We start from the raw sequence: 57,671 nt of genomic DNA, 5'->3' as shown, positions 1-57,671 counted from the left end.
TTCATATCAATGCCTTTGCCTTTAAGGATGTGGCGATTCAGGTTGCCGAGCAGTCGGTGAGTTGGCATCAACTGCAAGGGGGCGTGCATTTTGTTAGCGACACCTTAACCCTATCGCCGACCGATTGGCAGCAGCTGGTGGTGAGCCTACCGAGCGACACTGAGCCTCAAGAAAATACCGACCAAGCAGTCGGCAAACCGGATAGCGCGGTGGCAAGCCCGTCATGGCATTATCCGGGGCTGGAACTACCCACGGCGGCGCTGCCGCTGTCTATCGAGGTGGAACAGCTCCATCTACAAGATACGCGGATTGAAGCGGGCACAGTGCAAACACTTTCATCGTTATCCCTGGCGGGCAGTGTTCAAGACAGCACCGTGACGATTGATAACGTTTCGGTGGCTGCTCCCCAAGGCACGGCAAACCTTGCGGGTGATATCATACTTAAAGGTGAGTACCCACTAACCTTGCAAACTCAATTGACCACCGACCTCGCTCCGCTTCAAGGCCAAGCTTTATCCCTGTCGGCCTCAGGAAGTCTTGCCGCGCTTAAGCTAAACGCGAGCGCGCGCGGCCCGGTGACGGCGACGCTGGAAGGAGAAGCAAACCTGCTGGCGGCAAACTTACCTTTTGCCGTGCAACTGGAGAGCAAAGCATTGGCGTGGCCGTTGACGGGGGAAGCGATCGCGGCATTACGCGAGCTACAATTTCACGCCGATGGTGACTTGTCTGACTATCAGCTCGGCTTACAAACCGGCGTCGATGGCCCTGACGTGCCGACCACCCAGGTGAATTTGACCGGCCAAGGTAGCCTAACGGCGTTGACTCTCTCGCAGCTGGAGGCTAACACACTGGGGGGCAAGGTGGCCGGGCGTGCCAGCGTGGATTGGTCCAGCGTGCCTTTTTGGCAAGCTGAGTTAGGGTTTGCCAACATTCAACCTCAGCAGCAATGGCCGGAGGTTACGGGGGATTTAACCGGTGCAATCAGCCATCGTGGCCGCTTAACCGCCCAAGGCGGGTGGGAGGTGTCTGTGCCCACGTTGGTGGTGCATGGGGCGTTGCAAAAACTGCCACTGGCAGTTGCAGGCGCCCTTAATGCGCATGACCGGGATGGCGATGGCCAGCCGAGCGTGTCGACATCGGGACTGACCCTGTCGCACGGCCCCAACCAAGTCACGGCACAAGGGCAAGTGCGTGATGAGTGGCAAATGGGACTGTCGGTCGATATTGCCGACTTATCACAATCCTTGCCGATGTTCACTGGCGTGATCCGCGGCGATGCAACGCTGAGCGGGCCGTTTGCTCATCCAGATGCCAAGCTCGCACTCCAAGCCAAGCAGCTGCGTTGGCAAGATGTGCGCATTAATCAGCTGACGTTAGACGGCAATCTTGCCTTGAAAGACAGCTTGGGTGGCGATCTGACGGTATCAGTATTAGGCGGGCGCTATCAAACCGTGCGCTTAGATAACCTCGATTTATCCGTGCGCGGTGATGAAGGCGAGCATCAGCTGGATTTGCGCTGGCAAGGTGCCCCGGCGTCTGGCGCGCTGCGTATTGAAGGCGCACTGGCGCGAGAGACAGGCTGGCAAGGGAGGTTGTTTGATACATCGGTGAACGTGGACGATCTTGGCGACATTGTGCAGCAAAGCGCAGCACCGATTGCGTTTAGTTTCGCTGATATGCAAACCGAGGTTGGCGAACATTGTTGGCAGTGGCAATCAACGTCTTTGTGCTTATCGCAACCGGCGACAATCGGCGAGCAAGGTGATGTCGTCGCTAAAATTGAAGGCTTTGAAGCGGCGCAAATCGCGGCCTTCTTACCGCCGGAATGGCAGCTCAATACACGTGCCAATGCCGCGATTCACGCACGCTGGCACCCTGACGCCTCACCGGATGTACAGGCCTCGATTGATATCGCGGATGGCGATCTGCGCCAGCAGGCTGATACGCCGCTGGTGATTGGCTGGCAACATGCCAATCTCAATACGCGTTGGCATCAGGATAAATTGCAAGGCGCGCTGGCGCTGACATTGTCCGAAGGGGGGACCCTGGCCTCGGCCTTTACTTTGAACGATTTGTTGGCGCCAAGCCGATCTTTGACGGGGGAGGTGACGGTCAATGATGTTCAACTGGCCAAGCTCGAACCTTTGCTGGGTAGCGATCAACAAGCGGACATTAATGGTGAAGTGAATGCTAACTTACGGGTCGAGGGTCCGCTGACCTTACCTGATGTATATGGTGGACTGACCGTTGAGGCATTGCGAGTCAAAGGCTTGGCGTCACCTGTTGATGTGAACGATGGGCAGTTAGCGCTCACGTTGGATGGCAAGCAGGGCAAGGTGGAAGGCAAGCTGGTGACACCGGATGGCGTGCTGGCACTGAACGGCGATGGGCAATGGCCCAGTATGGACGACTGGCGCTTTGGCTTAAACGTGGCGGGGGACACCTTACGCGTCAATGTGCCGCCAATGGTGCGGCTGGATGTCGCACCTGACCTCACGGTATCGGCAACGCCACATGATATGACGATTCGGGGCGACATTCGTGTGCCATGGGGGCGGATTGAAGTCGAGAACCTGCCCGAGTCTGCCATCACGTTGTCGGACGATACGGTCCTGCTGAAAGAGAACTATGTGCCAGAGGATATTGAGCAAAGTGAATCCGTGCCCTTTAACTTACAGACTGATGTGCAACTCGTACTGGGGGAAGATGTACAGTTAGCGGCGTTTGGACTGAAATCTCGTTTGTCAGGCGAGCTTAATATTAAAAACAATCAGCAAGGCGCCTTGATCGTGGGGAATGTGAGCTTGCTTGATGGTACTTATCGCTCGTTTGGCCAAGACTTGCTGATTAAAAAGGGCGAGATCTTATTCAATGGCCCCGCTGATCAGCCTTACTTGCAAGTGGAAGCGATTCGAAACCCTGAACGTATTGAAGGAGATGTGACGGCAGGGATCCGCTTAACCGGGCCCGCTGATGACCCGGTGGCGACTGTATTTATGGACCCGGCTGGCTCGCAGGCCAATGCCCTGTCCTATTTGTTACGTGGCCGCGCGCTTGATGCTGGTGCCGGTGATGCCAATATGACCTCGATGCTGATTGGTTTGGGCTTAGCGCAAAGTGGCAAGTTGGTCGGGGAGATTGGTCAGGCGTTTGGGGTTGAGGATCTGACTCTCGATACCTCAGGCGCGGGCGATGAGCAAAAAGTGGAAGTATCCGGTTATATCTTGCCCGATTTAGAGGTGAAATACGGCGTGGGGATCTTCGATGCAATTGGTGTGTTCACGGTGCGCTATCGACTGATGCAAGACCTTTATCTGGAAGCGGTGTCTGGTGTCGATCAGGCAGTGGATCTGCTCTATCAGTTTGAGGTCAAATAGAGACAAAAAAGCCCGCGAAGGCTCGCGGGCAGTGTTTCATTGAAGCGGCTGATTACTGTTTTGCGCGCTCAAATGAAGACAGGATTTCGTCTTTTGCCGCTTGGGCATCTTCCCAACCGTCAACTTTTACCCACTTGCCGGCTTCTAGCTCTTTATAGCGCTCGAAGAAGTGCGTGATTTGTGCTTTCAGCAGCTCAGGCAGGTCGTTCACGTCTTTCACGTGATCATACTCTTTGGTGAGCTTGCTGTGCGGTACCGCGATCACTTTGGCATCTTCACCTGACTCATCGGTCATTTTCAGCACGCCAACAGGGCGGCAGCGGATCACTGAGCCTGGCACTAATGGGAATGGGGTTGGAACCAGTACGTCAACAGGGTCACCATCCAAAGACAAGGTGTGGTTCACATAGCCATAGTTACATGGGTAGAACATAGGCGTTGCCATGAAACGGTCAACGAAAACGGCGCCGCTATCTTTATCGACTTCATATTTAATCGGATCGGCGTTGGCTGGGATCTCAATCACCACATAAATATCTTCAGGCAGCTCTTTGCCCGCAGGGACCTGGTTCAGGCTCATGGGATGTCCTTTTGTTTAATGAAAAAGTGTGTGCCAATTATAACCGCCAAGCGTGAAAATAACAGAGGCGACCGTATTGGCCGCCTCTTTATCATGGAAGACTGGCGTTAGGTGTCTATTTTGCGCCTATTCGTCGTCATGATCCGGATAAGTGTCGAGGTATTCTTCGACCTTATCGACCATATTGCTTGAGCCAACAAAGAAAGGCACGCGTTGATGAAGTTCATTCGGCGCGATGTCCATGATGCGCTGGGTGCCATCGGTAGCTTTGCCGCCGGCTTGCTCAATAATAAAGGCCATGGGGTTGCACTCATACAGTAAGCGTAGCTTGCCATTGGGGTAGGCCAGCGTGCTGGGGTACAGGTAAATACCACCTTTGAGCAGGTTGCGATGAAAGTCGGCGACTAAGGAGCCAATATAACGCGACGTATAAGGGCGTTTCTCCTGTGGGACGTTTTCTTGGCAGTATTTGATATATTTTTTGACGCCTTGTGGGAATTTGATGTAGTTCCCTTCGTTAATCGAGTAGATGTTCCCGTCTTGAGGGATGGTCATGTTTTCATGCGACAAGCAGAACAGCCCGAGGGACGGGTCGTAGGTAAAACCATGTACACCATCACCCGTGGTGTAAACCAACATGGTGGATGAGCCGTAAATGATATAGCCGGCGGCGACTTGGCGGTGACCGGGTTGAAGGAAGTCTTCTTCGGTGGGCGGTGTTCCTACCGGTGACACGCGGTGATAGATGGAGAAAATGGTGCCAACAGACACATTAACATCAATGTTAGAGGAGCCATCCAGTGGGTCGATGAGCACCACGTACTTGGCATTACGGTTAAGCTGTTTGTTAAAAATAACCGCGTCATCTTCTTCTTCACTGGCGACGCCACACACTTGGTCGCGCGCTTCCATCGCGGCTTTAAATTTCTCGTTGGCATAAACGTCGAGTTTTTGCTGCTCTTCACCTTGCGCGTTTTCCGTGCCAATCGCGCCAGCAATGTCGACCAAGCCGGCTTTGTTGATTTCACGGTTAACAATTTTGGCGGCCAGACGAATGGAGGCGAGAAGAGAAGATAAATCACCGCTGGCATGCGGAAACGCGTGTTGCTTCTCAACAATGTACTCGCCGAGGGTCTTAATGTCGGGCATTCTCAATCCTTAATGATGATGAACTGTCTTTCTTGTGCAATCGGATACATGGGCAGTGAGCTGCCTCTTGGAATCGCCGCTATTCTAGCTTTCGTGACTTTTTAATCGTACTGAAGAAATGAATCAGGCCAGGGAAGTGTGATCGCGACATAAAAACCATGTCAGATGCGCGCAAGCGATAAGACCCAAGCGTTAATCCAAGGCATAATAACCGCCTGCGCCAAACGACAGGGCAATCAACAATACAGTGAAGGCTATGCATATTCATATTTTAGGCATCTGCGGGACTTTTATGGGTGGCGCAGCCATGCTGGCAAAACAACTGGGGCATAGGGTGACGGGCTCTGACAGCCATGTTTACCCCCCGATGAGCACGCTACTTGAGTCTCAGGGAATCGATATTATCGAAGGCTATGATCCTGTCCAGCTATCACCTGCACCTGACTTGGTGGTGATTGGCAATGCCATGAGCCGTGGTAACCCTTGTGTCGAGGCGGTCCTCAACCAAGGCTTGCCGTATACCTCTGGCCCGCAATGGCTGCATGATTTTCTACTGCAAGACCGCTGGGTGCTGGCGGTATCTGGCACCCATGGAAAGACCACCACCGCCAGTATGCTGGCGTGGATTTTAGAAGACAGTGGCTACGCCCCCGGCTTTTTGATTGGTGGGGTAGCGAGTAACTTTAACGCGTCGGCGCGATTAGGCGATAGCCCGTTTTTTGTGGTGGAAGCGGATGAATATGACAGTGCGTTTTTCGATAAGCGCTCTAAGTTTATCCACTACCAACCGAAAACCTTGGTGATCAATAACCTTGAGTTCGATCATGCCGATATTTTTGATGATCTGGCGGCGATCAAGAAACAATTTCACCATGTGGTGCGTACCGTGCCGGGGATTGGGCAAATTATTGCGCCCTCAGACGATACCAATGTCACGGACACGTTGGCGATGGGCTGTTGGAGTGAGTGTGTGTACGCAGGGCCGGATGGCCAGTGGCAGAGCGAGAAAAAAGACCCGGCTGGCAGTCAATTTGACGTGTACTTTGCCGGTGAACTCGTGGGGACGGTGAGCTGGGATTTGGTCGGCGATCACAACGTGCGTAATGCGTTGATGGCCATCGCGGCAGCGCGTCATGTGGGGGTGACACCTGATTTGGCCTGCCAATCGCTCGAGACATTTATCAATACCAAGCGTCGGCTTGAGTGGCGCGGTGAGCAAGCCGGTGTCACTGTGTATGACGATTTTGCCCACCACCCGACGGCGATTCGCCTGACCCTTGAGGGGTTGCGCGCGAAAGTGGGTAATGGCCGCATTGTCGCTGTGCTCGAGCCACGCTCTAATACCATGAAGCAAGGGGTTCACAAGGATACACTAGCGGCGTCGTTGGCCCGTGCGGAAACGGTGTTCTTATATCAACCGCAAGGGCTAGATTGGTCGCTTGAAGCGGTGGTGGACAACTGCACGCAGCCGGCGCATAGACATGACGATATTGAAGCGTTGGTGGCTGCGCTGTGCGAGCACACGCAATCTGGCGATACCGTGCTGGTGATGAGCAACGGTGGATTTGGCGGCATTCATGACAAGCTGCTAACAGCTCTGGCGAGTAAGGAGGCGGTTTATGGCGGATAAACGAATAACCTTGGCGTGGACAGGCGCATCCGGTGCGCCCTACGGTCTACGTTTGCTCGAGTGCTTGCTCGCACAAGATTATCAGGTTTTCTTATTGATCTCGTCGGCCGCACGTGTGGTGTTAGCGACCGAGCATGGGCTGAAACTTCCGTCAGGCCCGCAAGCGGCACAGAAAATATTAGCCGAACATCTGCAATGTGATAGCAACAAACTGATCGTTTGTGGTAAAGAAGATTGGTTTTCGCCGGTCGCCTCGGGATCGGCAGCGCCCAAGCAAATGGTGGTGTGCCCTTGCTCGGCAGGTTCGTTATCGTCCATCGCCCATGGTTTGTCCGATAACCTTATCGAACGCGCGGCGGATGTGGTACTTAAAGAGCGCGGACAGTTGCTCTTGGTGGTGCGCGAGACCCCGTTTTCAACGCTGCATTTAGAAAACATGCACAAGCTGTCGCAGATGGGTGTCACCATTATGCCTGCCGCGCCAGGCTTTTATCACCAGCCCCAGTCGATCGATGATTTAGTGGACTTTATGGTGGCGCGCATTTTAGATCACTTGGGGGCCGAACAAACCTTGGTGCCTCGCTGGGGCTATGATCAACGCCAGCGGTGAACAATGCTCAGGCACGCATCGACGTGCCTGAACCCTATGGTTAAGGTTTTAACACCATTACATGGACACTGGCACCTTCGAGCACTTTGGCGGCAACTGAGCCCAGCATCATTTTATTGACGCGTGAACGCTTATGGCTTGGCATCACAATCAAATCGCAGCCGATGCGCTCTGCCGTTTTAATGATCCCCTTGTAGGGCTTACCTTCTTCAACCGACACCTGACAGGCCACGTTGTCGGGGACATATTTATCCGCAAACCCTTGTAAGTTGCGCTTCATGTCACGTTTCATTTTATTGGCGGCTTCTTCAGGGAAGTAAGAGGCGACCATCGAATTATGAATGCCGGGCAATACAGTGAGCAGGTGGATTTTGGCACCTGACTGGCTGGCGAGCCAAACAGCGTGATCGACCGCGGTATCTGCAAAGCTTTCGTCGTTCAAATCAACCGGAACCAAGATATGTTTATACATAGCGATATCCTTTGCACTTATAAAAGAAAGGGGCACGTGTCACACACGTCCCCCTGTTATTAGGCTTGGCGAATACGGCGGCGTTGATTCCACCCCAACAATGCTAAGAGCAAGAGAGTAGGGACAAACACCCACTCTTTCCATGGCCGGACATTATCGATAGTCACTGTTTTGATTTGCCAATCAAAATCAATCCCTGCTTTGTCAGCGTCACTGCCAAATTGGATCATATCCACCAACAATTTGTCGTCTTCCTCGCGAAGCATTAAGCCTGTGTCGTTAATGCGGGCTTTTCCGCTTTCAAGGCTATGATCCACGGGCAATACCACGTGCTTGGAGACTTGCTCACCAAAGAAGTTTTCTCCTTCCACTTCAAGCTGCAGCGGCTTCCCGTCTGGTAGCTGCTCCGCCACACGGGTGATCTCTGTGCCTGGGAAGCTGGTAGTCGGCGGATACACTTCGTCCCACCAAAAACCTGGACGGAAAAGGGAGAAGGTGATTAACAACAGTAGCGCGGTTTCCCACCATTTGTTTCTAGTCATCCACCAACCTTGTGTTGCGGCAGAGAACGCCAGCATCGCTATGGTCGCCGACACAATGGTCAAAATCAGGTGGAAGGGGCCATCGAGATCGAGCAACAACAACTGGGTATTGAAGATAAACATAAATGGCAGAATGGCGGTGCGGATGTCGTAAGTAAAACCTTGCACACCGGTGCGGATGGGATCGGACTTAGCAATGGCCGCGGCCGCAAAGGCAGCCAACCCCACAGGGGGGGTGTCATCGGCAAGAATACCGAAATAGAACACAAATAAGTGCACCGCGATCAGTGGAATAATTAGCCCCTGCTGTGCACCTAAAGTAACAATCACTGGCGCCATCAGGGTAGAGACCACGATATAGTTGGCGGTGGTCGGTAGTCCCATCCCCAACAATAAGCTGATCACCGCGGTAAACAGCAACATCAGGAAGATATTACCGCCGGAGATAAACTCGACGAAGTCTGTCATCACCAAGCCGATGCCAGTGAGGGTGACCGTACCTACCACGATCCCCGCGGCTGCAGTGGCGACACCGATACCGATCATGTTGCGCGCACCGGTCACAAAGGCTTCGAGCAGATCAACGCCCCCGTCACGAATTTCTTCTTTAAAGTTAGTGCGTTGGTTGAAGTAGGCAATGAGTGGACGCTGGGTGAGAATGATAAAAATCATAAACACCGTCGCCCAAAATGCAGAGAGGCCTGGCGAGAAGCGCTCCACGGTCAAACACCATACCAGCACGCCGATTGGCAGCAGGTAGTACAAGCCCGAACGCACGGTGGGGCCGGGCTCGGGGACCTCGGATAAATCAGCCGCCGCGGGGTCTTCCGCTGCTTGCGATTTATACTGGGCGGAGTAACGCACCAACAGCACATAGGCAATCAGCGTGAGGATACCGATGACCACGGTTGCCATGGCACCAAATACGTCTTTGGTCCAGCCAATGCCGTAGTAGACCGCCGCGCTGAGCACCAACAAGCCAACAAACACCGTCATAAACGAGAACAGTTTTTGCAGTACCGTGCTGGTATGACGGCGTGGTAAGCCTTCCATGCCGGCTTTACAGGCTTCTAAGTGCACGATGTAAATCAGCGCAATATAAGAGATCAGTGCGGGAAGTAGCGCGGCTTTAATCACCTCGACGTAGGAAATGCCCACGTATTCCACCATCAAGAATGCCGCTGCCCCCATAATCGGTGGGGTGAGCTGGCCATTAGTCGAGGCGGCCACTTCCACCGCCCCGGCTTTATGACTTGGGAAGCCCACGCGTTTCATCAAGGGAATGGTAAAGGTCCCGGTAGTCACTACGTTGGCAATCGAAGAACCCGAGACCAAACCGGACAGGCCGGACGCGACCACCGCGGCTTTGGCGGGGCCACCGCGCATGTGACCGAGTAGTGAGAAGGCCACTTTAATGAAGTAGCCGCCGGCACCGGCGCGGTCGAGCAAGGCACCGAACAGGACAAACAGGAATACAAACGAGGTAGAGACGCCCAGTGCCACCCCGAAGACGCCTTCAGTAGTCAGCCACAAGTGTGACATGGCTTTATTCAAGCTCGCGCCTTTGTGAGCGATGACGTCCGGCATGTAGGGGCCGGCAAAGGTATAGAGTAAGAACACACCTGCCACCACCATTAGCGGTGGGCCAAGGGCGCGGCGTGTTGCCTCAAGCATCAGAATCATACCGATGGCGGCAACCGTAATATCAAACGAGGTATAAGCGCCAGCACGGTCTGCAAGTTGGTTATAAAAAAGGAAGAGGTAACCGGCGGCCAAACTACCCGCTAGTGCAAATACCCAATCGAGTAATGGCACCCGATCTCGGGGGGAGGTCTTACGCGCGGGGTAGGCGGTGTAGGCCAAAAACATCGCGAACGCCAAATGGAGCGAGCGAGCTTCGGTATTATTGAGTACGCCAAAGTCGAGCGCGAAAGGTAGCGGCGACGCATACCAAAGCTGAAACAGGGACCAGCAAAGTGGTACCAGCCAAAGAATACGTCCTGATAGTCCATCCGGTGAGCGTGCGCCAGTATCTGCTTGCGCCACCATGTCTTGCACATCAGGAGACGATTGATGTGTCTTCGTCATGCAGTTTGTCCTTTTTATCATATGCACCGCTGATGCGGCTACAGTGTCCCGAGAAATGCATACCCGGCTGCGTCACTATCGATGAGCGACTCGCCTGTCTGCAGCCCACTGCTACGCTCGCAGTCTCACTGACATTTAACGAAAACGTGAACAGTGTGTGGCAGCGAAAAGCAGATAGTAACAGAGGGGTGTCAAAAAATTAAAACGATGTTATCGCTTTTACTTTCGTTGCAGTGACTCAAAAGTGAGATAAGGCAGGTAGGCAGCGGCTTCGCGCTGCCTGATAGGGTAATCAATAATGATATTCAAACAGATCGCATACCGCCTCAAATAAGGCTTCTGTGCTGGTACCGCGGGTGGGCGTGATAAAGATGGTATCGTCTCCGGCCACGGCACCCAGGATGCCTTCGGCCTTGCCCAATGAGTCGAGAAGCCGTGCGATCAGTTGCGCCGCCCCTGGCCCGGTATGGATCACCACCACAGCCTCGTTATAGTCGATCTCCATCACCAGCTCACGCAAGGCGCTGCCGGTGGTGGGGACACCGAGTTCGATCGGTAAGCAGTAGACCATTTCCATTTTGGCGTTGCGGGTACGCACTGCGCCGAATTTGGTCAACATGCGTGATACTTTCGACTGGTTGATGCCCTCAAATCCTTGAGCACGTAGGGCTTCGACAATCTCACCCTGAGAACTGAACTTTTCTTCTTTGAGGATCGCTTTAAACGCTCGAACCAATTGGTCTTGTTTTTCTGAGTTACGCATGACGGCAGACTCGCAATGACAAACGAGTGGCTATTTTGCATATACATGCAACGGGGGGCAATCACTGAGGGTGTAAAATGGCGACAATATCACTGTTGCTGATCAGACGCTCCGCGACAAACAAAGGGAGAATGAAAAAATGAGAGCTTAGACTGATCATCACCGCCTGAGGCTTGAGTGGGGGTAGGGGCGGGCATATGATGAAGCAACAGTTCGCTCCATTGATGGGCGACTTGTGCCCGAACAGAAGCCGGACCGGATCCGGACTATAAGAAATATCGAAAGGAGAACGACATGAAAGTTGCTGTGATTGGCGCCGCGGGAGGCATTGGTCAGGCTCTAGCCCTACTGCTAAAAAACAATTTACCAGCCGGTTCCGACCTGGCCTTGTACGATATCGCTCCTGTTACGCCAGGTGTAGCGGTTGACTTGAGTCACATCCCCACGCCGGTCACCATCAAAGGCTATAGCGGCGAAGATCCAACGCCAGCACTTGATGGGGCTGATGTGGTGTTAATCTCTGCAGGGGTGGCCCGTAAGCCGGGTATGGATCGCTCTGATTTGTTCAATGTGAACGCGGGCATTGTGAAATCATTGGCGGAAAAGATTGCTGATGTGTGTCCAAAAGCCTGCGTAGGCATTATCACTAACCCGGTTAATACCACGGTGGCGATTGCCGCCGATGTGCTGAAAGCCAAGGGCGTTTACGATAAAAATAAACTGTTTGGCGTGACCACGCTGGATGTGATCCGCTCAGAAGCCTTTATCGGTGAACTGAAAGGGATGGATCCACGCGACGTGTCTATTCCTGTTGTCGGTGGCCACTCAGGCGTGACGATTCTGCCGCTATTGTCGCAAGTAAAAGGCGTGACATTTAGCCCAGAAGAGGCTGAAGCCTTGACGCCGCGCATTCAAAACGCTGGCACTGAAGTGGTTGAAGCTAAATCCGGTGGTGGCTCCGCAACCTTGTCCATGGGTCAGGCAGCATGTCGCTTTGGCCTCTCGCTGGTGCGCGCCCTGCAAGGTGAGCAAAACGTGGTGGAATGTGCGTATGTTGAAGGCGACGGTCAGCACGCCCGCTTCTTCGCTCAACCGGTACGTCTGGGTAAAGAGGGAGTCGACGAGATCCTCAGCATCGGTGAGCTAAGTGCCTATGAGCAACAAGCGATGGACAAGATGCTGGAAACGCTGCGTAAAGATATCAAAATGGGCGAAGAGTTCGCGGCCAAATAGTAGGCATTCGACCTTGGTGAGGAAAGCGGCGCAACAGCGCCGCTTTTTAGTTTGGCTGAGGGGCTTAAATTGCGTTAGGTGTTGCGGTCAACCGCTAAATGCGCCAATGCCACTAAGGCGTGTTTATACGGGGTTTCTGGCAATATATCGAGCGCACGGATGGCTTTTTCTGATTCCTGCTCGGCACGCGCTCGGGTATACGCCAGTGAGCCGCAGGCGTCCATACAGGCCAAAATCGCCTCGAGTTTATCGCGGCCATTGCCTTTTTCGATGGCGGTACGAATCATCGCCGCTTCTTCCTCAGAGCCGTGTTGCATCGCGTGCAGCAAAGGTAGCGTCGGTTTGCCTTCTGCCAAATCATCACCCGTTTGCTTGCCCATTTCATTGTCAGCACTGGTGTAGTCAATCACATCATCAATTAACTGGAACGCCGTTCCAAGATATCGGCCATAGTCTTGGAGGGCTTTCTCCGTGTCTGCGTCCGCCTCGTTAAGAATCGCGCCAATCTGGGTGGCTGACTCAAACAAACGCGCGGTTTTAGAGTAGATGACCTGCATATAACTGGTTTCTGTGGTATCAGGGTCGTTACAATTCATCAATTGCAGCACTTCCCCTTCAGCAATCACATTGGTAGCCTCACTCATTAAATCCAGAATGCGTAACGAGCGTAGGCTGGTCATCATTTGAAACGAGCGGGTGTAAATGTAATCACCGACTAACACACTGGCCGCATTACCAAACAAGGCATTGGCGGTTGCATTGCCACGGCGCAAGTCCGATTCATCGACCACGTCATCATGGAGCAAGGTGGCGGTATGAATGAATTCAATAAATGCGGCGGCGGTGGTGTGTTTGTCACCGTGATAACCAAGTGCACGCGCCGCTAATACAGCGAGCATCGGGCGCAGTCGTTTGCCACCGCTGTTAACGATGTAAAAGCCGAGCTGATTGATTAGCGCGACATCAGAGTTTAACTGGGCGAGGATCTTTTGGTCGACCTGCGCCATGTCATCACTAATTAAGGCTTGGATTGATTTGAAATCCATGAATATATCCGGGCGTTGTCCTAGTTACTTGCCTGCCGAGCTAACGAAATAAATCACAACTCACTAGCAGCAAGAGGCGAAATATTGCACGTTAATACGTTCAGAATGGCGTGAAACCTTCGTCAGTATCGGCACCAGAGCGGGTATTTAGCTTGGCATAGTACACCAGATGACAGGCGACGAGATAGCGCTCGCACAGGGAAAATGTGTGGGAATTAATGCTGAGCACCTTTTCACCAATTTTCTTGCTTTCCCCTCTTGCCTCAAATCAATTTCTGCCGTAGAATTCGCGCCCTATTGATGAATTATATGCGCACCCCTTGTTGCTCAATATTGCAGCAGGCCGTGCGGAAATGCGGAGTAAAACATGTACGCAGTTTTCCAAAGTGGTGGTAAGCAACACCGAGTAAGCGAAGGCCAGACTATTCGCTTGGAAAAGCTAGACGTTGAAACTGGCGCAAGTGTAGAACTTGACAAAGTATTGCTAGTGGCAAACGGCGAAGACGTTAAAGTTGGCGCGCCTTTTGTTAGCGGTGCAAAAGTAACAGCAGAAGTTGTTACTCACGGTCGCGGCGATAAAGTGAATATCGTTAAGTTCCGTCGTCGTAAACATTCTCGCAAGCACATGGGCCACCGTCAGTGGTTCACTGAAGTCAAAATCACTGGCATCAGCGCTTAAGAGTAGGAGAGAGAAGAGATGGCACACAAAAAAGCTGGCGGTTCTACTAAAAACGGCCGCGATTCAGAAAGTAAACGCCTAGGTGTTAAACGCTTCGGTGGTGAGTCTGTACTAGCAGGTAACATCATCGTTCGTCAACGTGGTACTAAATTCCACGCAGGCACTAACGTAGGTTGCGGTAAAGACCACACTCTATTCGCTCTGTCTGATGGCAAAGTGAAATTTGAGACCAAAGGTCGTCATAACCGTAAATTCGTTACTATCGAAGCTGAATAAGCTTCAACGCCAAGCGAATTTCTGAAGCCCTGCCTTTTGGCGGGGCTTTTTATTGTGTCTGGTGATCACCGGTCAATGAGCGTTTGATCAGAGAGGCGCGGAAAGTCGGTCAAAGCAGAAAAATGATCCTAAGATCGATAAGATCGCCATTCACTAATCTGGGATAAGGCTAGTTGCAATAAACGTGCGTTTTAGCAATTGGTGCGGAGAAGTTAGCATGAAGTTTGTAGATGAAGCGATTATTCGCGTCGATGCCGGGGACGGGGGCAATGGGACCGTCAGCTTCCGGCGGGAAAAATATGTCCCTAAAGGGGGCCCAGATGGCGGTGATGGCGGTGATGGTGGTGATGTCTATCTGCTAGCCGACGAAAACCTCAATACCCTGATCGATTATCAGTTTGAGCGCTTTCACTCTGCAGCGCGTGGTGAAAACGGTCGCGGGGGTAACTGTACCGGTAAACGCGGTGAAGACTTGGTACTCAATGTGCCTGTTGGTACCCGGGCTGTGGATGAAGACACGGGTGAGGTGATTGCCGACTTAACCCAACATGGCATGAAAGTGATGGTAGCCAAAGGTGGGTTTCACGGCCTTGGCAATACGCGTTTCAAATCGTCCGTCAACCGCGCCCCACGACAAAAAACCATGGGAACTAAAGGCGAAGTCCGTCAGCTGCGTTTGGAGCTGTTGTTGTTGGCCGATGTGGGGATGCTAGGTTTGCCGAATGCGGGCAAATCGACCTTTATTCGTGCGGTGTCGGCGGCAAAGCCGAAAGTGGCTGATTATCCCTTTACCACGTTAGTGCCTAGCCTTGGCGTGGTTCGTGTCGCGGCTGACAAGAGCTTTGTGGTGGCCGATATTCCTGGTCTGATTGAAGGTGCGGCTGATGGCGCGGGACTGGGGATTCGCTTCTTGAAACACCTGGAACGCTGTCGTGTGTTGTTACACATGATTGATTTGCTGCCCGTTGATGGTACCGATCCGGTTGATAACGCGTTCACCATTATTGATGAATTGAATCAATACAGCGAAAAGCTGGCGGATAAACCGCGTTGGTTGGTATTTAACAAAGTGGATTTGATGCCAGAAGACGAGGCACAGGCGCAAATTGAGCGTGTGTTAGAAGCTCTGGCGTGGGATGACAAATACTACGCGATATCCGCGATTAACAAAGCGAACGTCCAACCGCTTATTTACGATCTGATGGCATCGATCGAGGCGCTACCTGCGCCGAAACCTGAGGTTGAGCCGGAAGATGAGACGGTGGCGTTCAAGTGGGATGATCACCACGAACAGCAGCTCAATCAAAGCGATGACGACGATGATTGGGATGATTGGAACGAAGACGACTACGACGTCGAGATCATCTACAAGCCTTAATCCTAAAAAGCCGTTACGTCTGTAGCGGCTTTTTTTATGTCCGATTTGGCGATAATCTGATCGCAACTTTATTTGCATCAAAGACCGTGGCGAGTCGGTGGTGAATACTGCGAGCAGATAGGCGCAATGTAAGAGGGATTTTTAAGGTGGGAAAGCGGTTAACCGAGCCAGAGCAGCGTGCTATATCGCGTTTAGTGATTGAAGTCGGGCAGCGACTGTTACAGCATGGCGCGGAAAGTAAGCTGGTCAGTGATGTAAGCATTCGCTTAGGACGTGCTCTAGGACTCGATAGCGTTGAGCTGGCGTTATCGGCGAGTTCTTTGGTAGTCACCACGCTCAGTCAAGGTCATTGTATCACCACCGCCAGACGTTGCCCCGATCGCGGGATCAACATGAAAGTGGTGACCGATATCCAACGCACGGTCATTTTGGCCGAGAAAGGGATCCTCGATGCTTTGGCGGTGCGCAAGCGCTTAAGTCGGATCGAGCCCTTTCGCTATCCACCTTGGCTGGTGGTGGGAATGATAGGCTTGTCATGTGCGGCTTTCAGTCGATTAGCGGGCGGCGATGCCGTGGTGTTTGCACTCACGTTTATCGCGTCTGCAACCGGCATGCGAGTGCGCCAACTGATTGCCCACCGTCACTTTAATCCGCTTCTCACTTTCGCGGTCACCGCGATGGTCACCACCTTGATATCCAGCGTGGGCACGATAATGGATTGGGGTAACGAACCCTTCCTTATCATGGCCTCATCAGTCTTAATGCTCGTCCCCGGCTATCCGTTGATAAACGCGGTAWCAGACATGGTCAAAGGCTTTGTCGATATGGGGATCGCTCGTTGGACGATGGCATCCTTGCTCACCTTGGCAACAGCGCTGGGTATTGTTGGTGCCATGAGTCTTGTGGGGGCATRGGGATGGTTATGAGTTTATTGCTCGCCTTACTGGAAGATATGTTCTTTGCCATGATCCCCGCGGTGGGGTTTGCATTAGTGTTTAATGTACCGGTTAAGGCGCTCAAATACTGTGCCTATGGCGGTGCGGTCGGCCATGGTTTGCGCTTTGTGCTGATGGAATCCGGGGTCGCCATTGAATGGGCCACGCTGGCAGGCGCGACCACGATTGGCTTTTTAGGTGTGTACTGGTCGCAGCGCTTTTTGGCGCATCCCAAGGTGTTTACCGTGGCGGCAATTATCCCGATGATCCCAGGCGTTTACGCGTTTAAAGCGATGATTGCGTTGGTAACCATCAACAATCAAGGCTATAGCCCTGCTTTATGGGCGAGCCTTATTGAAAACCTGACCACCGCGGGGTTCATTCTCTCGGCACTGGCCATTGGCCTTGCGATGCCAGGGTTATTGTTTTATCGTCGCCGACCAGTGATTTGAAGAAAAGGGTACCTGTAATGCGCGTCAGTTTAGTGGCTGCGATGGCAAACGATCGAGTGATTGGCAAGAATAACCAAATGCCGTGGCATTTGCCGGCAGACTTAGCGTGGTTTAAACGTACTACTCTTGGTCACCCTGTGGTGATGGGGCGCAAAACCTTTGAGTCAATTGGTCGTCCGTTGCCCAAACGACCGAACATTGTGATCAGTCGCGACCCGGACTATCAGCCAGAGGGTGTCACTGTCGTGCGCTCGCCAGAACAAGCGCTTAAAACCGTGGCCGAGTATGAGGAGGTCATGGTGATTGGTGGCGGTACCATTTATCAGGCATTTTTGCCCCGTGCTGACCGCTTGTATCTTACCTTTATTGATCTTGACGTCGACGGCGATACCCGCTTCCCGCAGTGGGGAGAAGGGTGGAAGAAAACAGAGGTCGGCTCACATCCAGTGGATGATAAAAACGCCCACCCCATCACTTTTACTGTCTGGGATCGTGCCTAAGTGGCGCTATTTTCTGCCGCTAACGTAAAGCAGGTTTTATCTTCCCAACGAAGGAGCGTGAGCTTGCCGCCCCATACGCACCCAGTATCTAGCCCATAAAGCTTGGGCTGGATGGTGCCATTTAACGCCGCCCAATGGCCAAACACCACCGACTGGTCAAGCGGCTGGCGCGCTGGCACCTCAAACCAAGGCAATAAACCGCTGTCAGCCGCTTGGCTAGGTGGCAGCTTGCATTGCATGTCCAGGCGACCATCTGGGAAACAAAAACGCATGCGGGTAAAGCTATTGATGATGTAGCGATAGCGCGCAAGCCCAGTGAGTGTTGGATCCCACTGATCGGGGCTGTCGGCATACATGTTTTCCAGCAACCAGCGCTGCTCGTTACTGCGCAGTATCGCTTCTACCTCATTGGCACAGGCGACAGCGGTCTTTTTGTCCCACTGCGGGCTGATGCCTGCATGGGCCAGCAAAAAGCCACCGTCTGGCGCGGCGACATCCATCAGGAGCGGCTGCTGAGACAACCAGCCGAGGAGTTGATCCCGATCTGGCGCATCAAGAATAGGCTGAGTATTGTCTTTGCCTTTAACTGGTTTTATACCATGGGCAACGGCCAGCAAGTGCAAGTCGTGGTTACCCAAGACGACGCGCGCCGCGTCCCCGAGCTGATAAAAGAAACGTAACACGCTGAGGGAGTCGGGGCCGCGTGCGACCAAATCCCCAACCGAGTACAAGATGTCTTTATCTGGGGAAAAATCGACCTGAGTGAGAAGCGCACGTAATGTGCGCTCACAACCATGGATATCCCCGACAAGATAGGTCGCCATATGCCTCCCTGTTGGGATTAGTGGAGAATGTTTGGCAGCGCGAGACGAAACGGTGCAATATCGACCTTAAACGACTGATCGTCTTGATCTTGCATGGTATAAAAACCTTGCATTACACCCACAGGCGTCTCGATGATGGTGCCACTGGTGTAGGTGTATTTTTCCCCCGCGGCAATCTTGGGTTGCTCGCCGACAACGCCTTCTCCTTCTATTTCTAGCTCTTTACCATTGGCATCGGTAATGAGCCATTTTCTGCGCATGAGTTGCGCAGGGGCATCGCCGCGGTTTTCAATGGTGACCGTGTATGAGAAGACAAAGCGCTCATTGTCAGGCTCAGATTGGTCTTCCACATATTGTGTCGCGACGTGAATCTCGAATTGCGATTGTTCGGTGGCTTGCAAATCAAGGCTCCTGTTTATGATGAGTGATTGGCATCTAACCAGTTGGCCAAGCTGGAGAACTGCGCCAAGGTCATGTGCTCAGGACGTAAGCTAGGGTCGATACCAAGCTCGGTCAATGTATCGACACTAACCAATGATTTAAAACAGTTACGTATGGTTTTACGGCGTTGATTAAAACCTTCACGACACACGCGCTCTAACCATGACAAATTGGTGACTGGATGTGGCAAGGTTTTGTGTGGCACTAAGCGCACAACCGCGGAGTCCACTTTCGGTGCCGGCTTAAAGGCACTCGGTGGTACCTCCAATACCGGGATCACTTGGCAGTAGTATTGTGCCATGACGGTAAGACGCCCGTAGGCTTTGGTGCCAGGACCAGCGGCGAGACGATTCACCACTTCTTTTTGCAACATAAAGTGCATATCTTGCACTTGGTCGGCAAAAGAGAACAAATGGAACATTAACGGCGTAGAGACATTGTATGGCAGGTTACCAAAAATCCGTAGCGGGCCTTGCTTGGCAAGCTCGGCAAAATCAAAGGCCATCGCATCGGCTTCATGCACCGTGAGTTTACGGCCCATAAATGGATGACTGCGTAGGCGTGCGGCAAGATCCCGGTCAAGCTCTACCACGTTTAGGTGGTCGACCTGCTCTGTGACGGGCTCGGTGAGCGCGCCAAGGCCTGGGCCAATCTCAACTAGATTCTCGCCGGATTGGGGATTAATGGCTGACACTATCCCATCGATGACATATGGGTCGTTTAGGAAGTTTTGTCCGAAACGTTTTCTGGCACGGTGGCCTTGATGGACTTTATCGCTCATGCTTGCTATCTACTAATTCAATGGCGTGGGAGATGGCCGTCCGCAGGCTTCCTGTATCCGCCGTACCGGTACCCGCTAAATCCAGTGCGGTACCATGATCTACTGATGTTCTGACAAAAGGCAGGCCCAAGGTAATATTCACTGAGCGCCCAAATCCTTTGAATTTTAACACAGGTAAGCCCTGGTCGTGATACATCGCCAGTACAGCATCGGCATCTTGCAGGTACTTTTCTTGGAAAAGCGTATCCGCGGGTAGGGGACCGACTAAATCCATCCCTTGTTGGCGTAAATCATCGAGGGCCGGTTCAATGGTGTCGATTTCCTCTGTGCCTAAACAGCCTCCCTCTCCGGCATGAGGATTCAGGCCGCAAACATAAATACGAGGGTGTGCAATCGCAAACTTCTCGCGTAAGTCTTGATGCAAAATGCCGATAACATCGTGCAAGCGCTCACGGGTGATGGCCTTGGAGACATAGGCCAAGGGAATGTGGGTGGTGACCAAGGCGACACGTAACCCTTCAGTGGCGAGCATCATCACCACTTGATTGACATTGGCGTGCTGGGCAAAAAACTCCGTATGGCCGCTAAAAGACACCCCTGCACGGTTGATGATCCCTTTGTGAACTGGGCCGGTGACAATCGCGGCAAACTCACCGCTCATGTTTCCTTCCGCGGCGCGAGTCAGGGTATCGAGCACATAGCGGCCGTTGGCTTCATCTAATTGACCAGGGGTCACCGCCGCACCAATCGGCGTCTCTGCGACGATAAGCTCGCCCGCCTGGTGTGCTTGCGGCTCAGTGCTGGGATCATAGTCTCGCAAGCTGATAGCCAGTCCTAATTGCTTGGCGCGCTCAGCCAGCATTTGCTTGTTCGCGACCGCGACAAGCTGATGAGGCCAGGCATGAAGCGCCATGGCCAAGACAAGATCAGGCCCGATGCCCGCAGGCTCTCCGGGCGTAATCGCGATACGCTCAGCTGTCATCGGTGATCACCTCGACGTAAGCCCCTGCGCGTAGCTCTTGCAGCCAGGCCTGCGCTTCTTCGTTGAACTTTCTATTGAATAGCATGCGGTAAGCGCGATTTTTCACAGCCGCATCGGTTTTATCCACTTCACGACGATCGGTGACTTCGACGATATGCCAGCCATGTACGGTTTTAAACGGTTCGCTGACTTGGCCTTCTGGCAGGGCATCAACTTTCGCCTTAAAGGCGGGTACATAGGCATCGGTGGTGGACCAACCTAGGTCGCCACCATTGACTGCCGAGCCTGGATCGTCGCTGTACTGCTTGGCGAGATCAGCAAAACTTTGCTCACCACGTCGGATTTGATCTGTTAATTGGTTGAGCTCTTTCTGCGCGCCTTTATCACTCAGCACGATCGATGGTTTGATCAGGATATGACGCGCTTTCACTTCGGTGACGGCGACAGTTTCTAGTCCTTGTACATCGTCAATTTTGAGAATATGGAAGCCAACCCCGCTTCTAAACGGCCCGATGATTGCCCCTTTACCTTGGTTGGTGATCTGGTCGGCGAAAATAGTCGGCATTTCCTCTCGGCGCAACCAGCCCCAATCACCGCCGTCTAGCGCTTTAGGGCCTTTGGAGTATTCCATCGCCAGCTCGGCGATATCACCGTCATGGCGCAGGGTATCAACGAGACGGTGAGCTTGTTTTTTGACGCTTTCACGCTCAGTTTTGCTGGCATCGTCGTCTAATTTGAGCTGAATATGCGAAAGTTTGTATTTTACCTTTTGCATCTTTTGCTCATTTAACTGGCTGGCAAGCGTTTCGACTTCTTGCGGTAAAATACTGATTCGGCGGCGTACTTGCGCGTTACGTGCTTCGGAAATGGTAAGTTCACGACGCACTTGTTCACGGTATTGTGCCCATGCGACACCTTGCTCGGCCATTTTTTCTCGCAGGGCTTGCACACTGACAGACTGCTCCTTAGCAATGTTTTCGATTGCTTGTTGCAACTGGCTATCGTCTATCTGGATCCCTAAACGTTTGGCCTCTTGCAGTTGTAGCTCCTCGATAACCAGCCGCTCACGCATTTGCTCTTCAAGCACATCTTGTGGCGGTAATTCGCGATCGCTGTTGGCGGCATTAAGGGTAACGGTGCGACGCATCGCCGCCATATCACTTTGTAATACCACGCCGTCATTGACCACTGCGATCACGCGATCCAGCTCTTGAGGTGCCGCTTGCGTTAAGGGGGTCAGCAACACTAAAACGCCAGTGATGAGGGCGTGACTCCATTTGTTCATGCTTTGTCCACTTCTTTTCATAGGTTCAACAGTCCAGACCACAATAAAGCGGGTTAGTTCTTCAGCGCAAAAGGATTGCGATAACCCAAGGCGTTGCCTGAGTCTGTGCTGAAGTTAAAGCCGCTATCAGCCCCTAGCCCTAGGAGGCTAAATGAGAGGGTGACGTTATTGTCGTATTCTGGGTCTGTATTAATATCAGAGCGTGAGAGTAAGTACTCGTTATAGCTCAAGCCGACCACCCAACAATCAGAGCGATAGGTCAGGCTAAACTGGTTTTCTAGCATCACGTCTTGAGTGAGATCGCGCCAGTATTGGCCTTTAAAACTGAGGCCTCCCCATAGCGGGAAGCCCGTGACCACCCCGGCTTGGGACAGGCCATCATCGGTGAGTGCGCTGATATCTCGGTTCGGCAAGGTAGACTCAATATATTCTTGTGCCACATAGCGATAACTGGTTTGTGCGTAGAATTGTTGGTGGCGATACTCGGCAATCGCGTTACCAAACTGCATTTCACTGAGGTTGCTGTCATATTGCATGGATGCCCGTAAAAACAGGTAGTCATCAATATTGGCTTCCCCTTCGAGCGCCCAAGACGAATAATCGAAGGTTTCTGCGTCTTGGTTAGAGGGCTGATCAAAGTAATAAATTTGCCCGAACGACAGGTTGAGTCGCTCTTTATAACCACCGTCGTAAAAACGGGTGGTCGCCCCGTAGGTTAGCTGATTAGCCGGGTTAATATAATCAATGCTGCTAAATTGATTGCCGCGGAATAACCCATAGTAGTCGGTTTGTAAGCGTGCGGTATCGTAACCGCCGCCACTGAAGTTGACCGGGTTATAAATATCCCCTTGTTCCACGTCTTTGATGTACAAATATTGCACTTGAGGCTCAATGGTTTGGCTAAAGTGCCCCCCCATCGCCCAAAAGTTACGCTCTAGTACCACGCCGGAATGCAATCTTACGGTTGGGATTTTACGCTCCACCGATTTACTCAAGGTCGCTGTGGACTCGGCATCTGGCATGGCATTGTCAAAGCGTTGATCGTAATGGGTGTAGAGCATGCTCGCTTCGGCCGTGGCATTAAACCAAGGACGCGTGAAGGGCATGGTCAAGGTCGGCGCCAGATGCGTGCGCGTCGCTTCAGGTTTATTGGGGTGGTCATTAGCAAATACACTAAATTGTGCGGGGACGCTGATGTCCAACCATGGCATCACTTGCGGCGCGTAGTAGTTAAAATCCACTTGCGGCATCAAACGATACACACTGGTGTTTTCTGTGAGCGGTTGAAAGTCCCGCACACGCACAGTGCTGTTCCAATCTAAGCCGCGGTAGCTGATTTCACCGGTTTGCAGCAAGGTATTGTCTTCTCGTTTACCCACGTCCGAGTCAATGTTTTGGAAGTAGGAAATGTCACTGACCTTGCTGTAATCGGCTTGATAGCGCCAGTGGCCTTGTACGCCGCTGTGTGTCCAGTTAAAGCCCCAGCGTGCGTCAAGGTCTGGGTGACGCTGATCATCAGGCAAATATTCTGAGTACAACGCGCCTGAGCCGAGTGGGGTAAGGTAACGAACATTGGTATTGAGTTGTACGCCGCGTTCCGACATATATTTGGGCGTGATCGTGGCGTCAAGTTGCGGATGGATATTCCAATAAAATGGCGTTTCCATCTCGATACCGTCGCGATCACTCCAAGAGACCGAGGGGTATAAAAAGCCAGTCAGTCGACCGTCTTCGACCGGCACCCGCAGGTACGGCAGATAAAAAACCGGCACATTCATCACCTCAAATCGTGGATGATAAAGGTCAGCAAACAGGCTGCTATCTTCTTTTTCTATCTTAGAAGCAGAAAAACGCCAGCTTTTGTCCTCGTCCGGGCAAGTGGTATAGGTGCCATCTTCCAGTTCGTAGAAGGTGGTACCGTTTTTAAATACCCGCTTAGCTTCCCCTCGCCCTGGCGTACACAGCATCTTGTACTGGGCATTATTGAGCGTGGTGTCTTCGTTTTCTAAATTGGCTTGTAAATAGTCCGACGTCACCATCATTTGGCCGTCATTGAACACCACATCTCCTTGTGCGGTGACGATCCGTTCTGGATCGCGCAAGGTCGCGGTATCCGCGGTCATTTTACGATGGCCTTGGGTCACCTCGACATTGCCGTTGTAGATGGCTTTTTCATTGGTTTGCGCTTCAGCGCGATCGGCCACCACGCGAATGGGTGCATTGTTCACATCTTGGGTTTGCTCACTCGCTGGAATACAGCGCGCCTCGCTATCGGGGCAAGGTTCGCTGGATGTTTCCGCATTCGCAAAAACAAGGGCTGGGCCATAAAGGGCCAGGCTAATCATGGTGGCTAAAAAGCTGCGTGCAGTCGGTGACATTGAAGAAGACATTCCTGTTTTATCTGATTGCGTGGTGTACACGAAGGCAACGCATCAGTATGCTTTGGCTGCAAAATGCGATTATCATAAATCAATTTACGCCCGGCATCACCTGTAAATGTTCAGGGTGTGAAACTAGCAATGAGACCATGGCATGCGACTAAATGGCAAGGTAATTGGTGCAATTCTCGGCACATTGTTGGGAGGCCCAATCGGTTTTCTTCTTGGCCTTTTCTTAGGTCATCAGTTTGATAAAGCGAAACAGCGCGCGCGTTTCGGCGGTTTTGGTGCCCAAGGCCCGCAAGCGCAACGTGTTTTTTTCCACGGTACCTTTGCGGTGATGGGGCATATCGCCAAAGCTAAAGGGCAAGTCACTCAGGACGAAATACGTCTCGCCAGCTTATTTATGGACCGAATGCAGCTGCAAGGTGAAGCCAGGCAGTTGGCCCAGCAGGCGTTCCGTGAGGGCAAAGACAGTGACTTTCCGCTTGATGAGACCCTCAGTAGTATTCGCACCTTAAGTCAGGGGCAGCGTGATTTGTCGCGTGTCTTTTTGGAAATGCAGATACAAGCGGCGTTTGCCGATGGCGAGCTGCATCCTAAAGAGCGGGAACTACTCTATGTGATTGCTGAGAAACTGGGTTTTTCGCCGCAGCAACTGGAGCAACGGTTACGGATGCAAGAAGCCGCGTTTCGCTTTAGCCAAGGTTATCAAGGCGGCTGGCAGCATCAAACCGATGGGCCGGGCGCACCACCACGGCAAAGTGAGATTGATGATGCCTATGATGTGCTGGGTGTTGATGCGTCGGCTTCCTCTCAGGAGGTGAAAAAAGCTTACCGTAAGCTGATGAATGAGCATCATCCCGATAAATTGATGGCAAAAGGCTTGCCGCCAGAAATGATGGAGCTTGCCAAAGAAAAGGCGCAAGAGATCCAAAAAGCCTACGATGTGGTGAAAAAAGCCCGCGATATTTAGTGGGCTTGTGCGCTAGTCAATCAGTGTGTGTTGCGGCGAACCGCTTAAAAAACCATCAATGTTATCCATCAGTTGGTTGGCGAGACGGTTAACCGCTTCATCTGCGCCCCATGCGATATGGGGGGTGACCAGCAGGTTAGGCAATGATGCTGCGATCAGCGGGTGAGTATCAGGGGCCGGCTCTTCACTCAGCACATCCAATCCAGCACCGCCAATTTGTCCGCTTTCCAGTGCTTGTAGTAGTGCGGCCTCGTTGACTAAGCCGCCACGTCCGGTGTTGATCAATATGGCATGCGCTGGCATCAACGCCAGCGTGTCTTGGTCGATAAGATGACGGGTGTTATCGGTGAGTGGGCAATGTAAGGAGAGCACATCGGCTTGGCGTAACACGTGTTCGAAAGGCAGATAGCCAGGCCGGCATGCCTGCGCCCCTCGGTGCTCAGCAAAAACCACCTTCATGCCGACGGCGCGCGCCAGTTGTGCGACGGCCTCGCCTAATGCGCCTTTGCCAATGATCCCCAATGTACTGCCGGCCACACTGCCGATAGGATGAGTGAAAAAGCAAAACTGTCCTTGCTTTTGCCATTCACCGTTTTGTACGTCCTGGTGGTATCCGAGCAGTTGTCGCTTAAGGGCAAAAATCATGGCGACGACATGCTCAGGTACCGACTGAGTGGCGTAACCTTGTACGTTGCACACCTGTACCCCACGGGCTTGGCAGGCGGCTAAGTCGACATTGTTTACCCCAGTGGCAGCCACCGCAATCAGTTTGAGGTTAGGACAGGCGGCAAGCACCGTCTCATCGATCACCACTTTGTTGGTTATGGCGATATCAGCGTGTTGTAAGCGCGCGATCACATCGCTGGGTTGCGTTTCATCGTAGGCTTGCCAGCGATGCGGATGCTGGGGCGCAGGCAGGACAATATGCGCTGGGATAGTATTGCGGTCGAGAAAGACGATATTGACGGGGTGGTGCTGAGCCATGTTGATCTCCGTGTCTCAATCCATGGCTCTAGGGTGCGAGATATCGCGAGTTTGTGCAATGGTTTCAGCTAGCTGGTTTGTGCGTCCGCCTTTGTGGCTGTAAGCGGTGCGGCCAATTGATAGTCACTCGCCAAGCGGTTATTGGGCATCTGGGGATAAAAATCACAGGGAGCTTGGAAATGCATGGTTTCTCCGGTCGCTGGATGCAAAAGGCTAAGCTCGGCAGCATGAAGATGCAGTCGATGGGTATAGGCGAGCGCGTCTGGGCAAGCATAAAACTCATCGCCGACAATGCTATGCCCCAAAGACTGCATGTGGACACGAAGCTGGTGAGAGCGCCCAGTCAGTGGGTACAAAGCCATCAAACTGGTCAGGGAGAAGGTGTGTAAGCAGCGATAGTGCGTTTGCGAGGGCTTACCATGCTCAAAACACACTTTTTGGCGCGGGCGGTTGGGCCAGTCACAAATCAACGGCAGGTCGATAATGCCTTCATGGCTTTCTGGTTGTCCCCATACTTCCGCATAATACAACTTGGTGGGGATGCGGTCGCGAAACTGCGCTTTAAGATTGCGCTCTGCTTCCTTATGGGCAGCAAAGGCCATCACGCCTGAGGTGGACATGTCTAAGCGGTGAACCAGCTCGGCGGAGGGAAATTCGGCTTTCACCCGCGACCATGCGCTGTCGTAATGCTCTGGATTGCGACCAGGATTGGCCAGCAAGCCACTGGGTTTATTGATCACCACCAGATCCGTGTCTTGATAGAGGATATCTAACCAAGGATCCGTCGGTGGATGGTATTCAGTCATTGCCATAGGGTTATCGGGGCCATCAGGCCCCGTCTCACTTTGGTTTATTGGTGGCTAACCACAACAAGGCGCAGCGCATCAAGCTCAATTTGAGCGTGCTGAATATGGTGCGACAAGGTGCTTATCTGCTCGCGTAATGCGTCTAGCTCATCATCACGAATATTCGGATTGACCGTTTTGAGTGCTTCTAAACGCGCTAAGGCTTGTTGGAGCTCGCTTTCCATTTCTTGGTGCGCCCGGGTTTGGATCTCGCCGAGGGCTTTCTCTGCCAGTGGTTCGCTTTTCTCAATCAGGTTGTGGATCTGGCTTTGTACCGAGTTAACCATTTTACTGCCGAGGTGGCGATTTACCGGACTGAGCTGGCGATGGAAGCTTTCAAACTCGACATTGGTGGACAGATCATTGCCGTTGGCATCAAGCAGCAATCGCACGGGCGTTTGCGGTAAAAAGCGGTGGATACCGCTCGATTTCGGCGCCTGGGCGTCAATGGTGTAGATAAGCTCGACAAACAGCGTGCCTACCGGCAGTGACTTGTTTTTGAGCAGTGATACCGCGGTAGTGCCGATGTTTTCGCTCAGCAGCAAATCAATGCCCCCTCGAACAATCGGGTGCTCCCAAGATACAAACTGAACATCTTCGCGACTCAATGCGGTATCGCGGTCAAAGGTAATGGTGCAGCCATCGGCAGGCAGTCCTGGATAGCTGGGTACCATCATGTGTTCAGACGGTTTGACCACCAAGGCATTCTCGCCTTTGTCATCTTGGTTAACTCCGATGGTATCAAACAGCCCCAAGGTGAAAGTGACCAAGTTAGTGTCGCCATCCTGCTCGGCAATGGTGTTTGCCAGTTGGTTAGCGGCTTCCCCACCGTGAGAGTGCATTTCGAGGAGCTTATCTCGGCCTTCTTCCATTTCTGCTTTTAAGCGCTGATTCATTACTGCACTGTCACTGATCAGCGCCGACAGCGCGTCATCCTGTTGATTGGCCGCGAGCAGCGTTAACAAGGTCTCGCCATATTGCTCAAATACCGCGCGGCCGGTGGGGCAGGTATCTTCAAACGCGTCTAAGCCTTCGTGATACCAGCGCGCCAAAATGGTCTGAGCGGTGCCTTCAAGATACGGGACATGAACGGCAATATCTTGCGTCTGGCCAATACGGTCAAGACGGCCGATACGCTGCTCAAGTAAATCGGGGTTCATCGGTAAGTCGAACATCACTAGCTGATGGGCGAATTGGAAGTTGCGCCCTTCCGAGCCAATTTCTGAGCAGATCAAGACCTGCGCGCCCCCCTCTTCTTGGGCAAAGTAAGCCGCGGCTTTGTCACGCTCAACAATTGACATCCCTTCATGGAATACAGTTCCGCGAATACCTTCGCGCTCTCGCAGCGCTTGCTCTAGGGTCAGTGCGGTTTGCGCCCGCGAGCAAATAATCAGCACCTTCTCGCTGCGGTGGGCTTTTAGGTAATCCAACAGCCAATCAATACGTGGATCAAAGCCCCACCAGCTCGCGCTATCCCCTTCAAACTGTTGATAGATATCTTCTGGGTATAGGTTTTGCACTGCCTTTTGTTCGCTTGAGCCGGTGCTGCCCATCATGCCGGCGACCCGCATGGCGGTTTGGTATTGACTGGGTAGCGCCAGTGGATGCATATGCAGGCGGCGGCTGGGGAAGCCGCTAATGGCCGCTCGGGTGTTACGGAACAAGACGCGTCCAGTGCCATGGCGGTCCATCAGATCATCAATCAGCTGTTGGCGCGCCTGGGCGTTTTCTTCTGCGTCGTCACTGTGCACTTGGGCCAAACGTGCTGACAGATCTTCGTGTTGCAATAGCTGACGTATCCCAGCTTGTGCCGCGTCGGTCAGTGGCGTATCGTCCAGCAGCGCTTCCACCGCCTCAGCCACGGGCGCGTATTGTTGAGCTTCTTCAACAAAGGCGTCGTAATCATAGAAGCGATCGGGGTCGAGCAGGCGCAAGCGGGCAAAATGGCTTTGCTGGCCCAATTGCTCTGGTGTCGCGGTGAGCAGCAATACGCCAGGGGTGTGCTCAGCGATGCTTTCAATAATTTGATATTCGCGGCTCGGCGCATCGGGAGCCCAAGTGAGGTGATGGGCTTCGTCGACCACCAATAAATCCCAGTGGGTATCACACACTTGTTCCACCCGGCGGCGGTTTTTGCGCAGAAACTCCAGTGAGCACAACACCAACTGTTGGGTATCAAAGGGGTTGGGGGCGTCGGCGAAAGCCTCCACACAGCGCTCTTCATCGAAAATCGAGAAATGCAGATTAAAGCGGCGCATCATCTCCACCAGCCACTGATGCTGTAAGGTTTCGGGCACCACAATCAGTACACGTTCCGCGCGACCCGCCAGCACTTGCTGGTGGATGATCATCCCTGCCTCAATGGTTTTCCCCAACCCCACTTCATCGGCGAGCAGTACGCGCGGTGCATGACGACGACCGACTTCATGGGCAATGTAAAGCTGATGGGGGATCAGGCCAGCACGCATGCCGGTTAAACCGCGTAATGGGCTGCGCAGTTGCTGGTGCTGATTGGTCAGCGCGCGATAACGCAGGGCAAAACGGTCCATACGATCGAGCTGGCCAGCAAACAGTTTGTCTTGCGGCTTGTTGAAGCGAATTTGGTGGCTGAGTAAGATCTCACGCAGTGCGACCTCATCTTCCCCTGTGTCGGTACGCTGGCCGTAATAGGTCAACACCCCATCGTTTTCTTCAATGCGCGAGACGGTCATGGTCCAGCCCTCGTGACTTTCTACCTCATCGCCGGGGTTGAACATCACCCGAGTCACGGGCGCATCATGGCTGGCGTACAGCCGTGTTTCATCACTAGCAGGAAACATTAGGGTCACGGTACGGCCATCAACGGACACCACGGTGCCGAGTCCAAGATCATGCTCCGTATCACTGATCCAACGTTGTCCAAGCGCAAATGACATAAGGGAAAACCTCTGAATTAACTCGATTGTCGAAAGACGCGGCGCCGTTGACGACGGCACCGTTTAAATACTCTGCTATTCAGTGTGGCACTGAAAAAATTGGCCGCCAATAGTACTCGAACTTGTGAGGAGGGTCACGATGAAACTCAATCAATAGTGGCAAAGAGGTAGATTGACATACAAACGTCATCAAGTGACGGCAAAGATAAAAGCGTGAGCTGGCGCAGTAAAACAAGTTGGGCGCATCCCAACGGCCAGGTCTACGCTTATTTTAAGCGCTGTCACCGACAGTGAACTGCCGATACAGGAGGTGCCTATGGGCGACGCCGACCGGAAGCTGTTTGTACTTGATACTAATATTCTCCTCCACGAGCCTTTCTCGATTTACTCTTTCCAAGAACACGATGTCGTGATCCCCATGACTGTCCTCGAAGAACTTGACCGGATTAAAGATAGCAAACGCGATGTTTCACGGGATGCGCGTGTGGCGATCCGTGCGCTGGAAGATATTTTTAAAGAGGCCACTCCTGACGAAATTGGCGAGGGCATTGCCGTTGGCAAAGGCGATGCGACAGGGGCGGTGTCGATCCTCGCTGATTTTGAGATCAAAGAAACCGTCCATGCCTTTGCCGATAAAGCGGGTGATAACCGCATACTCAATGCGGTGTTGTACCTGCAAACTAAGCGCTCACCCCGCAAAGTGGTATTGGTGACCAAAGACATCAATATGCGCTTGCGCGCCAAAGGGGCGGGGGTGATGTATGTGGAGGACTACCGCACCGATCAGCTGATTGATGATGTGCGATTGCTAACCAAAGGTTTCCATCAATTTGCAGGCAGCTTTTGGGATAAAGTGGGAGAATGTAATAGTCAAGCCTATGGCACAGAGACCCTACATACGTTGCCGTCAGAGCTTCTCGATACGCCGTTTGTTAACCAATACCTGTTAGATGACAGTGACGATTTTGCCGCGCGTGTGCAAGCCATTGATGGCGATAAAGCGGTGATTAAAGATCTGAGCCGAGAGCGATTGATGCATCGCGCTGCGTGGGATGTGAAACCGAAAAATATCTACCAAGGGATGGCGATGGATGCGTTGCTCGATCCGAGTATCGACTTGGCGATCCTCACCGGTCCGGCAGGCTGTGGTAAAACCATTCTGGCGATGGCCGCCGCGCTTGAGCAGGTGGTAGAAAAAGGGATGTACGATAAAATCATCGTAACCCGCAATACCCCAGATATTGGCGAGTCAATTGGCTTTTTGCCGGGCTCCGAAGAAGAGAAAATGTTGCCTTGGCTAGGAGCCGTGACCGATACGCTAGAAGCCTTGCACATGCACGATGAGTGCACCGATGGCTCGATGCGTTACATCATGGAGAAAGCGAATCTGCAGTTTAAATCGATTAACTTTATGCGTGGCCGCTCGATTCAAAACGCGTTCGTGATTTTGGATGAGTGCCAAAACCTCACCGCCTCTCAGCTTAAAACCATTATTACTCGGTGTGGGGAGGGGACCAAGTTGGTGTGCTCGGGGAACTTGGCGCAAATCGATTCTTCGTATTTGACCCCAGTGACATCTGGGCTGACCTATATTGTTGAGCGGTTTAAAAACTTTGAAGGCAGTGCGTGTGTGTACCTCAATGGCGTGGTGCGCAGTCGCTTGGCTGAGTTTGCCGAAGAGAATTTATAGCTGATATCAGGTGGCGGTTATCAGGCCGCCACCTTCATCCATTGCCTAAAACAATTCAACATCGTCCTCGGCGACAAAGGTTTTGACCACCCCAGACTGCAGTAAATCATCATAAAAAGCGACCTGGTTACGGCCATTTTGTTTAGCGTGATAAAGCGCCTGATCGGCGTAGCCTAAGATGACGCTGGTGCTCAGCTGTCCATGTTCAATCCGTGTCGCGCCCATGGAAATGGTCACGGTTTGGGCGGCACCAAAGTCTCGCGCGTTGACATTGGCAATAAAGGCATTGGCCTTTTGTTCGGCCATGGCCCGCGAGCAGGGCTGAAATAGCACTACAAATTCATCGCCGCCATACCGGAACAAGGTGTCTTGTGAAGAGAAGCTCTGGCGCATTAGTGAAGCCAGTAACAAGATGACCTCGTCACCAAACACATGACCAAAATTGTCATTGACCTGCTTAAAGTGGTCGACATCGAAAATGCACACCCAAGGTGAGAGAGCGCTGTCAGCGTCACTGTTTGGCGTCGCCTCGCTTTGCGCTAAGCGATCACATATCAGATCCAGCTTTTTAGATAAGACTTTACGATTAAATAAGCTGGTAAAGCTGTCACGTTCGCTCGCCATAATAATCTGCTGGTAGTTCTCATAAATGCGCGTGAGTCCGGCCACCAAAGCACGTTGATCTTGGCTAAGGCTTTTGGCGCGGCCGCACAAAATACTGCTGACCCCATCTTCTTTCTCATAATAGATGGGAACGGCAATCAATACATGATCATGAGTGTGGTGTTGAATAACCGCTTGGGACGCAAGGCACTCTGCCAAAAGTGCGTCAATTTGATGGATATTCTCTTGCTGAAACGCACTGTTGTCGTTGGTGCCGAGTACGGTAAAGGCAGGCTGCATATCATCGCAGTAATCAAGCAGTACGACTTCGCCAACCGGAGTAAGCTCGGTAATCGAGGTCAGCAAGCTCTTAGTAATCGCGTCGACTTCCGTTTTAGCGGTAAAGTCGACGATCGAGTCGAGAATCTGGATACTGCTGGCGGCCACAGGACGCCTCCTTGGAATCTACCGTGTTTTCCTTAGTATAGAAGCCTATCAGGGGGATGCCACCCAAAACGAATCGTCAGCGGTGCCCATGTAACCTTGCATCATTTCTGGCGGATGATTGAGCGCTTCAATTGGACGATGAAGACGAACTTGTCCCTCATCGAGATAAAGAAACTGAGAGGCAATGGCTTGGGCATCTTCGGGATGGTGAGTGACCATTACCACCGTCGTGCCTTGTGCTTGGGCGGTACGCTTGACCAATGCCAGCATATCCTTTTTTAGCGCAGGGTCGAGCGCTGAAAAGGGCTCATCGAGCAGCAATAAAGGCTGGTTACGTGCGATGCTTCTACCCAAGGCGATGCGTTGGCGTTGGCCACCTGATAGTTGACCGGGCAGACGTGGCAGATAGTCATTTAAACCCACGGCGTGGGCCGCCTGGTGAATGCTGTCACGCTGGGAAGCGGTGAGTTTCAGTGATGGCGACAAGCCAATGGCCATATTGTCGAATACCGACAAGTGAGTAAAGACGTTGTGCTCTTGAAACAAGATAGACAATGGTCGCTGGTGGGCGGGCGTCGTGGTGACGGGCTTGCCATCAATGGTGATCTCGCCACTATCTGGCGCGATCAGCCCGGCAATCAAGGATAACAAGGTGCTCTTTCCCGCCCCGCTTGGGCCGAGCACAGCCACAATCTCCCCCGGCGCTATCTTGGCATCAAAGATCATCCAATCTTGCTGGTAACGGTAATGGACATTGGAAAGCGTTAACATGCGTGTCTCCATTGGATAAGGCGCGTAAGCAGGGCATAACATCCCAAGCTGGTGAGCAGTAACAGCATCGCTGCAGCAGCACCGGCTTCCATTTGGTAACTGCCCATTAAGCGAAATAAATACAGGGGCAGGGTTTGAAAGTTTTGGCTGCCAAATAGGGCTATCGCACTGAGATCACCCATCGATAACACAAAACTCACCGCGACACCGCGTGCAATCGGTGCACGTAAACAGTCCCATTCGATCAGACGTAAACGCGTGATGCCTCTTACGCCTAAGGTGGCGCACAGATTATGGTAAGACTGGGCAACCTGAAACGCGGGGGCACTTAATACTTTTATGAGATAAGGCAGCGCCATCAGGGCGTTCACCGCCATCACTAGCCACAGCGCTAAACTGAATACGTCGCTAAACTGGCGAAACAGCAAAAAAAGCCCGGTGCTGAGCACGATGCTCGGGACCACCAGGATAATGGCTCCTAGCGTTTCTATCCCATCCGCCTGTTTTTTGCGTCCGTGTAAGCGCCAGTGGCGGCTAGCGAGGATCACTGCGGCTGCAAGCACAAAGGCAAAGCTGGTTGCCCCTGAGGCAATGGCGAGGGAGTGCAGTGTCGCCTGCCACAGTGCGCCATCGCGTCCCAGCATTTGGCGGCTCGGCTATCCAAAGAGGCGGGAAGAGGCAGCACTTCACTGGGCGTACTCGGCAGCGGGCGCGTCAAAGTTTGCACGGTAAATGCGATGGCGCCACATAACAGCATTTGCCAAAGCGCAAGGACAGCACCCGTTTGTAAATCGAAATCAAAATGAATGGCTTGGTAAATGGCCAGCTCTATTGTGGTGGCTTTCGGCCCACCGCCCAGTGCCATCACGGTGGCGAAGCTGGTAAAGCACAACATAAACACCAGCCCGACGATATGAGGCAAGCTTTGGCGTAAATACGGCCATTCTAAATGCTTAAAGCGCTGCCAGCCTTTCAGCCCTAGCTGGGTAGCAAGACGACGTTGATCAGCGGGGATCCCCTCTAACGCTTGCACCATGAGTTGGGCGGAAAATGGCAGATTAAAAAACACATGCGCGAGCAAAATGCCACTTAAACCATAAATAGAAAACGGCATCGTCGCATCAAAGTGCGCGAAGGCTTGCGCAATCCAGCCGCTGCGGCCATAGATGGCAACCAGTCCAAATACCCCCACCAATACCGGTAGCACCAAGGTCATGGCAAATAGCTTAAGCAGCCATGCCTTGGCTGGAAACTGCCGGCGATACAGGGCGTGGGCGACGGGTATCGCAAGCCCAACGCTGAGCATCACAGATAAGGTCGCCTGCTTAAAGCTAAAGTAGGTGACATGGCGCAGGTAGGTATCTTGCCACAACGCGGTGAGCACTAGGTCGTGGCTGTGAGAGAACAGCGCCCAGAGTGCGCTGCCAATCAAAACCACGACTAAGCTGGCCGCCATACTGCCCGGCCAGGTTCGAGAAGGGTTGAGCATCTTGGCTATTCAACCAGCGCGGTTTGCCAGTCACGCACCCATTGCTGGCGATTGCCCATCACTTCATCAGGCTGATATAGCAGGCTTTCCTCCGGCTTGTCTAAGGTGTAGAAGGCATCAGGCAGGTTGACATCGGTTACCGGATACATCCACTGCGTGGTTGGGAGCACAGACTGAGCTGCATCACTGAGCATAAATTGTAAAAACGCGTCTGCACGTTCCGGTTGATCCGTGTAGGCTGATTTTGCCACCACTTCGATTTGCATGTAGTGGCCTTCTTCAAACATGGCAGCGGCAAAGCGGTCGTCCTCATCGGCAACCCGGTGATAGGCCGGTGAAGTGGTATAAGAAAGCACCATGTCGGCTTCTTTGTTAAGGAACATGTTGTACGCCTCGGTCCAGCCTTTGGTCACGGTAATGGTGTTGTCAGCCAGTTCGCGCCATGCTTGTTGGTTATCATCGCCATACACTTTTTGGATCCAGAGCATTAAGCCTTGGCCGACGGTTGAGACGCGCGGATCTTGGTAAATCACACTGATATCGTCGCGCTCTTCAATCAAGGCTTTGAGGCTTTTGGGCGGATCGAGCAAGCGGGTAGTGTCATACACAAAGGCAAAATAGCCGTAATCGTAAGGGATAAAGTAGTTGTTGTCCCACCCGCCAGGCACTTGCAGGCGCTCAGTATTGACCGCATGCTCAGCGACAATGCCGCTGCGCTCGGCTTCTTTCATTAAATTGGTATCCATCCCGAGTACGATATCGGCTTGGGTGGTTTCCCCTTCAATGCGTAGGCGATTGAGCAAAGCGGCGCCATCATCGAGAGACACGAATTCCAGTTGGCAATCGCACTGTTTTTCAAATTCGGCTTTGATTTTGGGCCCTGCGCCCCATTCGGCGATAAAGGAGTCATAGGTATACACGGTGAGTGGGTCCACGGCGCGGGCACTGAGTGATAACAGCGACAGAGAAATCAGAGTGAGAACAGAGGTAAAAACTTTCACAGCACGCTCCTAAGTTGGGCGTGGGTGTTGAGGCAAGTTGATGGCAACATCAAGTCTCAATCCCTACGCCAGTGTTAGCTGGATCAGGTTCGATGGGTCTAGCGCGGTGCGCAATCTCAGCCATGAGGCTCCCCAATGAGTACCAAGCCATTGTACTGATTGGCTTAGGGTTAACCAAGCCTTTTAGTCAGCGAGTTGGTTAAGGTCCCAGTTGTAGTCGTATTCCAATGTTGCCTCTTGTGGCAATGGAATATCGCGATACTGGTTTATGTGAGCGATCACGCCTTGCTTATCGCCACCAAAATCAGCCTCAAACCACTCATAGATAGAAGAAAGCTGCCATTGATCGCCTTGCTGACTTACCCCTTTGTCGCTATTAATAAAACGATAGGCCGCTTGTTCGAGCTGTGCCTCAAGCGCGTTTGCTTGGAAGGCCTTAGGTTGCAGGTTTGGACAACCCAAACTGGCACAGTTAACCGCATAGTGGGTACGCGGATCTTGCCATAGTGGGCGCAGAATGCGGTGCTCAATATCATTCAAGGTAAGGGGTTCACCTGCCACCGTGACCACCTCATCATCCCAAGGTCCAAAGCTAAATAGCCCACCGAGTTTGGTGATGGAACTGACCGGGTACTCGGCGATAATCAGTTTTACGGTGACCGCATTGTAAAGGTTGACCCAATACGCGTATTGCTCGTTTTTGGTCAGGGTGCGCGGGTCGCGCGCGGTGAGCATGCGGATATAATGATCGAGGGCTTTCTTGTCAGCGTCGGTGACCGCCGCATAGTTAAATAAGGTGTGCTGCCCCTGAGGCTGCAAATACTTATCGAGCAATACTTGCCAAGTGTGATGAGTGAAGGTTGCCTGGCTGTCAGGGTTATGGGCATCCCACATCGCCCAATACTCTGCTTTGGGGGCCGCTTGGCTAAACAGCGGAAAAACCAAACAGAATAGAAGTATCAAACGTTTTTGCATTGCCCGTCCTTATTTTCAGCAAGCCTTCTTTTCAGACTAGACCAAGCAAATGCGTTGTTGGTTTCATGGTGAATGGAAAAAAGTGGGGCTTGACCAATAAGCGCGGCGAGGATCGCGCTTATTGGTGGAGTGGGCTAAAGCGGGGATTTATGACAAAAAGTCCGGGATGCGCTGCTCAAAGCGCGAGATCTCAGCATCGTGCTGTAGGGTTAGGCCAATGCTATCTAAGCCTTCCAACAGGCAATGACGACGAAAATCATCCATTTGGAAGCTAAAGCAGTGCTCACCGGCTCGAATGGTTTGGGCGGGCAAATCCAGGGTTACCGTCGCGCCTTCATTTTCGGCTACATACGCAAATAAAGCATCGATTTGGCCTTCTTCAAGGGTCACCGGCACCATTTGGTTGTTGATACAGTTGCCATAGAAAATATCGGCAAAACTGGGGGCGATAATCATTTTAAAGCCGTAATCATCCAGCGCCCAGGGGGCATGTTCGCGTGACGAGCCACAGCCAAAATTCTCGCGGGTGAGTAGCACGCTTGCCTCTTGGTAGCGCGCTTGGTTAAGCACAAACTCGGGGTTCGGTTGCTTGCCCGCATCGTCTAAAAAGCGCCAATCGTGAAACAGGTGCTGACCAAAGCCAGTACGGGTGACTTTTTGCAAAAACTGTTTGGGAATGATCGCATCGGTATCGACGTTCGCCGCATCCAATGGAGCAACAATGCCGGTGTGAGTGTGTATGCCTGACATAAGGCCTCCTTATAATTGGTTAACGTCGACAAAATGACCCGCGATAGCAGCGGCGGCGGCCATCGCCGGGCTGACCAAGTGGGTGCGGCCTTCACGGCCTTGGCGGCCTTCAAAGTTACGGTTGCTGGTGGACGCGCAGCGCTCTTTGGGGCCCAAGCGATCGTTGTTCATCGCCAAACACATTGAGCAGCCGGGTAAGCGCCACTCAAAGCCAGCGTCGCGGAAAATCACATCCAGCCCCTCTTGCTCTGCTTGGGCGCGCACTTGCTCGGACCCAGGCACCACCATGGCATGGACGCTATCTGCCACGCGTCGCCCTTTGGCGACCGCGGCGGCCGCGCGCATGTCTTCAATCCGTGAGTTGGTGCAAGAGCCGATAAAGACCTTATCAATGCTGATTTGGTTGATGGCTTGTCCCGGTGTCAGTCCCATGTATTTTAGCGCGCGCTCTGCTGAGTGGCGTTCAATCGGATCGGTCATTGTCTCAGGGGCAGGCACGGTATCATGCACACTGACCACTTGGCCGGGGTTAGTGCCCCAAGTAACTTGATGATGGATTTGACTGCCATCGAGGGTGACCACGCGATCAAACTGTGCATCGGCGTCCGAGTGCRAAGTTTGCCAGTAAGCGACCGCTTGCTGCCATTGCTCGCCTTTAGGAGCAAATTTCTTGTCTTTTAAATAGGCAAAGGTGGTGTCATCCGGCGCGATCAGGCCAGCTTTGGCGCCTAATTCGATGGCCATGTTGCAGACCGTCATGCGTCCTTCCATCGACAAGGCGGTGATCGCGTCCCCACAAAACTCCACCACATGTCCGGTGCCGCCTGCGTGGCCGACTTTACCAATAATCGCTAGAACAATATCTTTGGCGGTGATCCCGGGGGCAGTTTTGCCCGTGACTTCAATTTTCATCGTGCGGGCGCGGGATTGCTTAAGCGTTTGGGTGGCGAGTACGTGTTCGACTTCTGAGGTGCCAATACCAAAGGCCAGAGAGCCGAAGGCGCCATGCGTCGCGGTGTGCGAATCACCACAGACGATGGTGGTGCCGGGCAGGGTAATGCCAAGCTCAGGGCCCATCACATGGACAATGCCTTGGTAAGGGTGATTTAGGTCGTACAGGGTGACGCCAAATTCGTCGCAGTTTTTGGCTAGCGTCTCCATTTGGATGCGCGCCATTTCTCCTGACGCGTGAATGTCTTTGGTTTCGGTGGAGACATTGTGATCCATGGTAGCGAAGGTTTTGCTCACTTGGCGCACCGGACGCCCTTTTTCCCGCAGGCCATCAAAGGCTTGTGGTGAGGTTACTTCGTGCACCAAATGACGATCGATATACAGCAGTGGCGCTTCACCCGGCTGCTCGGTGACCACATGGGCTTGATAGATTTTTTCATACAAGGTCTTGGCGCCTTGCTGAGTGTTTGCATTCGACATAGCTCGTATCCTTACGGGTAATTATTCTGCGCCTTGGCGGATATAGGCGGCGATACGATCGCCCATTTGTTCAGTACTCAATGCAGGATGGTTGCCTGCCAGATCGGCGGTCAGCTCACCGGCCGCCAGTGCTTGGCTGACTGCATGCTCAATCGCACAGGCTGCGTCTTCTTCGCCTAACGAGTAGCGCAACATCAACGCGGCGGAGAGAATTTGTGCGACCGGGTTGGCGATATTTTTCCCCGCGATATCGGGGGCAGAGCCGCCGGCGGGCTCATACAAACCAAATTTACTCGCGTTCAAACTCGCGGATGGCAGCATGCCCATTGAGCCGGTGATCATGGCGCACTCATCGGAGATGATATCGCCGAAAATATTCGAGCACAGCATCACATCAAATTGCGATGGGTCTTTAATCAGCTGCATGGTGGCGTTGTCGATATACATATGGCTTAAGTGGACATCTGGATAGTCCTTGGCCACCTCTTCCACGACTTCACGCCACAGCATCGAGCTTTGCAACACATTGGCTTTATCGATTGAGCACACTTGCTTGTTACGCAACTGAGCCGACTGGAAGGCGATACGGGCGATACGCTCAATTTCATAGCGATGATAAACCTCGGTATCAAACGCTTTTTCCTCGCGGCCTTCGCCTTCGCGCCCTTTGGGCTCACCAAAATAAATCCCGCCGGTCAGCTCTCGCACCACCACGATGTTAAAGCCTTGGTCGGCAATATCGGCGCGCAGTGGGCAAAAGCCTTCGAGACCGGTATGGATTTGCGCCGGACGCAAATTACAAAAAAGACCAAAGTGCTTGCGTAACGGCAGCAAGGCACCGCGCTCCGGTTGCTCAGTGGGCGGTAAATGCTCCCACTTTGGGCCGCCCACTGAACCAAATAAAATCGCATCGGCTTTTTCACATCCCGCCAAGGTCTGCTCGGGCAGCGGCGAGCCATGGGCGTCAATCGCGGCTCCCCCCACCGGATAATGCTGACGCTCCAAAGTGAGTGAGAATCGCTCGCTAACTGCATCAAGCACCTTCTCGGCTTGCGTCATGACTTCGGGGCCGATACCGTCGCCGGGTAAGAGTGCAATCTGGTGTGCGCTGGCCATGGTTATACTGTCTCCTGTTTCAAGTGGGATTGTTCCTTAATCTGAGCGATTTTGTCGGCGCGATAGATGGCATTGATCACATGCAATAACGCTTCGCCTGAGGCCTCGATGATGTCGGTTGACACCCCGGTGCCGTGATATTTACGACCCTTGTAGTTGGCAATGATGTCAGCTTGGCCGAGGCCATCTTCCCCTTCCCCTTTGGCGGTCAGATCAAATTTATCCAGCTCAATATCATAATCGGTAATGCGGTAAATACACTGATACAGCGCATCGACGGGGCCGTTGCCAGTGGCTGCTTCGTGCTTCTCTTCATCGCCACATTGCAACTTGATGCTGGTGGTTGCCATTAAGCTGCCCGATTGCACGCCCAAATAGTTCAGCTTATAAAAGTCGTCCTCTTCTTTAAGATTATTGAAGAACATCAAGGCTTCTAAATCGTAATCGAATACCTGACCTTTGCGATCCGCCAGCTGTAAGAATGACTGATACAAGGTGTCTAAATCGTAGTCTTGTTCGCTGTAGCCAAGGTTATCCATATGGCTTTTCACCGCGGCACGGCCGGAGCGACTGGTCAGGTTAAGCGCTTTTTTGCCCAAACCAATCGACTCTGGCGTCATAATTTCGTAGGTGTTTTTGTTTTTCAGCATGCCATCTTGGTGGATACCGGAGGAGTGGCTAAAGGCATTGGCGCCGACGACGGCTTTATTGGGCTGAATAGGCATGTTGCAAAGCTGGCTAACCAACTTGCTGGTGCGGGTAATTTCGGTGTGGTTCAACCCTGTTTCTACACCTAACAAGTCGGCGCGGGTTTTTAAAATCATCGCAATTTCTTCCAGCGCGCAGTTACCAGCGCGCTCGCCAATACCATTGATAGTGCCTTCCACTTGGCGTGCGCCAGCTTGCACCGCGGCAATAGAGTTGGCGACCGACATCCCTAAATCATCATGGCAATGGACAGAAATCACCGCTTTGTCGATATTAGGCACGCGGTTAAACAAGGTCGCAATGATATCGCCGAATTCACTGGGAACCGTGTAGCCGACGGTATCGGGAATATTGACCGTGGTCGCGCCGGCATCAATCGCCGCTTCGACCATACGGCATAAATTATCAATCGGGGTGCGCCCGGCATCTTCGCAGGAAAACTCGACATCGTCGGTGTATTGGCGCGCATGTTTGACGGCGCGTACCCCCATCTCGACCACGTCATCATAGCTGCGGCGAAGCTTGTCTTTTACATGGATGGTCGAGGTGGATAAAAAGGTGTGGATACGAAAGGCGTCAGCGGCTTTGAGGGACTCGGCGGCCACATCGATGTCTTTGGGGACCGCGCGAGACAAGGCACAAACGCGCGCATGTTGCATATGCTCGGCGATAGTGCGCACGGATTCAAAATCGCCCGGTGAGGAGACAGGAAAACCGGCTTCAATAATGTCTATCTTCATGCGGTCCAAGGCTTGGGCGATCTGCAATTTCTCTTTGACGGTTAAACTGGCGGACAGCGCCTGCTCGCCGTCGCGTAAGGTGGTATCAAACAGAATAACTTGGCTGTTCTCGCTCATGGGTGACTCCCTGTTGTGTTTGCTGGCCGCTTTGAAGGGCTCTTTAATTGGCGCTTGATGTTATTTTGGCGACGTTAGATACAAAAAAACCCGCGTCTGGCGCGGGTTTTTGAGATTTGGCATTCACTGTTTTCTGCCCAAAACCTACCCGCGCGACTGGGTCACGATAAGAAGGAGGATGAGGCGTAGGTGAAACAGTGTCATGCTGATGTCCGTCAGTAAATATTCTGTTACCAGAAATAACAGAGCGATGGGGAAAGCGTCAATCTGAAAAAAACAAAACCCGTTTTCTGCGCAATGCAAAGGTAAAAAACTGGTTAATTAAACTGGATTTAAAACTAAAAGTTAGATTTTTGTGCTGTGCTCTGGCGCGGCTTTATCCAGTCTTCATTATTTTTACTTGTCCCAACGTCCCTGAGATCAAGCGGCGACGTAAATTCATCGAGATGACCCAATAACGTCACCGACCTGTCATACCGGCTGACTAGAGTTTAACCATCAGCTCGCCGCATTGGGAGGCAGGATGAGAAGCTTTACCGCGATTCAACGCTTCGATCACACGGTGTCGACCTTTTGTCTATCGCATCGCTTTAGCGCTGGCACAGCAAAAATAGCCCGTGCCGTTTCCCGTTCCGGTGACGGCCCCCTCTATTTGGTGATTGGCTTCACGGCTTGGTGGCTTCATGAGGCGGTCGGGCTCTGGTTTTTGCTCACCGGACTGACGGCTTTTGCCATCGAGCTGCCGATTTACTGGGTACTTAAACGCAGCTTTCGGCGCGCACGCCCTTCGCAGTTGCCCGCCTTTATCACGCCTTCCGATCTTTACAGTATGCCATCAGGCCATACGGCCGCCGCTTTTCTCATGGCCTCATTGCTGAGCACCTTCTTCCCTTCGTTAACTCTTTTGGTGTTCATTTGGGCCAGCCTAATCGGTATTTCGCGCGTGCTACTGGGCGTGCACTTTGTGAGCGATATCGTGGTGGGCGCTGGATTAGGGCTGATGTGCGCGACGTTGGCACGCAGTATCACTTTCGATCTTTACGGAATAACAGGTATTTAATGAAGCTTTTATACGGTGTTCAGGGAACCGGTAATGGGCATATATCGCGTGCCCGTGCGATGGCGCGTGCCTTGGCCGGATACGATGTCGACGTCGATTTTGTTTTTTCCGGGCGGCCTGCCGAGCGCTATTTTGATATGGCGCCATTTGGCGATTATCGCACATTTACTGGGATGAGCTTTGTCAGCCGTGATGGCAAAATTGATATGCTCGCCACCGCGCGACACAATCACTTGGCGCAGCTACGACGCGATATTCGCCAGCTTGATGTATCAGGCTACGATAAGGTTATCTCTGATTTTGAACCCATCAGTGCGTGGGCGGCGCGCCGGCAAGGGGTACCATCGGTGGCGATCAGCCACCAAGCGGCGTTTTCTCACGCGGTGCCCAAACATGGAGAAACGCTGATCAATCGCATGATCATGCGTTATTTTGCTCCAACAGACTATGCCATTGGCTTGCACTGGTATCACTTTAACCAACCGATCTTACCTCCGATTATTGATACCACTCCGGTAGATAAAGCGGTGACACCGCCGGCTGCGGAGAGGGCGGTGCTGGTGTATCTTCCCTTTGAATCTTTATCTGCGGTGAGTGAGTTGTTGTTGCGCTTTAGCCAACCTTTTATCTGCTTTCACCCCGAGGTTAATGCGCCCTATCAGCGTGAAAACCTAACGCTCATGCCCTTAGGCAAAGAAAGCTTTCACACAGCGCTAAATCAGTGCCAGGGCGTGATTGCCAATGGGGGATTTGAACTCCCTTCCGAGGCGTTAAGCCTAGGGAAAAAGCTCCTTTTAAAGCCATTGTCTGGTCAGTTTGAACAGTTGAGTAATGTCGCCACACTTTCTCAGCTTGGGCTAGCACATAGTATGGATAGCTTGGATGCAAGTGCGGTACGCGAATGGTTGCAGGCACCGAAGGTGGGCGCGATTGGCTACCCGGATGTTGCTCAAGCATTGGCGGAATGGCTGGTGAAAGGCGAGCTAAGTCAGACACGCAGCCTGTTTCACCATCTATGGGCTCAGGTGGATTACCCAGAAACGGTTGAGGAGTCGATTTTGGACTTTAATCGCTCATCAATACGTATGGATCCACACCCACTTAGGTTGCAACGCTTGATTCGGTAGCGCGCTGTGCGGTACGTGCGTCGATCAGCCGCTTCCACAAGGCTGAATCACGTTTTTACACTTTCGCTAGAGCATTCACTCAATTTTTCTTGAGTTTGGTCGTGCGCTCGGTACACTCGCTGTCATTATTGAGCGTACATGTGTTCGCCAAAAATGCGAACCAAGAGAGAGACAGTGAACACCCAAAACCATATCGTTACTCGCATCCGCGAGCAGATTCGCGCCCAAGGTGAACGCGAAGCCATTCGTTTTCAGCAACAGTCACAGTGGGCAAGCCTCAGCTGGCGTCAAATGGGCGAGCGAATCGATCAGCTGTCACGCTGTTTGTTAAATGCCGGGTGTGAGATTCAACAAACCATCGCTATCTTTGCGCCGAACAGCGAAAAGTGGGCGATGTTAGATTACGCCGCATTGCAAATTCGCGCCGTACCTGTGCCGATTTACGCCACCAGCACCGCTCAGCAAGCGGCACACATTATCAATGATGCGGACGTGCAATGGGTTTTCGTCGGTGACGAACAACGAGAGATCGCGGTGGCTGCTCTCGAACACTGTCCTAATGTCAAAGGGGTGATTGCCCTAAGCCAAGAGACGACGGCTCCAACGCACCCCAAGGTGTGGGATTGGGCCAGTTGGTTATTGCAAGACGACCGTGGCTACCAAGCCGAATTAGAGGCGCGCATTGACGCACGATGCATGGACGATCTGACCACCTTGATTTATACCTCCGGCACCACGGGCGATCCGAAAGGAGTGATGCTGGATTATGCCAATATCGCGGCGCAGTTGGAGGTGCATGATCAAGTCTTGGCATTAAGACCGGATGACGTGTCCTTGGCCTTTTTGCCGCTTTCCCATGTGTTTGAGCGCGCATGGAGCTATTACGTGCTTCACCGCGGAGCGGTCAATTGCTACCTCTCCAACCCGCTTCAGGTGCGTGAGGCATTGGCCGAGGTCAAACCGACGGTGATGTGTGCAGTGCCGCGTTTTTACGAAAAAATCCATGGTGCTATTCACGACAAACTCAGTCGGGCCACTGGCGTTAAACCGCATTTATTCCGTTGGGCCCTGCGCCAAGGCGAACGTCATGCTGCGCAATTACGTGCTGGCCAATCACTGTCGCAGCGTCAGCAATGGCAATTGGCGTTGGCCGACAAGCTGGTGCTCAGTAAGTTACGTGCGCTATTGGGTGGCAAGATGCGCTTGATGCCATGCGGTGGGGCGCGTCTTGACCCTGACATCGGCGCGTTTTTCCACGCGATAGGCATTAACGTCAAGCTCGGTTATGGCATGACCGAAACCACCGCCACGGTTTCTTGCTGGGACGATACCTGCTTTGACCCTCAATCGATTGGCCATCCGATGCCGGGCGCAGAAGTACGGATTGGGGCGGATAATGAAATTCAAGTGCGTGGGCCGATGGTGATGCGGGGTTACTTTAATCAACCCGATGCGACGGCGGCGACCTTTACCGAGGATGGCTTTTTGAAAACCGGCGATGCGGGGTATCTCGATACCAAGGGCAGCGTGTTTATCACCGACCGAATCAAAGAGCTAATGAAAACCTCTGGCGGTAAGTATATCGCGCCTCAACGGGTAGAGGGCGCTTTGGTACGTGATCACTTTATCGACCAGATTGCGGTGGTGGCTGAGGCGCGTCATTTTGTCTCTGCCTTGATTGTACCTTGCTTCGATGCCTTGGAAGAGTGGGCGAGGGCGGCCAATATCGAATATCACAATCGCAAAGAGCTGCTAAAACACGCTGATGTGGTGGCCTTGTTTGAAAAGCGTTTGCAGAGCTTGCAACATGAATTGGCCAAATTTGAGCAAGTCAAACGCTTTACCTTGTTGCCGCAGGGCTTTTGCATGCACAGTGGCGAACTCACGCCGACTATGAAACTGCGCCGCAAAGTGATCCTTTCTCGTTACCAAGATCACATTAATACGATGTATCAGCGTTAGTTTGGTGTACCAAAGCGAGGAAGATTTCTCATGGCTGAGAATCTTCCTTTTTTCCTGCTATTTTTATGCCTTTTCCCCCTCTTTTCTCCTCATGTCTGGATAGCAAATCTGGCAAAGTGGCGATTTTATAGTGGATGTTTCCAATTTCATCCCCCTTGGTCAGCGTAAATCAGCAACATTCACTCAACATTTAGATTAAAAATGTAAATACTGATTAGCTAATAGACAGTTTTGCAAATAAAACGTTACATTGATTGCAGCTTCATTCGAAGCAGGCCAAATGACAATCTAACGCCGCCTTACCGCCAGTATTTGGTTTAGATGTCCGCGTGGTGAGTGACCACCAGTACATCCAAGCGTAAGGGGCAAGATTAGGCTAAAAGTAAGTCCTAACTATGCAGACAGGGAGGCGTAGAGTGGAAATGTTATCCGGTGCCGAGATGATCGTGCGCTCCATGATCGATCAAGGCGTAAAACATATTTTTGGCTATCCAGGCGGGTCGGTGCTGGATATTTACGACGCATTACACGAAAAGAGTGATATTGACCATGTGTTGGTGCGTCATGAACAAGCCGCGGTGCATATGGCCGATGGTTACGCACGGGCTACGGGTGAAGTGGGCGTGGTGCTGGTCACCTCAGGCCCAGGGGCAACCAATGCGATTACCGGTATTGCCACCGCGTACATGGACTCGATCCCCATGGTGGTCTTTTCTGGCCAGGTCATGAGCGGCCTGATTGGCAATGATGCCTTCCAAGAATGTGACATGGTGGGGATTTCCCGCCCGGTGGTCAAACACAGCTTTTTAGTTCAACGCGCCGAAGATATTCCCAACATTGTTAAAAAAGCCTTTTATCTTGCCGCGACGGGACGTCCTGGCCCTGTGGTGGTCGATATTCCCAAAGACATGCTGAACCCGGCACAAAAGCACCCATATCAGTACCCTGACAGTGTGCGCATGCGTTCTTACAACCCGACCACCTCGGGACACAAAGGGCAGATAAAGCGTGGTTTAAAAGCGCTGTTGGCGGCGAAAAAGCCGGTGCTGTATGTCGGTGGCGGTGCCATCATGGCCGACTGTGGTGAACAAATCCGCCAGCTATCAGAAAGCTTGAACATCCCGGTGGTTAGCACCCTGATGGGGCTGGGTGCCTTTCCCGGCACCCATGAGTATTCGCTGGGCATGCTGGGCATGCATGGTACCTACGAAGCCAACATGGCGATGCACCAAGCCGACCTGATTTTTGGTATTGGTGTCCGGTTTGACGATCGCACCACTAATAATCTCGAAAAATACTGTCCCGATGCCACCATCATGCACATTGATGTGGATCCCTCGACCATTTCCAAAACTGTCTCGGCCGATATTCCTATTGTCGGCTCTGCCGATGCTGTGCTCAGTAGCATGCTCAAATTGCTGGTGGAGCAGGGAGGCAGCAACGACAGCGATGCGCTCAGCACCTGGTGGCACAATATTCAAACTTGGCGTGAGCGCCAGTGTTTGAAATATGTTGCTGATCCTGAGCGGATTAAACCGCAGCAGGTGATTGAAACCTTGTACCGCCTCACTCATGGTGATGCCTATGTGACCTCGGATGTCGGCCAGCATCAAATGTTTGCCGCACTTTATTATCCGTTTGATAAGCCACGCCGTTGGATTAACTCCGGCGGCTTAGGCACCATGGGCTTTGGGCTTCCCGCCGCCATGGGGGTCAAGTTCGCGCTACCGGACGCGCAGGTGGTGTGTGTGACGGGGGATGGCAGTATTCAGATGAATATTCAAGAGCTCTCCACCGCGTTGCAATATGACATTCCGGTGGTGATTGTGAACCTCAATAACCGCTTCCTCGGGATGGTGAAACAATGGCAGGACATGATTTATCAAGGCCGTCACTCGCACTCTTATATGGACTCGGTACCAGATTTTGCCGCGATCACTGAGGCTTATGGTCACGTGGGAATGCGTATTAGTCATCCGTCCGAGCTGGAAGCCGGCCTAGAAAAGGCGCTGGCAATGAAAGATCGCTTAGTTTTTGTCGATATTAATGTCGATGAAACTGAGCACGTGTATCCGATGCAGGTACGCGGCGGGGCGATGAATGAAATGTGGTTGAGCAAAACGGAGAGAACCTAATGCGCAGTATTGTATCGGTTTTAATGGAAAACGAGCCGGGAGCTTTATCGCGGGTAGTGGGCTTATTCTCTCAGCGTGGCTACAACATTGAGTCGCTCACGGTGTCACCGACCGATGACGCGACCTTATCGCGCTTGAATATCACCACCTCGGTAGTGAGCGACGCGGATCGCGAGCAAATCGAAAAGCACCTGCACAAGCTGATTGATGTGCTAAAAGTGAGCAATGTCACCGAGAGCGATCACATTGAGCGTGAACTGGCGTTGGTGAAAGTGAAAGCCAGCGGCTTTGCCCGCGCGGAGGTAAAACGCACCGCCGATATTTTCCGCGGGCAGATTGTCGATGTCACGAAYTCGCTTTACACCGTGCAGTTGGCCGGTGACAGTGACAAGCTGGATGCCTTTATTCGCGCGGTGGGTGAAATTACCGACATCATTGAAGTCGCACGCAGTGGTGTGGTGGGCATTGCACGCGGAGAGCGAGCGCTGCGCCAGTAATCAAAGCCACTCATTGTGTTAGAAAAATGGCACGCCTTGGCGTGCCATTTTTTGTCGGTTAAGCGGGATTAATCAAATACACCAAGGCTTCATAGGGGGCCAATTGCATTTCTGGCATTAACGGCTTGGCTTCGGGGTAATTATGGCTCACCAAGTCTGCGTTCGGAGCAGGGGCGACAGGCAAGGTCGCTGTGACCGGTTCGCCATAAAAGTTACACACTACCACCAGTTGGCTGTCGCCATTGTCGCGACGATACGCGAGTAGCTGTGGGTGGTCAGGCAGCAAGTCCTGATAATCCCCTTCACGGATTACAGGTAAGGTYTTACGTAGGGAAATCAGCTGCTTGTAGTGATAGAACACCGAGTCTTCATCCGCCAAAGCGGTGTCGACATTGACGTCAGCATAGTTAGGCGCAGGCTTTAGCCAGGGTGTGCCTGTGGTAAAACCGGCGTTTGTTGAACTGTCCCACTGCATGGGGGTACGCGAATTGTCGCGTGAGCGTGCAGCCAGAATGGCTAACACTTCCCCTTCAGGCATGCCTTGGTCGCACAGCAGACGGTGCATGTTGCGGCTTTCGACGTCTTGATAGTCATCAATACGCTGATAGCCAGGGTTGGTCATGCCAATTTCTTCCCCTTGATACACGTAAGGCGTGCCTTGCTGCATATGAATCGCGGTGGCGAGCATTTTGGCGGAGGCAACGCGATGGTGGCGATCATCACCAAAGCGGCTGACCACACGCGGTTGGTCGTGGTTACACCAAAACAGTGCGCCCCAACCTTGATTATGCAGGCCATGCTGCCAAGTGCGGAAAAGCTGTTTTAGGGCCAGGAAGTCAAACGGCGCCAGTCGCCACTTCTCGCCGCCCGGATAATCGACTTTTAAGTGGTGGAAGTTAAACACCATGGAGAGCTCTTTGCCATCTGGCGCGGAATATTGCTGACAATGCTCCAAGGTGGTCGAAGACATCTCGCCTACAGTGACGCTGCCGTAACGCTGGAAAATGTCGCGGCTAATTTCTTGCAAGTAGTCGTGAACGCGCGGACCGTCGGTATAAAAGCGGCGACCATCGCCTTGATGATCATCAGGGAACGACTGATCTTTGGAGATCAAATTGATCACATCGAGGCGAAAGCCATCCACGCCTTTTTCGGCCCAAAACGCCATCACCTCTTTGACGGCCTCCCGCACCGCTGGATTTTCCCAGTTAAGATCGGCTTGTTCGGTGGCAAATAAGTGGAGGTAATACTGGCCGGTTGGTTCATGCCATTGCCACGCGCTACCGCCAAATTTTGATTGCCAGTTGTTTGGAGCGCCGCCGTTAACCGGATCTTTCCAGATGTAATAATCGCGATAGGGGCTGTCCTTGCTGGCAAGCGCTGATTGAAACCAAGGGTGCTCGGTTGAGGTATGGTTAATCACAATATCCATGATGATGCGGATGTCGCGTTTATGCGCTTCGGCCAGCAAGGTGTCGAAGTCGTCCATGGTGCCTAGGCTAGGATCAATCGCGTAATAATCGGCAATGTCGTAGCCGTTATCGACTTGTGGCGATACATAAATGGGGGTTAGCCATAACGCGTCGATGCCCAAGGTCGAAAAGTAGTCCAGCTTTTCGATAATGCCTGGCAGATCACCTGTCCCTGTTTGTGTGGTATCACGGAAGCTCTTTGGATAAATCTGATAAATGGTGGCCGTTTTCCACCAGGGATGTGCGTGCATAATGTCTCTCTTAACGCTAAAAAAAGCGGGGAGCGTTCCCTCCCCGCAGACGGAATGGGAATTAGGCGACCGCCAATTTGCCTTTGCTGGCCTGGCGGCGGTACATAAAGGCGGTGAGTGCGATTGGCACTAAGATGGCGATTAACATCGCGACCACGTAAACACCCCAGAATTGTGGCTGAATAGATAAGATGCCTGGTAGACCCCCGACACCAATACCGTTGGCCATCACACCGGAAAGACCACACACAATCGCCGCTAGCGCCGAGCCAACCATGGCGCAGAGCATCGGGAATTTGTAGCGCAGGTTAATCCCGTACATGGCCGGCTCTGTCACGCCAAGGTAGGCGGAAATCGCCGCGGGCACCGAAATTTCGCGCTCGTTTTCTTTCTTGCTGACCCAAATAATACCGACTACCGCCGAGGCTTGTGCAATGTTGGACAGGGCAATCAGCGGCCAAATAGGTGTGCCGCCCATTTCCTGCATTAGCTGCAAGTCCACCGCGTTGGTGGTGTGGTGAACCCCGGTGATCACCAAAGGTGCATAGAGGAAGCCAAACAGCGCTGCACCGATAAAGGCGAAATCACCGGTCATCGCCGTGCGAGCTAAGAAGGCGACGCCGTTGCCGATTTCACGCCCAAATGGACCAATCAGGGTATGCGCCAAGATCACGGAAGTCAGCAGCGCAACAAACGGCACCACCACAAGATAGAGGTAATCTGGAATAATCCGTTTTAACTGGGTTTCGATAAATGCTAGCGCCATACCGGCAAACATCGCTGGGATCACCTGTGCTTGATAGCCGACTTTTTCAATTGAGAACCAGCCAAAGTCCCACACTTCAGGCATTTCTTTACCGATAAGGTATGCGTTCATCAATTGGGGGGATACCAGGGTAATACCCAGAACAATACCCAAAATGGGGGTGCCGCCCATTTTTCTCACCGTCGCCCAACACACACCGACAGGGAGGAAGTGGAAGATAGCTTCACCAAGCAGCCACAAAAAGCCGTGAGCAGTGGCCCAAAACTCGCTGATCTCGGTCAGAGTTTTGCCATCGAACATGCGGATATCGCCGATCACATTACGGAAGCCAAGGATCAGACCACCGGTGATAATCGCGGGCAAAAGGGGCACAAAGATTTCCGCGAGGTGTGAGATAGCACGCTCAGTTAGGCTCATATTTTGGCGCGCGGCTTGTTTGGCCTCATCTTTTGACTGGCCTTCCACGCCGGTTTGCGCTTCCAATAGGGCATACACTTGATCAACATTGGTGCCGATCACGACTTGAAATTGGCCGGCACTGGTAAAGCAGCCTTTGACCATGGGGATCGCTTCAATCGCGGCCACGTCCGCTTTTTCTGGATCATTTAGTACGAAACGTAAACGCGTGAGGCAGTGGCTAACGGTTGCGATGTTGTCTTTGCCGCCAATATGAGTGACCAATTGGTCGATGGCTTTTTTATCTATCTGGCTCATAAGCAATCCTGTATTGCTGTAGGGTATTCATTGGTAACGTTCCCACTCATTATGGATCCTACTATCGAATTTATCAGTGGAATCGTTCCCATTATTTGAAAACCATCACAGAGAAATCTGTAACTGCCTGATTATTGGTGTGAGCCGCCGCTTAGGGAGTGACTAGGTGGCAAGGTTGTGTCCAGTGGCTAACCACGGGAGCGTCGTCATCCAGCTGCTTGAGCAGCAAGTCAGCCGCATGTTGCCCTGCTTGATGGTAACCTAGCTCCACACTCACGGCGCGCGGGAACATGAAACGAAGCATGTCATGGTTACCGATGCCACCAATGGCGATATCTTCACGATTTAGGGTTTGTAGCCGTTTGGCAACCCCTAGCGCCAGGGTGTCTGACGCACAAACAATCGCATCAGTATGCGAGTTCATGAAGGCATCGGTGGCTTCATAGGCGGCGTGTAAGCGCATTTCACAGCGATGTAATTGTGGTGAGAGTTGGTGGCGTTGGCAAAAACGCTGATAGGCATCGGAGCGGGCAAGGCCGGTGGTTTCATCGCGCTCATCAATTCCCAAGAAGGCAATATGACGACATCCTTGATGATAAAAATGGTCCATCACTTGTGTGACTGCGCCTTGGTTGTCATAGCTGACGCTAATGTATTGATCACTATCAACGGCCAGAACGACACAGTTGGGAGCGAAAGGCGCGAGCGCGTTGAGATCACAGCCAGAAAAACCAAAAAAGATAATCCCATCAACATTGCGGCGTTTCAGCACATCCAGATGTGCTTGGGCTTTTTGTTGTGAGAACTGACTTTCCATAATGGCGGCGTCATAGCCTTTGGCATATAAGGTGTTGAGCAGGCCCGTCAACGCGGTGTTTTCAGAATTAGAGCTGAGCTTTGCCACAATCACACCCACGACGCCACTGCGTTGTGCGCGCATCGCACGTGCAGATTTGGAGGGCATAAAGCCGTGTTGGTCAATCACGGCTTGTATTTTCTCGCGCGTACTGTCTTTGACCCGTGGATCATCGTTTAACACACGAGATACGGTCGATTTTCCCACCCCGGCTAAGCGGGCGATATCCAAAATCGTCAATGCTTTTGTCATCTTGTTCTCTGTCGTCACACTAAATCAGCAGCTTAGTCGCCGCCTGTTGGAGTGTGATGATAACAGGCGAGATTGGCGCTTGCGATTTATTGATTAATTTGTAAACTAATGCCTGATTTTTGAACAGACATCCCGCTTTAGACTGAAATGATGATGAGTCACCCTTTACTACAAACAATCAATAAGTGCTTAGTACGTCTCACCACCTTGACGTTGGCCGTGATGGCCGTCAAGTTTAGTGCCATCTATTTGGTACCGTTAGCGGTCTTGATAAAAACCCACTTCAAAGAAATTGTCCACTGGTAAAGGTGTTGAGCCTTTCTCCGGCCGCAGTATTAAGCCCCAGCCAGTAGTGTTGATAAGCGTGACTATGAGCCTGCGGTCGCGCAGAGACTAGCCCGCGCAATACTGGCATTAAGCGCTGCCAACTGGATGCGAATTCAAAGCCGATATCGGGATGCGTGAGGTAGCGTAAATGCTGGGCGACAAGCGGCTGTATCGCGTCTGCAAGATACGGATTGATGCCGGCAAAGAGCGTGTAATGAAGCTGCTGATGCYAATGCGCCAAGGCAGCGAGGTCACGATAATCCTTGGCAGGCAGATGCTGTAGGCTGTGCAGTAAGCCCAGTAGGGTCAATGAGGTCGGCTCATCCAACCGAGGCGGCAGCCTATCCATGAAAGCGCCAACCATCGCCTGTATGCCAGCCGCGAGAGGTTGCCAGTCTGGCTGACTTAAGGGCATTAACTGGTATCCAAGGTGGGGTTGGTAGCTGATGCGTCCGGCCATGGCGAGTAAATGCAAGCCATCACGCGCCGTTGCTGTGGTTAAATCAAGCTGCTCGCACAAGGTGGCGACGGTGAGTGAATAATGGCCATGCGCATTCGGTGTCACTGTGAGCTGGCGGGTTAATATAGCTCCCCAAATATGTGCCATGGCTTCTTGTGCTTTGGTTGGTTTCATTGCGCTTCCTGCTGTCCCTTTTTTATCATGCCACTAAACGGCGGATAAAAAAACGCCCCGACAGTGTCGAGGCGCAGGTGTTGCTTATCGGTGCTTAAATTACAGCACGTGCACAGAGGCCGTGTTAGTCGTACCAGATGGCACGAGCGCACCTGACACCATGACGACGATATCGCCTTTGTTCGCTAAGCCTGACTCTAGCGCGATGGTTTTACCACGACGGTAGAACTCATCGGTGCTATCGATGCTTTCGATCATCACTGGTGTCACCCCTTTAGTCAGACACAGATGAGCGGCTGTTTTCGGGTTCGTGGTGACTGCGACAATGTTGGCGGTTGGGAAGTATTTACGCACTGAGCGCGCTGACTTACCCGCTTCAGTCGCCACCACAATTAACGGGGCACTGAGTTTTTGAGAGGTATCAACCGCGCCTTTACAGACCGCTTCGGTGATACGCAGGCGATCGCTATCAAGGCGAGAGCCGAGGGCTGGAGACATTTGACGGTCTGTGCGCTCACAGATTTGTGCCATGATGCTCACCGCTTCTAATGGGTATTTCCCTTTTGCCGACTCACCTGACAGCATTACTGCATCTGTGCCGTCCATGATGGCATTGGCCACGTCACCGGCTTCTGCGCGGGTTGGGCGTGGGTTTTTGATCATTGAATCCAGCATTTGTGTTGCAGTGATAACCATCTTGCGTGCACGGTTACACTTTTCGATCATCATCTTCTGGGCGAAGATCACTTCTTCAACGGGGATCTCTACCCCTAGGTCACCACGAGCAACCATGATGCCGTCAGACGCTTCCAAGATAGCGTCAAAGTTGTCGACACCTTCTTGGTTCTCAATTTTAGAGATGATCTTGATGTCGCTACCGCCGTTTTGCGCCAATAGCTCGCGGATTTCTTCTACGTCTTCTTTCTTACGAATAAATGAGGCCGCAATAAAGTCAACGCCTTGCTCGCAACCAAACTTCAGGTCCGATTTATCTTTTTCAGCCAGCGCTGGCAGGCTGACAGAAACGCCTGGCAGGTTAACGCCTTTGTTTTCACCCAGCTCACCGTTGTTGAGTACTTTACAAACCACTTCTTTTTCAGTCGTTTCTAGTACTTCCATCTCAAGCAGGCCATCATCAACCAGTACTGTATCACCCGCTTTTAAATCTTGCGGCAGACCGGCATAGGTCACGGCAACGCGCTCTTTATTGCCCACAACAGAGGTATCTGTGGTGAAGGTAAAGGTTTGACCGGCTTTTAGTAGCACATCATCGCCACCTTCCAGTTTTACCGTACGGATCTCAGGACCTTTGGTATCCAGCAAGATAGCGGCTTGTTTGCCAGTTTGCTTCATCACATTACGCAAGTTAGCGATACGCGTACCATGCTCTTGGTAATCGCCGTGTGAGAAGTTAAGGCGCATGACGTTCATGCCAGCTTCAACAAGCTGAGTAAGCATCTCTTCAGATTCGGTTTTTGGGCCAATCGTACATACGATTTTGGTCTTTTTCATCGACACATTTCTCCGGTCAAAAATTGAAACATAAGCCTGATGCTTTCTCACAACACACCAAAAGTGTAATTTTACCACGCACTTTTACGACTTAAGTGGCTGTGAAAGCGAATTTTTTGCATTTTTCAATGACGTTACCGCAGCTAGGGTGGCTGTGGTGACGTCACTGTTTATCGATCGTGAGTATAGATTGTCTGCCGTGATCTGTGTTGATCACGGGCAATAAAGGCTTCATTGACAATAAAGCACTCAATAGTGCACCTGCCTCATCAGTCTTCCCTCCCTTTGGGGCGTGTAAATTTACCACAGCTGATGATTTAAATCATTACAACCTGGTGACAGCGCACCAGCGAATCAAGATATTTTTATCATGATTACGCTATCTGTTGATGTTGCTATCTTTACCATACGACGTATTCCGTTTTGCTGCTTTTATCAGCCATTAGTGGCCATTTGCACGCTTTATGATGTGATCTAGCTTCCAATTTGAACTGGATCATGCTTTTTTATTAAGTCTTTTGCGTTCCCTTAGAATTTATCTACCATCAAGACTCTTTGAATGGACTGCCTAATAATGTTTGCGCGCACTTTTCGACTTTTGACAGGGATGCTGCTTCTAGCCTGCACGTATATGAGTACGTTTGCATGGGCTGACGACGCCTATCTGTCAGAAGAAAAAGACATTTTAGTTATTGCGCACTCATCTGAATGGAAACCCTACAGCTACATACCTGGTAACGGGCAACCCAAAGGGTTATTGATTGACTTTTGGCAGGCCTACGCGAAATACAATCACACGTCGATTCAGTTTATGTTGGCCGACTGGTCGGATTCTCTGGCCTATATGAAAGAAGGCGGTGATCGCATTCATGCGGGGCTACTCAAGTCCGCCGAACGTGAAGCCTATTTAGACTATGTGGCCCCCATTTTTAATACTAATGGCTCACTCTATGTAGAAAATCAGTCGGGGCAAGTCAGTAAGGATCCTTTAGCCGCAGGCAAAGTGGTGGGCGTGGTTGATGGCAGTTACGAATCTTGGTTTTTAGCCGAGCACTATCCTGATGTAGAGCAAAGACGCTTTCGGCGGAATGAAACGCTATTTAGTGCCGCGCTCGATGGCGAAATCAGTGCGCTTGTTGCCGATACCCAAACGGCAAACTTTTACTTTTTGACCCAAGGTAACCCGCTTGCGTTTGTCGCAGAGCAAATCCTTTACACACGCCCGATTTATGCGGCCGTGCCCAAAGGCAATCAAGCGCTACTAAAAGAGGTACGCGAAGGCATAGATAATATCCCTGCGGCAGAGCTGTTACGCATCAAGCAAAAGTGGATCAATACCGAGCGCGTTGAGGCTTACCCRGCTTGGCTTATTCCTAGCATTGTACTGGTGATGCTGTTAGGCGCGGTGACCTATATCTTTATTCTTAAACGTATGGTGTATAAACGCACGGTCGCATTGCGCCGAGCCAATGCCCGTTTGCTAGAGTTCGCCAATACCGATCCTTTGACACAGCTGTTAAATCGCCGTGGACTTGAAACCTATTTTACCCGTTTAAAACCTAAGCTGAGCCGTCAACAGGAAATGGGGTTGATTTTGATTGATCTTGACCATTTCAAGCAGGTCAACGATACCTACGGGCATATGCAAGGCGATAAAGTGCTAGTACACCTGGCAAGTTACCTGAAGCGGTTTGTTAAAAAAGGGGCAGCGGCGCGTTTAGGCGGAGAAGAGTTTTGCATCTTATGCCCGACCCAAGATTTAGATGCTTTAATTGAAATGGCCAATCACATTCGCTGTGATATTGCGGAGACGGTGTTTGAATTTGGCGGCGCGGATATTCGTGTCACCGTGAGTATCGGCGCGATTGTTTCTAGCGATGTGGTGGAGGAGATAAAGCAACTAGAGTTAGATGCGTTGATCCATGCCGCTGATCTTCTCATGTATCGCGCGAAAGACAGTGGACGTAACCAAGTGATGCTCGCCTCTTCGCAATCCGTCAATACCCCCATCGCCGAAATATAATACCGTTTGCTGTCGGGTAAAAGCTGTCTTGCTAACCCCCTCGTCTTTTAATTTCCTATTGCTCTCCAGCCTGTCTAACCTGTTGCACTGTATAATAAAACTTATTAAACAACACCTTAGCGAC

Annotated in this window: 46 protein-coding genes, 1 pseudogene and 1 riboswitch (1 of these 48 running past the window's edge); of the genes and pseudogenes, 18 read left to right on the top strand and 29 right to left on the bottom strand. The window is 52.2% G+C overall.

Features of this window, described 5'->3' with window-relative positions; translation table 11 throughout:
- Positions 1–3,377 carry the 3' portion of an autotransporter assembly complex protein TamB gene (gene tamB, locus BZG13_RS09305; RefSeq protein WP_077486429.1) on the top strand. 394 nt of this gene lie to the left of the window's left edge, so the window shows 3,377 of its 3,771 coding nt (coding positions 395–3,771); its start codon lies off the left edge, out of view; it ends in the stop codon at positions 3,375–3,377.
- A 52-nt stretch (positions 3,378–3,429) separates the two neighbouring features.
- On the opposite strand, the gene ppa is transcribed toward tamB, so the two are convergent.
- The gene (gene ppa, locus BZG13_RS09300; RefSeq protein ID WP_046074295.1) at positions 3,430–3,957 is read right to left on the bottom strand and encodes an inorganic diphosphatase; all 528 of its coding nucleotides are present in this window, start codon (positions 3,955–3,957) and stop codon (positions 3,430–3,432) included.
- Positions 3,958–4,083: 126 nt separating this feature from the next.
- Positions 4,084–5,106 (bottom strand): class 1 fructose-bisphosphatase, encoded by a 1,023-nt coding sequence (gene fbp, locus BZG13_RS09295; protein WP_077486428.1) that lies wholly within the window; start codon positions 5,104–5,106, stop codon positions 4,084–4,086.
- A gap of 256 nt (positions 5,107–5,362) precedes the next feature.
- On the opposite strand from fbp, the gene mpl reads away from it, so the two are divergent.
- Both mpl and BZG13_RS09285 read left to right on the top strand, forming a co-directional pair.
- Positions 5,363–6,736, top strand: coding sequence for a UDP-N-acetylmuramate:L-alanyl-gamma-D-glutamyl-meso-diaminopimelate ligase (gene mpl / locus BZG13_RS09290; RefSeq protein ID WP_077486427.1), 1,374 nt, complete (start codon positions 5,363–5,365; stop codon positions 6,734–6,736).
- The gene (locus BZG13_RS09285) at positions 6,726–7,346 is read left to right on the top strand and encodes a flavin prenyltransferase UbiX (RefSeq protein ID WP_069361670.1); all 621 of its coding nucleotides are present in this window, start codon (positions 6,726–6,728) and stop codon (positions 7,344–7,346) included. Before mpl ends, BZG13_RS09285 begins: the two co-directional genes overlap by 11 nt.
- A 40-nt stretch (positions 7,347–7,386) precedes the next feature.
- Here BZG13_RS09285 and BZG13_RS09280 read toward each other — a convergent pair whose 3' ends face one another.
- From BZG13_RS09280 to argR, 3 genes are all read right to left on the bottom strand, one after another.
- Positions 7,387–7,818, bottom strand: a complete 432-nt coding sequence (locus BZG13_RS09280; protein WP_077486426.1) for a universal stress protein — start codon at positions 7,816–7,818, stop codon at positions 7,387–7,389.
- Between the two features lie 59 nt (positions 7,819–7,877).
- The gene (locus BZG13_RS09275; protein ID WP_077486425.1) at positions 7,878–10,448 is read right to left on the bottom strand and encodes a TRAP transporter permease; all 2,571 of its coding nucleotides are present in this window, start codon (positions 10,446–10,448) and stop codon (positions 7,878–7,880) included.
- A gap of 292 nt (positions 10,449–10,740) precedes the next feature.
- On the bottom strand, positions 10,741–11,211 hold the full coding sequence (argR, locus tag BZG13_RS09270; RefSeq protein ID WP_046074289.1) for a transcriptional regulator ArgR: 471 nt from the start codon (positions 11,209–11,211) through the stop codon (positions 10,741–10,743).
- A 294-nt stretch (positions 11,212–11,505) separates the two neighbouring features.
- Between argR and mdh the strand changes: the two genes are divergently transcribed.
- On the top strand, positions 11,506–12,444 hold the full coding sequence (mdh, locus tag BZG13_RS09265) for a malate dehydrogenase (RefSeq protein WP_077486424.1): 939 nt from the start codon (positions 11,506–11,508) through the stop codon (positions 12,442–12,444).
- 74 nt (positions 12,445–12,518) lie between these two features.
- Here the strand turns inward: mdh and ispB are convergent, their stop codons facing one another.
- Positions 12,519–13,490 carry an octaprenyl diphosphate synthase gene (gene ispB / locus BZG13_RS09260; protein WP_077458124.1) on the bottom strand — a complete coding sequence of 324 codons (972 nt, stop codon included), beginning with the start codon at positions 13,488–13,490 and terminating at the stop codon, positions 12,519–12,521.
- A 367-nt stretch (positions 13,491–13,857) separates the two neighbouring features.
- Here ispB and rplU point away from each other — a divergent pair, with 367 nt between their 5' ends.
- The 6 genes from rplU to folA all read left to right on the top strand — a co-directional run bounded on the left by rplU (position 13,858) and on the right by folA (position 17,710).
- Positions 13,858–14,169, top strand: a complete 312-nt coding sequence (rplU, locus tag BZG13_RS09255) for a 50S ribosomal protein L21 (RefSeq protein WP_046074286.1) — start codon at positions 13,858–13,860, stop codon at positions 14,167–14,169.
- Positions 14,170–14,187: 18 nt separating this feature from the next.
- Positions 14,188–14,445: a 50S ribosomal protein L27 gene (rpmA, locus tag BZG13_RS09250; protein ID WP_069361675.1), complete on the top strand. Its 258-nt coding sequence runs from the start codon at positions 14,188–14,190 to the stop codon at positions 14,443–14,445.
- 217 nt (positions 14,446–14,662) lie between these two features.
- Positions 14,663–15,823 carry an Obg family GTPase CgtA gene (cgtA, locus tag BZG13_RS09245; RefSeq protein WP_069361676.1) on the top strand — a complete coding sequence of 387 codons (1,161 nt, stop codon included), beginning with the start codon at positions 14,663–14,665 and terminating at the stop codon, positions 15,821–15,823.
- 146 nt (positions 15,824–15,969) lie between these two features.
- Positions 15,970–16,749 carry a threonine/serine ThrE exporter family protein gene (locus tag BZG13_RS09240; protein WP_108743878.1) on the top strand — a complete coding sequence of 260 codons (780 nt, stop codon included), beginning with the start codon at positions 15,970–15,972 and terminating at the stop codon, positions 16,747–16,749.
- Positions 16,746–17,210 carry a threonine/serine exporter family protein gene (locus BZG13_RS09235; RefSeq protein ID WP_069361678.1) on the top strand — a complete coding sequence of 155 codons (465 nt, stop codon included), beginning with the start codon at positions 16,746–16,748 and terminating at the stop codon, positions 17,208–17,210. The genes BZG13_RS09240 and BZG13_RS09235 overlap by 4 nt, the downstream gene beginning before the upstream one ends.
- A gap of 17 nt (positions 17,211–17,227) precedes the next feature.
- Complete coding sequence (gene folA / locus BZG13_RS09230; protein ID WP_069361679.1) at positions 17,228–17,710, top strand: type 3 dihydrofolate reductase; 483 nt, start codon at positions 17,228–17,230, stop codon at positions 17,708–17,710.
- Here the strand turns inward: folA and apaH are convergent.
- The 6 genes from apaH to lptD are packed head-to-tail and all read right to left on the bottom strand — an operon-like array spanning position 17,707 to position 24,401.
- On the bottom strand, positions 17,707–18,534 hold the full coding sequence (gene apaH, locus BZG13_RS09225; protein ID WP_077486422.1) for a bis(5'-nucleosyl)-tetraphosphatase (symmetrical) ApaH: 828 nt from the start codon (positions 18,532–18,534) through the stop codon (positions 17,707–17,709). The genes folA and apaH overlap by 4 nt on opposite strands.
- A 17-nt stretch (positions 18,535–18,551) precedes the next feature.
- A complete protein-coding gene (gene apaG / locus BZG13_RS09220) occupies positions 18,552–18,935 on the bottom strand; it encodes a Co2+/Mg2+ efflux protein ApaG (RefSeq protein ID WP_069361681.1) in 384 nt (127 codons plus the stop codon).
- A 14-nt stretch (positions 18,936–18,949) separates the two neighbouring features.
- Positions 18,950–19,756, bottom strand: a complete 807-nt coding sequence (gene rsmA / locus BZG13_RS09215) for a 16S rRNA (adenine(1518)-N(6)/adenine(1519)-N(6))-dimethyltransferase RsmA (RefSeq protein ID WP_077486421.1) — start codon at positions 19,754–19,756, stop codon at positions 18,950–18,952.
- Complete coding sequence (gene pdxA, locus BZG13_RS09210; protein ID WP_069361683.1) at positions 19,746–20,738, bottom strand: 4-hydroxythreonine-4-phosphate dehydrogenase PdxA; 993 nt, start codon at positions 20,736–20,738, stop codon at positions 19,746–19,748. The genes rsmA and pdxA overlap by 11 nt, the downstream gene beginning before the upstream one ends.
- Positions 20,728–22,023 carry a peptidylprolyl isomerase SurA gene (surA, locus tag BZG13_RS09205; RefSeq protein ID WP_077486420.1) on the bottom strand — a complete coding sequence of 432 codons (1,296 nt, stop codon included), beginning with the start codon at positions 22,021–22,023 and terminating at the stop codon, positions 20,728–20,730. The genes pdxA and surA overlap by 11 nt, the downstream gene beginning before the upstream one ends.
- Positions 22,024–22,076: 53 nt before the next feature.
- Positions 22,077–24,401, bottom strand: coding sequence for an LPS assembly protein LptD (lptD, locus tag BZG13_RS09200; protein ID WP_077486419.1), 2,325 nt, complete (start codon positions 24,399–24,401; stop codon positions 22,077–22,079).
- A gap of 154 nt (positions 24,402–24,555) precedes the next feature.
- On the opposite strand from lptD, the gene djlA reads away from it, so the two are divergent.
- Entirely contained in the window at positions 24,556–25,377 is an 822-nt protein-coding gene (gene djlA / locus BZG13_RS09195) for a co-chaperone DjlA (protein WP_077486418.1), read from the top strand.
- A 12-nt stretch (positions 25,378–25,389) separates the two neighbouring features.
- On the opposite strand, the gene BZG13_RS09190 is transcribed toward djlA, so the two are convergent.
- The 3 genes from BZG13_RS09190 to rapA form a co-directional block, all read right to left on the bottom strand.
- A complete protein-coding gene (locus BZG13_RS09190) occupies positions 25,390–26,361 on the bottom strand; it encodes a D-2-hydroxyacid dehydrogenase (protein WP_077486417.1) in 972 nt (323 codons plus the stop codon).
- Positions 26,362–26,429: 68 nt separating this feature from the next.
- Positions 26,430–27,173 carry a bifunctional tRNA pseudouridine(32) synthase/23S rRNA pseudouridine(746) synthase RluA gene (gene rluA, locus BZG13_RS09185; protein ID WP_077486416.1) on the bottom strand — a complete coding sequence of 248 codons (744 nt, stop codon included), beginning with the start codon at positions 27,171–27,173 and terminating at the stop codon, positions 26,430–26,432.
- Between the two features lie 38 nt (positions 27,174–27,211).
- Complete coding sequence (gene rapA / locus BZG13_RS09180; RefSeq protein ID WP_077486415.1) at positions 27,212–30,121, bottom strand: RNA polymerase-associated protein RapA; 2,910 nt, start codon at positions 30,119–30,121, stop codon at positions 27,212–27,214.
- 316 nt (positions 30,122–30,437) lie between these two features.
- Here rapA and BZG13_RS09175 point away from each other — a divergent pair, with 316 nt between their 5' ends.
- Entirely contained in the window at positions 30,438–31,811 is a 1,374-nt protein-coding gene (locus tag BZG13_RS09175; RefSeq protein WP_077486414.1) for a PhoH family protein, read from the top strand.
- 45 nt (positions 31,812–31,856) lie between these two features.
- On the opposite strand, the gene BZG13_RS09170 is transcribed toward BZG13_RS09175, so the two are convergent.
- From BZG13_RS09170 to leuA, 9 genes and pseudogenes are all read right to left on the bottom strand, one after another.
- A complete protein-coding gene (locus BZG13_RS09170) occupies positions 31,857–32,861 on the bottom strand; it encodes a GGDEF domain-containing protein (protein WP_077486413.1) in 1,005 nt (334 codons plus the stop codon).
- Between the two features lie 48 nt (positions 32,862–32,909).
- A complete protein-coding gene (gene thiQ / locus BZG13_RS09165; protein ID WP_077458145.1) occupies positions 32,910–33,632 on the bottom strand; it encodes a thiamine ABC transporter ATP-binding protein in 723 nt (240 codons plus the stop codon).
- Positions 33,626–35,121 (bottom strand): annotated as a pseudogene (locus BZG13_RS09160) (thiamine/thiamine pyrophosphate ABC transporter permease ThiP). Before BZG13_RS09160 ends, thiQ begins: the two are co-directional and overlap by 7 nt.
- A gap of 5 nt (positions 35,122–35,126) precedes the next feature.
- The gene (gene thiB / locus BZG13_RS09155; protein ID WP_077486412.1) at positions 35,127–36,122 is read right to left on the bottom strand and encodes a thiamine ABC transporter substrate binding subunit; all 996 of its coding nucleotides are present in this window, start codon (positions 36,120–36,122) and stop codon (positions 35,127–35,129) included.
- 43 nt (positions 36,123–36,165) lie between these two features.
- Positions 36,166–36,267: riboswitch (TPP riboswitch) on the bottom strand.
- Positions 36,268–36,305: 38 nt separating this feature from the next.
- Complete coding sequence (locus BZG13_RS09150; RefSeq protein WP_077486411.1) at positions 36,306–37,097, bottom strand: DUF547 domain-containing protein; 792 nt, start codon at positions 37,095–37,097, stop codon at positions 36,306–36,308.
- A gap of 147 nt (positions 37,098–37,244) precedes the next feature.
- A complete protein-coding gene (leuD, locus tag BZG13_RS09145; RefSeq protein WP_077486410.1) occupies positions 37,245–37,847 on the bottom strand; it encodes a 3-isopropylmalate dehydratase small subunit in 603 nt (200 codons plus the stop codon).
- Between the two features lie 9 nt (positions 37,848–37,856).
- Positions 37,857–39,278 carry a 3-isopropylmalate dehydratase large subunit gene (leuC, locus tag BZG13_RS09140; protein WP_077486409.1) on the bottom strand — a complete coding sequence of 474 codons (1,422 nt, stop codon included), beginning with the start codon at positions 39,276–39,278 and terminating at the stop codon, positions 37,857–37,859.
- Between the two features lie 21 nt (positions 39,279–39,299).
- Entirely contained in the window at positions 39,300–40,394 is a 1,095-nt protein-coding gene (gene leuB / locus BZG13_RS09135) for a 3-isopropylmalate dehydrogenase (RefSeq protein ID WP_077486408.1), read from the bottom strand.
- 2 nt (positions 40,395–40,396) lie between these two features.
- On the bottom strand, positions 40,397–41,959 hold the full coding sequence (gene leuA, locus BZG13_RS09130) for a 2-isopropylmalate synthase (RefSeq protein ID WP_069361699.1): 1,563 nt from the start codon (positions 41,957–41,959) through the stop codon (positions 40,397–40,399).
- A 523-nt stretch (positions 41,960–42,482) separates the two neighbouring features.
- Here leuA and BZG13_RS09125 point away from each other — a divergent pair.
- The 5 genes from BZG13_RS09125 (at position 42,483) to ilvN (ending at position 48,740) form a co-directional block, all read left to right on the top strand.
- The gene (locus BZG13_RS09125; RefSeq protein ID WP_077486407.1) at positions 42,483–43,019 is read left to right on the top strand and encodes a phosphatase PAP2 family protein; all 537 of its coding nucleotides are present in this window, start codon (positions 42,483–42,485) and stop codon (positions 43,017–43,019) included.
- Entirely contained in the window at positions 43,019–44,146 is a 1,128-nt protein-coding gene (locus BZG13_RS09120; RefSeq protein ID WP_077486406.1) for an MJ1255/VC2487 family glycosyltransferase, read from the top strand. The genes BZG13_RS09125 and BZG13_RS09120 overlap by 1 nt, the downstream gene beginning before the upstream one ends.
- Before the next feature lie 153 nt (positions 44,147–44,299).
- Positions 44,300–46,108, top strand: a complete 1,809-nt coding sequence (locus BZG13_RS09115; protein WP_077486433.1) for an AMP-dependent synthetase/ligase — start codon at positions 44,300–44,302, stop codon at positions 46,106–46,108.
- Positions 46,109–46,524: 416 nt separating this feature from the next.
- Positions 46,525–48,243 (top strand): acetolactate synthase 3 large subunit, encoded by a 1,719-nt coding sequence (locus tag BZG13_RS09110; protein ID WP_077486405.1) that lies wholly within the window; start codon positions 46,525–46,527, stop codon positions 48,241–48,243.
- Positions 48,243–48,740, top strand: a complete 498-nt coding sequence (ilvN, locus tag BZG13_RS09105; RefSeq protein ID WP_077486404.1) for an acetolactate synthase small subunit — start codon at positions 48,243–48,245, stop codon at positions 48,738–48,740. The genes BZG13_RS09110 and ilvN overlap by 1 nt, the downstream gene beginning before the upstream one ends.
- Positions 48,741–48,798: 58 nt before the next feature.
- Here ilvN and treC read toward each other — a convergent pair whose 3' ends face one another.
- The 5 genes from treC to pykF all read right to left on the bottom strand — a co-directional run bounded on the left by treC (position 48,799) and on the right by pykF (position 55,524).
- Positions 48,799–50,463, bottom strand: a complete 1,665-nt coding sequence (treC, locus tag BZG13_RS09100) for an alpha,alpha-phosphotrehalase (protein ID WP_077486403.1) — start codon at positions 50,461–50,463, stop codon at positions 48,799–48,801.
- A gap of 61 nt (positions 50,464–50,524) precedes the next feature.
- Entirely contained in the window at positions 50,525–51,943 is a 1,419-nt protein-coding gene (gene treB, locus BZG13_RS09095; protein ID WP_077458159.1) for a PTS trehalose transporter subunit IIBC, read from the bottom strand.
- A gap of 151 nt (positions 51,944–52,094) precedes the next feature.
- Entirely contained in the window at positions 52,095–53,051 is a 957-nt protein-coding gene (treR, locus tag BZG13_RS09090) for a trehalose operon repressor TreR (RefSeq protein ID WP_077486402.1), read from the bottom strand.
- A 283-nt stretch (positions 53,052–53,334) separates the two neighbouring features.
- The gene (locus BZG13_RS09085; RefSeq protein ID WP_077486401.1) at positions 53,335–54,012 is read right to left on the bottom strand and encodes a hypothetical protein; all 678 of its coding nucleotides are present in this window, start codon (positions 54,010–54,012) and stop codon (positions 53,335–53,337) included.
- 99 nt (positions 54,013–54,111) lie between these two features.
- Positions 54,112–55,524, bottom strand: coding sequence for a pyruvate kinase PykF (pykF, locus tag BZG13_RS09080; RefSeq protein ID WP_077486400.1), 1,413 nt, complete (start codon positions 55,522–55,524; stop codon positions 54,112–54,114).
- Positions 55,525–56,155: 631 nt separating this feature from the next.
- Here pykF and BZG13_RS09075 point away from each other — a divergent pair.
- Positions 56,156–57,547, top strand: coding sequence for a transporter substrate-binding domain-containing diguanylate cyclase (locus BZG13_RS09075; protein WP_158074879.1), 1,392 nt, complete (start codon positions 56,156–56,158; stop codon positions 57,545–57,547).
- The last annotated feature ends 124 nt before the right edge of the window (positions 57,548–57,671 follow it).

It is taken from the genome of Salinivibrio sp. ML323 (genome assembly GCF_001995745.1).
Lineage (GTDB): Bacteria > Pseudomonadota > Gammaproteobacteria > Enterobacterales > Vibrionaceae > Salinivibrio > Salinivibrio kushneri.
Note: the sequence above shows the minus strand (reverse complement) of the source record. Positions and strands in the feature narration are given on the sequence as shown.

Excerpts from the sequence above, each read along its gene's own strand:
- rluA (WP_077486416.1), bottom strand. The coding sequence starts at position 27,173 with ATGGCAATGACTGAATACCATCCACCGACGGATCCTTGGTTAGATATC.
- BZG13_RS09280 (WP_077486426.1), bottom strand. The coding sequence starts at position 7,818 with ATGTATAAACATATCTTGGTTCCGGTTGATTTGAACGACGAAAGCTTT.
- rpmA (WP_069361675.1), top strand. The coding sequence starts at position 14,188 with ATGGCACACAAAAAAGCTGGCGGTTCTACTAAAAACGGCCGCGATTCA.
- BZG13_RS09115 (WP_077486433.1), top strand. The coding sequence starts at position 44,300 with ATGCGAACCAAGAGAGAGACAGTGAACACCCAAAACCATATCGTTACT.
- apaH (WP_077486422.1), bottom strand. The coding sequence starts at position 18,534 with ATGGCGACCTATCTTGTCGGGGATATCCATGGTTGTGAGCGCACATTA.
- fbp (WP_077486428.1), bottom strand. The coding sequence starts at position 5,106 with ATGCCCGACATTAAGACCCTCGGCGAGTACATTGTTGAGAAGCAACAC.
- BZG13_RS09150 (WP_077486411.1), bottom strand. The coding sequence starts at position 37,097 with ATGCAAAAACGTTTGATACTTCTATTCTGTTTGGTTTTTCCGCTGTTT.
- folA (WP_069361679.1), top strand. The coding sequence starts at position 17,228 with ATGCGCGTCAGTTTAGTGGCTGCGATGGCAAACGATCGAGTGATTGGC.
- thiQ (WP_077458145.1), bottom strand. The coding sequence starts at position 33,632 with ATGTTAACGCTTTCCAATGTCCATTACCGTTACCAGCAAGATTGGATG.
- mdh (WP_077486424.1), top strand. The coding sequence starts at position 11,506 with ATGAAAGTTGCTGTGATTGGCGCCGCGGGAGGCATTGGTCAGGCTCTA.
- treR (WP_077486402.1), bottom strand. The coding sequence starts at position 53,051 with ATGACAAAAGCATTGACGATTTTGGATATCGCCCGCTTAGCCGGGGTG.
- mpl (WP_077486427.1), top strand. The coding sequence starts at position 5,363 with ATGCATATTCATATTTTAGGCATCTGCGGGACTTTTATGGGTGGCGCA.
- BZG13_RS09120 (WP_077486406.1), top strand. The coding sequence starts at position 43,019 with ATGAAGCTTTTATACGGTGTTCAGGGAACCGGTAATGGGCATATATCG.
- ispB (WP_077458124.1), bottom strand. The coding sequence starts at position 13,490 with ATGGATTTCAAATCAATCCAAGCCTTAATTAGTGATGACATGGCGCAG.
- BZG13_RS09125 (WP_077486407.1), top strand. The coding sequence starts at position 42,483 with ATGAGAAGCTTTACCGCGATTCAACGCTTCGATCACACGGTGTCGACC.
- djlA (WP_077486418.1), top strand. The coding sequence starts at position 24,556 with ATGCGACTAAATGGCAAGGTAATTGGTGCAATTCTCGGCACATTGTTG.
- rapA (WP_077486415.1), bottom strand. The coding sequence starts at position 30,121 with ATGTCATTTGCGCTTGGACAACGTTGGATCAGTGATACGGAGCATGAT.
- BZG13_RS09175 (WP_077486414.1), top strand. The coding sequence starts at position 30,438 with ATGGGCGACGCCGACCGGAAGCTGTTTGTACTTGATACTAATATTCTC.
- lptD (WP_077486419.1), bottom strand. The coding sequence starts at position 24,401 with ATGTCACCGACTGCACGCAGCTTTTTAGCCACCATGATTAGCCTGGCC.
- BZG13_RS09190 (WP_077486417.1), bottom strand. The coding sequence starts at position 26,361 with ATGGCTCAGCACCACCCCGTCAATATCGTCTTTCTCGACCGCAATACT.
- BZG13_RS09285 (WP_069361670.1), top strand. The coding sequence starts at position 6,726 with ATGGCGGATAAACGAATAACCTTGGCGTGGACAGGCGCATCCGGTGCG.
- rsmA (WP_077486421.1), bottom strand. The coding sequence starts at position 19,756 with ATGAGCGATAAAGTCCATCAAGGCCACCGTGCCAGAAAACGTTTCGGA.
- argR (WP_046074289.1), bottom strand. The coding sequence starts at position 11,211 with ATGCGTAACTCAGAAAAACAAGACCAATTGGTTCGAGCGTTTAAAGCG.
- BZG13_RS09235 (WP_069361678.1), top strand. The coding sequence starts at position 16,746 with ATGAGTTTATTGCTCGCCTTACTGGAAGATATGTTCTTTGCCATGATC.
- cgtA (WP_069361676.1), top strand. The coding sequence starts at position 14,663 with ATGAAGTTTGTAGATGAAGCGATTATTCGCGTCGATGCCGGGGACGGG.
- leuD (WP_077486410.1), bottom strand. The coding sequence starts at position 37,847 with ATGTCAGGCATACACACTCACACCGGCATTGTTGCTCCATTGGATGCG.
- leuB (WP_077486408.1), bottom strand. The coding sequence starts at position 40,394 with ATGGCCAGCGCACACCAGATTGCACTCTTACCCGGCGACGGTATCGGC.
- rplU (WP_046074286.1), top strand. The coding sequence starts at position 13,858 with ATGTACGCAGTTTTCCAAAGTGGTGGTAAGCAACACCGAGTAAGCGAA.
- leuA (WP_069361699.1), bottom strand. The coding sequence starts at position 41,959 with ATGAGCGAGAACAGCCAAGTTATTCTGTTTGATACCACCTTACGCGAC.
- BZG13_RS09275 (WP_077486425.1), bottom strand. The coding sequence starts at position 10,448 with ATGACGAAGACACATCAATCGTCTCCTGATGTGCAAGACATGGTGGCG.
- pdxA (WP_069361683.1), bottom strand. The coding sequence starts at position 20,738 with ATGACAGCTGAGCGTATCGCGATTACGCCCGGAGAGCCTGCGGGCATC.
- treB (WP_077458159.1), bottom strand. The coding sequence starts at position 51,943 with ATGAGCCAGATAGATAAAAAAGCCATCGACCAATTGGTCACTCATATT.
- surA (WP_077486420.1), bottom strand. The coding sequence starts at position 22,023 with ATGAACAAATGGAGTCACGCCCTCATCACTGGCGTTTTAGTGTTGCTG.
- ppa (WP_046074295.1), bottom strand. The coding sequence starts at position 3,957 with ATGAGCCTGAACCAGGTCCCTGCGGGCAAAGAGCTGCCTGAAGATATT.
- pykF (WP_077486400.1), bottom strand. The coding sequence starts at position 55,524 with ATGAAAAAGACCAAAATCGTATGTACGATTGGCCCAAAAACCGAATCT.